The sequence below is a fragment of the Vibrio sp. Vb0667 genome (assembly GCF_033391095.1).
In genome coordinates this window covers 1-51,694 of the sequence record NZ_JAWPOL010000029.1, presented here as the reverse complement: position 1 = coordinate 51,694, position 51,694 = coordinate 1, and the positions used below count along the sequence as shown (strand labels likewise).

The window sequence follows — 51,694 nt, the reverse complement described above, 5'->3', positions numbered from 1 at the left end:
TTCGCGATCCGTGAAGGTGGCCGTACAGTAGGTGCTGGTGTTGTTGCTAAGATCTTCGACTAATTCATAGCGAATTAAACGAAATCTTGCACTGTTCTTCTTTTTGAAGAAAGCGCATCGAAAAGGGAAGCTTAGGCTTCCCTTTTTCATTTCTAGATTACATTTAGTTATAAGTGTTGAAATAAAAGACGTCACTTTTTCGATTTAAAAACAGAGTTTTACCGGCTTTGTATCTTAACACTTTTACTCACCCCTCTTAACCCTTTGATCTTTTCCTGCAGCGGTAAAATCGTTATAACCAAATATTCTGAGCGGACACCATAATGCGACTGGTAACAAGAACTATTCTTGTTTATATTGTTTGTCACAGATTAGTTTTATAGGTTTTTTGAGTATGTTCGTTTGTCTTTGCCATGGTGTCTCCGACAAAAAAATTAGGAAGTTGGCGATAGATGAAGGCGTAACAGATATTAAAGGAATCAAAAAGTGCACGGCATTGGGCAGCCAATGTGGTAAGTGCATCAGACAGGCCAAGGAAATTTTAGCGGAAACTAGTTACACGGAATTTAAACAAGCTAGCTAATTGCTGTAAGTATGCAGTAATTATTTGCCTTACATTTTGACACCTTCTCATTTGCTTCTACATTTAAATGAAGCCAAAGAGGAGGGTTTTGTCATGAAAGGCGATCCAATCATCATTCAACATCTCAATAAAGTGCTCGGTAACGAGCTCGTCGCTATTAATCAGTATTTTCTTCACGCCCGAATGTATAAAGACTGGGGCTTAAAGCACCTAGCAGACAAGGAATATCACGAATCTATCGATGAGATGAAGCATGCCGATCATCTAATTGAGCGTATTTTGTTCCTTGAAGGCCTACCGAACCTACAAGATTTAGGTAAGTTGATGATTGGTGAAGATACCAAGGAAATGCTCGAGTGTGACTTAAAGCTTGAAATGGCGGCTATTCCAGATTTAAAAGATGCGATTGCCTACGCTGAAGACATTCGAGATTATGTGTCTCGAGATCTCTTCCAAGATATTCTTGAAGATGAAGAAGAACATGTTGATTGGCTAGAGACGCAACTTGGCTTGATTGAAATGTCTGGTATTGAGAATTATCTCCAAGCGCAATACGTGGACGAAGAGTAACGATACTTTCTAAGTTTGCATACTCCAATAATAGTAAGAAGAAAGAGCACCTGACTCGAAAATCGGGTGCTTAACCCCGTTATCTGGTCTAATCTCTTTTATTATCGGCTTTTTAAGGATATTGCTCGCAATCTTGCCTATGAAGTTTGATTTCTATCCGATAGAATTTATGCCCCCTTACCTAAAAATAAAAAAGAGAAACGTCCATGTCTGAAGACAACCACCAAGCAGCCACTCCAGAAGAAGAACATCGCCAAAAAGCATTGGATTACCATGCTTATCCAACTCCAGGAAAGATTGCTGTCGAACTGACAAAGCCTGCGGAAACGGCGGGTGATCTTGCCCTTGCATATAGCCCTGGTGTTGCAGAGCCAGTGCGTGAAATCGCACAAAACCCGGATAACGTGTACAAGTACACTGCAAAAGGGAACATGGTTGCTGTTATTTCTAACGGTACCGCTATTCTAGGTCTAGGTAACCTAGGTCCACTTGCATCTAAGCCAGTGATGGAAGGTAAAGCGTTACTGTTTAAGCGTTTTGCAGGTCTTGACTCTATTGATATTGAAGTTAAGCACCGCACGATCGATGAATTTGTTGATACTGTTGCGAGCATTGCAGACACTTTTGGCGGTATCAACCTTGAAGATATTAAAGCACCAGACTGTTTTGAGATTGAAAAGCGTCTGATTGAACGTTGTGATGTACCAGTATTCCACGATGATCAACATGGTACTGCTATTGTAACGGCAGCGGGTATGCTGAATGCAATCGAACTTCAAGGTAAGAAACTTGAAGATTCAACAATTGTTTGTCTTGGCGCTGGCGCTGCCGCTGTAGCGTGTATGGAGCTTCTGATCAAATGCGGCGCAATGCGCGAAAAAATCTACATGCTAGATCGCAAAGGTGTGATTCACACTCGTCGTGATGATCTTAATGAATATAAGCAGCTATTTGCGAACAATACAGATAAGCGCACACTAGAAGACGTGATTGAAGGTGCAGATCTGTTCCTAGGTGTATCTGGTCCAAACCTATTGCCAGCGGAAGCGTTGAAGTTGATGGCAGATAAGCCAATCGTATTCGCATGTTCTAACCCGGATCCTGAAATCAAGCCGGAACTTGCTCACGCAGTTCGTGATGACTTGATCATGGGTACTGGCCGTAGTGATTATCCTAACCAAGTTAACAACGTATTGTGTTTCCCATTCATTTTCCGCGGTGCTCTTGATGTGCGTGCAAGTGAAATCAATGATGAAATGAAACTTGCAGCCGTTGAGGCGATTCGTGAGCTAGCAAAAGAGCCTGTACCTGAAGCCGTATTGAAGGCTGCCGGTGTTGATAAGCTAGAGTTTGGTGCGGACTATATTATTCCAAAACCAATGGATTCACGTTTGCTACCACGTGTTGCAAAAGCGGTTGCTCAGGCGGCGGTTAATTCAGGTGTAGCTCGTATCGAGATGCCTGAAAACTACATGGCAGAGTAATATATCTTTCAGATGTGATACACAAAAAATGGGACGCTATTGCGTCCCATTTTTTATGTCATCCATTTGGCTCGAGGCAAGAGTTATTACCTGAAACCTTTTATCAGGCTTTTTTATTCTTCGTCGAATGACTCAAATTCGATGCCCATTTCCGTCATCAGCGCTTTTACTTCTGTTGGAATATCATCAGGACGGTCTTTACGAAGGTCTTCATCTGTCGGAAGTGGCTGACCTGTGTACGCGTGCAAAAATGCCTCGCATAGCAATTCGCTATTGGTTGCATGGCGTAAGTTATTGATCTGACGGCGAGTACGCTCATCAGTTAGCACCTTTAAAACTTTTAGCGGGATAGAGACGGTAATTTTTTTTACTTGTTCGCTTTTTTTGCCGTGCTCTGCATATGGGCTAATGTATTCGCCATTCCAGTCAGCCATTGCACACCTTCATTTATGTAATCGGTTAAAAATAATTTAGGTGCTGATTTTAGCTGCATTTACCGCCATAAGCAAAGACATATAGACGTCTAGAAGTGTTGACGTCTCATTTTTTGACGAGTAAAGTGAACATAACAGCAAAGGAAGCGTGTTGATCACTTTATGTTACTCATTAGATATAGCGCATTCCTATTTAGAAGTCATTACCCGTGAAAGGATACACCCATGAGCACTCGCAAACCTGCGACCATTGCAGTACGCACTGGTATTGAATCAGACAGCCAATATCATGCTGTCGTTCCACCTATTTATCTTTCCACTAACTATGGTTTTCCTGCTTTTGGTGAAGTGCCCAAGTATGATTACACACGATCTGGTAATCCAAACCGCGGACTGTTGGAAAGTGCGCTATCTGAACTTGAGTCTGGAAAAGGAGCGGTTGTTACTAACTGCGGTACGTCGGCATTAAATTTATGGGTTTCCGCTTTTCTCGGCCCAGATGATCTCATTATTGCTCCTCACGATTGTTATGGTGGTACCTATCGTCTTTTTAATACCCGAGCTAACAAAGGCGATTTTAAGGTTCAGTTTGTCGATCAATCAGACGAACAGGCTTTAGATGCTGCATTGGCACAAAAACCAAAACTCATTTTGCTAGAAACTCCGTCAAACCCTCTGGTTCGCGTAGTGGATATTGCAGCTACTTGTGAAAAAGCGAAACAAATCGGCGCGTTAGTTGCGGTGGACAATACCTTTTTGACACCCGTGTACCAAAAACCTTTAGAGCTAGGTGCGGATTTTGTTATCCACTCCACAACAAAGTACATCAACGGTCATTCGGACGTAATTGGTGGAGTAATCATCACCAACACAGAAGCGCATGCAGAAGAGCTTGCATGGTGGGGTAATTGTATTGGTGCAACGGGCACACCTTTCGATAGTTACATGACACTGCGAGGTATTCGTACGCTTGCTGCTCGTATGAGAGTACATGAAGAGAGCTCACAGCAGGTACTAGCTTACCTACAGAAACAAGCGTTAGTTAAAACTATCTATCATCCAAGCCTGCCGGAACATCCAGGTCACGACATTGCTAAAAAGCAGCAAACGGGCTTTGGCTCTATGTTGAGTTTTGAGTTTGCTGGTTCGTTTGAGCAGTTAAAGGTGTTTGTGAAAGAGCTCCAACTGTTTTCATTAGCAGAGTCATTAGGTGGTGTAGAAAGTTTGATTTGCCACCCAGCATCTATGACGCACCGTGCAATGGGTGAGGAGGCGCTGGCGGAGGCTGGGGTCTCTCATCAACTATTGCGTTTGTCTGTCGGTTTGGAAGATGCACAAGACCTCATCACAGATTTAGAACAAGCGTTCGCTAAAGCTACCCAGTAATAGGAGACGATAACAATGACTGTACAACGTCAGCTGCATAAGTTTGGTGGCAGTAGCTTAGCAAACCCAGAATGCTACTTACGCGTTGTGGGTATTCTCAAGGAGTATTCGACAGAAAATGATCTTGTGGTCGTATCTGCTGCAGGAAAAACCACTAACCGCTTGATTGAGTTTTTGGAAGGGTTAAGTAAAGATGGCCGAATTGCGCATGAAGCGCTTCAAAGCTTGAGACAGTTCCAAACTGAGCTAATAGAAAGCTTGTTGGAGAGTGAAGCAAAAGAAGAGCTGTTAGCTTTATTACATGATGAGTTCAGTACTCTCTCGGAACTGACTGCACCACTCACTAATGCGCAAAAAGCTGCGGTACTGGGACACGGAGAAGTATGGTCTGCTCGCCTATTGGCCGCGTTATTATCTCAACGTTCTATCCCTGCGGTTGCACAAGATGCACGAGCGTTTTTACGTGCAGAAGCGGGAACTCAACCAGAGGTTGATCGCGCTCGTTCATACCCTTTAATTAAAGAGATCCTCGCGCAGCATAACCATAAACGTGTGGTAATTACTGGCTTTATGGCTCAGAACGAGGCAGGAGAAACCATTCTACTTGGTCGTAACGGCTCTGACTATTCTGCAACGGTCATAGGCGCGCTTGCTGAAGTCAGTACTGTCACGATTTGGAGTGATGTTGCTGGTGTCTATAGTGCCGATCCACGTTTGGTGTCTGACGCTTGTTTATTACCGTTACTTCGATTGGATGAAGCCAGTGAACTTGCTCGCTTAGCTGCCCCAGTGCTACACAGTCGTACGCTTCAGCCTGTGGCGCAAAGTACCATGGACCTTAATCTCAAGTGTAGCTATCTGCCAGAGTCGGGTTCTACTCGTATTGAGCGTGTATTGGCATCTGGTCGTGGCGCTAAAATTATTACTTCACTGGATGATGTTTTATTGGTGCAGTTGTCTTTCATGCATGGGCACGACTTCGAAAAAACACAGAGTGATGTATTACAAGCGTTGCAGCGCGCGCAATTAGAGCCACTGGCATTTGAAGCTCAATCCGATCAGCATACGCTACGCTTGGCTTACACCGCAGAAATTGCCGGTGGTGCATTGAAACACTTGCAAGAGCTTGCGGTAGAGGCAGAAATTAAGCTAAAAGAAGGTTACTCGCTCTTAGCTGCGGTAGGTGCAGGCGTTACGAAAAACGCCAATCATTGCTTTGGCTTTTATCAGAAGCTAAAGCACTCTCCGGTAGAATTTATCTCTGAAACAGACTCAGGGCTGAGCCTAGTCGCTGTTTTGCGCCGTACTGATACCGAGGCGTTGGTTCAAACGATTCATAGCCAGTTGTTCCAAGCGCAAAAACGCGTGGCAGTGGCTTTATGTGGCAAGGGTAATATTGGTTCTAGTTGGTTAAATTTATTTGCGACGCAAAAAAGTGAGCTCGAAAAACGTCATGGTATGAGCTTTGATCTTGTCGCGGTTGTGGATAGCCAAACCTATTGGTTCGATGAGCAAGGTATTGAGGCGGCGAGTGTTGCTGAACGATTTGATGATGAAAGCATAGCCAACAATGGGGATTGGCTGGCACGTTTGGGAGCGCTTAAAAGCTATGATGAAGCCGTCGTGCTTGATGTTACCGCGAGTAAAGAGTTAGCTCAGCGCTACGTAGAAATCGCACAGCAAGGCATTCATTTGATTTCCGCTAACAAAGTGGCCGGTTCCGCAGATAGTCAGTACTACCATCAGGTTCAAGATGCATTCGCTAAAATTGGTCGTCATTGGCTATACAACGCAACGGTTGGTGCTGGGTTACCGATAAACCATACCGTGCGAGATCTTCGTGAAAGTGGGGATGAAATCGTCGCTCTATCGGGTATTTTCTCGGGGACGCTATCATGGCTGTTCCAACAGTTTGATGGTTCTGTGCCATTTAATGATTTAGTCGATCTTGCTTGGCAGCAAGGGTTAACCGAACCTGACCCTCGTTCTGATTTAGATGGCTCCGATGTAATGCGTAAGTTAGTCATCTTGGCTCGAGAATCGGGCCTAGATATAGAACCAGACAGCGTTAAAGTTGAGTCTTTGGTGCCAGAAGAATTAAGAGAACTGAGCTTAGATGATTTCTTCGATAATGGAGCGTTGTTGAGTGAAATACTTCAAGAGCGTCTGACAAAAGCACAGAGAAACGATCAAGTGCTTCGCTATGTGGCGCGTTTAGAAAAAAATGGTAAAGCAACGGTGGGAGTCGAAGCGTTGTCTCGTGAGCACGCGCTCGCCAACTTATTGCCATGCGATAACATTTTTGCCATAGAGAGCAAGTGGTACAAAGATAACCCTCTGGTCATTCGAGGACCAGGCGCAGGCAGAGAAGTGACAGCCGGCGCTATTCAATCCGACCTCAACCGATTGGCTGGTTTATTTTAAAGTTGCGATTGACCTAAAAACCCTGGAATTAATCCAGGGTTTTTTATTCCCCTATCAGTGCCATACTGAAGTCATAACCCGTGCAAAATGGCGAGATGATGCTCAAGTAGAAACTTGAACTATCTTCATTATTAACTTGAGAAAAATTCATAATTACAAGGTTGACATTAAATCGTATTCAATACATTCTGTAGACATATAGACGTCTAAACGTCGATTTTAAGGATTTGTTTTCGTGGCGGAGTGCCGCAGGGAGAGTAAGATGGGATATACGCACGCAGGCCATATCGACGCCTTGAACCAGAATATTGCTGAGTTATCAGATAACATCAATGTATCGTTTGAGTTTTTTCCGCCAAGCAGCGCTAAGATGGAAGAAACACTTTGGAATTCAGTGCACCGTCTTAAAACGCTTCAACCTAAATTTGTTTCTGTGACTTACGGTGCGAACTCCGGCGAGCGTGACAGAACACACTCCATCATTAAAGAAATTAAAGCAACAACCGGATTGGTTGCCGCTCCCCATCTCACTTGTATTGATGCGACTCGTGAAGAGTTGATTAATATTGCCGATGATTATTGGAACAATGGTATTGAAAATATCGTCGCTCTGCGTGGTGATATTCCTCCAGGTGGCGGTGCGCCTGATATGTATGCCTCGGATTTGGTTGAGCTGCTGAAATCACGCCACGATTTCGATATCTCCGTTGCTGCATTCCCTGAGGTTCACCCTGAAGCTAAAAGCGCACAGTCTGACTTATTGAACCTAAAACGTAAGGTAGATGCAGGTGCAAACCGTGCTATTACTCAGTTCTTTTTTGACGTTGAGTCTTACCTGCGATTCCGTGACCGTTGTGTCGCAGCAGGAATTGACGTAGAAATTGTGCCAGGAATTTTGCCTGTATCGAACTTTAAGCAAGCGTCTCGCTTTGCGGCACAGAACAACGTGAAAGTACCAGGGTGGATGAGCAAACAATTCGATGGCTTGGATGATGATCCGGTGACTCGCCAGCTTGTAGGAGCTAGCCAAGCTATTGATATGGTGCGTGTGCTGAGTCGTGAAGGGGTTAAGGATTTTCACTTCTATACACTAAACCGTGCAGAGATGACTTACGCGTTATGCCATACGTTGGGTGTTCGTCCTCGCGCAGTAGTCGGTGCGTAAATCTGGTTTCAAAAAGATAAAAGGCTTGCCAAGTGGCAAGCCTTTTTCGTTTTATCAAAGCAAAAGGAGTTTAACCAATCACTTCAAGTTCAGTTAGAACTTCTTCTGCCCAAGTGATCCAAGTTTCACGTAACAGAAGGTTACGGCGAAGCGTTAGACGTTCTAGGCGAGCTTGTTTATCTAAAGTTGACGGCGTTGCGTAGTAAGCCGCTTCAATTTCTTTGTAGTGAGAAACCAGTTTGCGAGACTCTTCAACTAGCTCGGCGAGTTGGTCACGGAATGGAGCCGCAGGTTGAACGGCACATGCCATCAATTTCGCTGAAAACTCATCACGAACTGTTGGGTGTGCAGTTGGTTGATCAAACCACTCTCCCAAAGCGCTGCGACCAGCGTCTGTAATAGAGTAAACCTTGCGGTCTGGTTTGCCTTCTTGGGGTTCTAATACGCAAGTAACCAGTTCTTTCTCAGCCATTTTGTTGAGTTCACGGTACACTTGTTGGTGGCTTGCTTTCCAGAAGTAACCGATGCTAGCAGAGAATTCTTTAGTGATATCGTAACCGGTTGCGTCGCGAGTGCTAAGAACAGTTAAGATTACGTGTGGTAATGACATGTCTTCAATCCAAATGGTCAATAAACTTGTAAACAAGCTACTTATACTTTCAGCTGCGCTCTTACTGGCACTTGAGTTTTTTAATGTATAAGTAGCACCAACAATGTTGGTCCTGTCACCTTAAAGCCGTTTATCACCTAGAGCGATGGGGAGTCCCATCAAGGCTGGAGCAGGTATGATTGGATTTATGAGCTCTCAGCAGGCAAGTAGTATATAAATAATAAGCATGAAGTGGAATAGTAGGACAAAATTACCCTAAAAAACTAACATAATAATCAATAGTGTTAGCTTGTGGTTTTTTATTCTTTTATTTTGGTATTTTTTGGGTCTATTATGGTTTATTTAACTGCTTTTGTTTTGGTGCGATTATCCTGTGATAAAAAAAAGCTGAGCATTTGCCCAGCTTTTTATTAAAAATGAAACGATTAGCCTGTGTTGCGCATACCAGCAGCAATACCAGCAATCGTCACCATCAACGCTTCTTCCAAGTTTGCAGAGGCTTCTTCGGTTTGACGCGTGCGGTATAGCAGCTCTGCTTGTAGCATATTCAATGGCTCAACGTAGATATTGCGTAAGCGAATAGACTCGAGTCCCCAAGGGTCATGCTGCATCAAGTTTTCATTGTTCTCTACATTCAGTACCGCTTTGATGTCTTCTTGAAGCTGAGCACGAAGTTTTTCACCGAGTGGACGGAGCGACTCATCCACCAATCGCTCATCGTAGTAGCGAGAGATATCAATATTACACTTCGAGTACACCATCTCTAGCATGCCGAGACGAGTAGAGAAAAACGGCCATTCGCGGCACATCTCTTCGAGCAATGCTTGGTGGCCTTTATCGATCGAGTATTGAATCGCTTCACCTGCGCCTAGCCATGCAGGAAGTACCAAACGGTTTTGACTCCATGAGAAGATCCACGGGATTGCACGTAAGCTTTCTACTCCGCCCTTAGGGTTGCGTTTTGCAGGACGAGAACCAAGTGGCAACTTGCCGAGTTCGAGTTCTGGTGTTGCTTGGCGGAAGTAAGGCACGAAATCTGGCTCGCCACGAACCACATTTCGGTAAGACTCACAGCTTACTTCTGATAGCACTTCCATCAAGTCGCGCCATTCTTGTTTTGGCTCCGGTGGCGGTAACAAATTGGCTTCCAGAATCGCACTTGCATATAGGTTAAAGCTGTTTACTGCGACATCTGGGAGTCCCAGTTTAAAGCGGATCATTTCGCCTTGCTCTGTTACACGTAAACCGCCTTTCAAGCTTTTTGGTGGTTGCGACAAAAGCGCAGCATGCGCAGGTGCGCCACCGCGACCGACTGTGCCCCCACGACCATGGAATAGAGTTAGCTCAACGCCTTCTTCTTCAGCCACTTTAACTAACGATTCCATCGCATGATACTGAGCCCAACCAGCAGACATAACACCTGCATCTTTCGCTGAGTCAGAGTAACCAATCATGACCATCTGGTGGTTTTGGATAAAACCACGGTAAAGGTCAATCCCCATAAGCTGCTTAATGACCGATTCTGCGTTGTTCAAATCGTCTAGCGTTTCGAACAGAGGACACACATCCATGCGGTAAGGGCAACCTGCTTCTTGTAGCAGTAGATGAACGGCTAGTACGTCAGAGGCGGTACGTGCCATTGAAATAACGTAAGCGCCAAACGCTTCACGCGGTTGTGCTGCAACAATCTTGCAGGTATCCAAAACCTCTTTGACGGGTTCAGACGGTTCCCAATCACGAGGGAGAAGCGGACGTTTAGATGCCAGCTCGTTAGTTAGAAAAGCAATCTTATCTTGCTCACTCCATTGTTCGTAATCACCAATACCTAAGTAGCGAGTTAGTTCAGACAAGACGTCTGAGTGACGCGTGCTCTCTTGGCGGATATCAAGACGTACAAGATGGATACCAAATGCTTTTACGCGGCGTAGTGTATCCAGTAGTGAGCCGTTGGCTATTACACCCATGCCACATTCGTTTAGTGACTGGTAGCAGGCATACAGCGGTTCCCAAAGTTGCTCGACTTTTTGCAGTGGTGCTTTAACGGCCAGTTTTTGACCGTGGATCTTAGCATCGAGAATATCTTTGGTTTCATTGAGCAGAGTGCGTAATTGCTTCAGGATCGCACGGTATGGTTCGTGCTGATCTTCGCCAGCAAGTTCACGTACTTGATCGTTTGAAACTGTCATAGACAGCTCGCTGATCAACTCGTTAATGTCATTGAGATAAAGATCGGCGGCTTTCCAACGAGACAATAGTAAGACTTCACGCGTAACGTTGTGAGTAACAAACGGGTTACCGTCACGGTCACCGCCCATCCAAGAGGAGAAGTGCACTGGGCGAGCATCAATGGGTAAACCTTCTCCAAGGTAAGATTTTAGACGGTCATTCATCTCACGTAGGAAGTCCGGTACTGCTTCCCATAGCGAGTTTTCAACGACCGCAAAGCCCCATTTTGCTTCATCCAACGGAGTTGGGCGTTGTTGTCGAATCACGTCTGAATGCCAGCCTTGGGCAATCAGTTGCTCTAGGCGGCGTTCGGTTTTTCTGCGCTCTTTAGAAGAAAGATCGCTTAGCTCCAACTTTGATAAGCACTCGTTTATCTTGACCAGTTTGTTGATCATCGTACGGCGCGTAATTTCTGTTGGGTGAGCCGTCAATACCAATTCAATATTTAGATCACGAACCGCTTGGGCAGTGTCCAGTTTGCTCACATCGTTTTGTACCAGTTTAGAAAACAGCGAGTTAATCGCGTCTGGTTCGCAAATGTGCTCTTCACAATGGCGTGAAATCGTGTGGTATTGCTCAGCGATATTGGTGAGGTTTAGAAATTGGTTAAACGCGCGAGTAACGGGCGTTAGCTGCTCATCAGGTAGATGTTTGATTTCTTCGATCAAGCTGTCCCTGTCTGCTTGATTCCCTGCTTGAGCTGATTTGGATAATTTACGAATGGTTTCCACTTTCTCGAAGATTTCTTCGCCATGGGCATCGCGAATGGTGTTACCCAATAAGTGGCCTAACATGCGCACATTACTTTTGAGTGCGGCGTATTTCTCGTTCATTGTCGTCCTGCCTCGTAAAAAAACTACATCCATTGTCCTTGTTAAGACTCCAATCTAGCGAAAAGCACCAGTTATAGTCAAATAAAGCAGACTAAGTTTGCAATTATTCCGCTGTCTCCTGATTTAGAGCAAATTTACGGCAGCCATAGAGTAAGAAGTGAAAATTAATTACAAAATAACAAGTTAAATAAGTGTTAAGACTAGCGCTAAATTGTGAAGATAAAAAGATGCAGCTCAATCGAGCTGCACAGACTTTCGAGCTTAAACGCGTATTAACAGCAGTACTTGACCATCGCCTTTGAAAGCACATCAATTGTGGGGTCGATAAAGTCGAAGGATAGAAACTCATCCGGTTGATGGGCTTGGTCGATTGACCCAGGGCCGAGCACCAAGGTTGGACACAACTGCTGTAGAAATGGTGCTTCAGTACAGTAGTTCACGGTTTCTGAACTAGTTTGGCAAATCTCTTCAACACCACCAATAAATGGGTGGTCATGTTGGCATTCGTAACCCGGAATAGGCTCATGCAATGGAATAATCTCCAGTCTCCCTGGCCATTTCGCTTCGACTTCTTTTAATGCTCCGCGCAACATGTTCTCTAAACCATCAAGGCTAATGCCAGGAAGAGGACGCACGTCGTAATGCAGCTCACAGCAACCACAAATACGGTTAGCGCTGTCACCACCGTGAATGTGTCCAAGGTTTAGGGTTGGGCTTGGAATGGCAAAACCCGGATGGTGATATTCTTTAATCAATTTGTCACGCAGTTGCATCATGGCGAACATGACTTCATGCATGATCTCAATAGCGTTAACGCCAAGCGCTGGGTCCGATGAGTGACCGGACTTGCCTGTTACGCGAATGGCATTTGCCACATGCCCTTTATGACCTCGAATTGGTACAAGGCTGGTGGGTTCACCAATGATGCAGTAATCCGGCTTAAATGGGGCGTTTGCTGTGAAATGTCGCGCGCCCAACATGGTGGTCTCTTCGTCACAAGTGGCTAATACGTAAAGTGGTTTGCTCTGCTTGCTCCAATCGACTTTCTTCACTGCTTCATAAATAAAGGCGAAAAAGCCTTTCATGTCTGCTGTGCCTAAACCGTAGAAGCGGTTGCCTTTTTCCGTCAGTTTATGCGGATCAAAATTCCATCGCCCTTGATCGAATGGCACGGTATCACTATGGCCAGCAAGTAAAAGGCCACCTTCACCCTCACCCATACGTGCGATCATATTGTGCTTGCCTGGCTCGACTTCGATCACTTCAACGCTAAAACCCAGATCTTTAAACCAAGATGCGAGTTTTTCGATGACTTTTGCATTGCCCTGATCCCAGCTCGGATCCGTGGAGCTGATAGAAGAGGTGCTGATGAGTCCTTCATAGACCTCTAGAAAAGTTGGTAATTGCATGGATTCTTCAAATCTCCTGTTGACAGACAGACCACAAAAATGTAAAACACATATTAAATCATATTTAATGAATAAAAAATCAAAATAAAGCAAAAATTAAATATGAATAGTCATTTGAGCCTTTAAGTATATGGATGTCACACAATGCTAAAAACCACGATTATTGGAGCCAGCGGTTACACCGGCGCAGAGTTAGCGTTAATGGTTAATAAACACCCACAACTCACGCTATCAGGTTTATACGTTTCCGCCAACAGTGTTGATGCGGGAAAGAGCATCGCGCAGCTGCACGGTAAGCTAGCGGGCATCATTGATATGCCAGTTTTACCACTAACGGATCCACTGCAAATCGCTCAAGAATCGGACGTGGTGTTTTTGGCAACGGCTCACGAAGTCAGCCATGATTTAGCCCCAACTTTCTTGGAGGCAGGCTGTCAGGTATTCGATTTATCGGGTGCATTCCGTGTGAAAAGTGAAGGCTTTTACGACACTTTTTATGGCTTCGCACATCAACATAACAACTGGTTAGATAAAGCAGCATACGGCTTAGCAGAGTGGAACCAAGAATCAATAAAAACCACTCCTTTGATTGCAGTAGCAGGTTGCTACCCAACCGCTTCACAGCTTGCAATCAAACCTTTATTAGAACATGCGTTGCTTGATACCAACCAATGGCCAGTGATCAACGCAACCAGTGGTGTATCTGGTGCAGGGCGTAAAGCCTCCATGGTTAACAGCTTCTGTGAAGTGAGCTTGCAACCTTATGGTGTATTTGACCATCGTCACCAGCCAGAGATTGCTCAGCACTTGGGTTGCGATGTGATTTTTACTCCGCACCTCGGCAACTTTAAACGCGGCATTCTTGCCACTATCACCATGAAGCTTGCGCAAGGTGTGACAGAAGCACAAGTGGCACAGGCGTTTGAACAAGCTTATCAAGGCAAGCCTGCGGTGCGTCTTAAAGGCGACGGTATTCCACGTATTCAGGATGTCGAAAATACCCCTTTCTGCGATATCGGCTGGAAGGTACAAGGCGAACACATCATTGTGATTTCAGCTATCGACAACCTACTTAAAGGTGCATCGAGTCAAGCGATGCAATGTCTCAATATTCATTACGGTTACCCAGAACTGACAGCGTTGCTGTAGTCGTTGAAAGAGGGAAATGCGATGACGCAAACCAATCAAGCTCCTTTAGTCATTAAGCTAGGTGGTGCAGCTCTATCATGCACTCAAACCTTAAGCCAACTGTTTGGTGCCATTGCGGCTTACCAAAAATCGGCACAGCGACAAATCGCCATCGTTCATGGCGGTGGCTACCTAGTTGATGAGTTGATGGCAAAGCTTCAGCTTGAAACCGTAAAGAAAAACGGTTTACGCGTAACGCCTTACGATCAAATTCCTGTGATTGCAGGCGCGCTTGCAGGCACTGCGAATAAGTTACTTCAAGGTCAAGCGATTACGGACGGTCTTAACGCTGTGGGCCTTAGCCTTGCGGATGGTGGTTTGTGTCTTGTTGAAGAACTTGACCCAGAACTCGGCGCGGTAGGCAAAGCATCACCGGGTGACTCAGCACTATTACAAGCGGTGCTAAACACAGGTGCACTGCCGATCATCAGTTCAATTGGTTTAACCAAAGATGGCCAGATGATGAATGTGAATGCTGATCAAGCAGCAGTCGCGGTTGCGGGCGCATTAGATGCGGAGTTAGTCCTGTTATCAGACGTGAGTGGTGTATTAGATGGAAAAGGCCATTTGATCAAAACCCTGTCAGAGCAGCAAGCTAACTCGTTGATCGATGGACATGTGATCACCGATGGCATGATCGTCAAAGTTAAAGCCGCTTTGGAGGCCGCCAATGATCTTGGCCGTCCAATTGAAGTCGCGACCTGGCGTTACCCAGAAAAATTAGCACAGTTATTCGCTGGTGAAAGTATTGGTACTCAATTCTTGCCTCAATAAGCATCAGCAAAAGAATTCAATATTAGGAAGTCGTAGTTGGCACTGACCGCCGAGCGCAGCGCCAGTTAAGTTTGGAGAAAAAACATGAGCAAAGTGAACGTAAATAAAGTGGTAGTCGCATACTCAGGCGGTCTAGATACTTCAGTAATTATCCCGTGGCTAAAAGAGAACTACGACTGTGAAGTAGTGGCTTTCGTTGCCGATGTTGGTCAAGGTGCCGAAGAGCTAGAAGGCATTGAAGCGAAAGCAAAAGCCTCTGGTGCTTCTGAGTGCTACATCGCTGACTTGAAAGAAGAAATGGTCGCAGACTACATTTACCCGACACTAAAAACCGGCGCGTACTACGAAGGTAAGTACCTGCTAGGTACATCAATGGCGCGTCCAATCATTGCCAAAGCGCAGGTTGAAGTGGCACGTAAAGTGGGCGCGGACGCACTGTGTCATGGCTGTACAGGTAAAGGTAACGACCAAGTGCGTTTCGAAGGTGCATTTGCAGCACTAGCACCGGACTTACAAGTGATTGCACCTTGGCGTGAGTGGGACCTAGTGAGCCGTGAAGAGTGTTTGGATTACCTCGCTGAGCGTAATATTCCTTGTTCTGCGTCTCTTACTAAGATCTATTCACGTGATGCAAACGCATGGCACATTTCGACGGAAGGCGGCGTTTTAGAAGATACGTGGAACGCACCAAACGAAGACTGCTGGGTGTGGACTGTCGACCCAGAGCAAGCGCCAAATGAAGCGGAATACGTCACGCTGAAAGTAGAAAAAGGTGAAGTGGTCGAAGTTGATGGTGAAGCGATGACACCATACAACGCACTGGTTTACCTAAACGAGAAGGGCGCTAAGCACGGTGTTGGCCGTATCGATATCGTGGAAAACCGTCTTGTTGGGATGAAGTCTCGTGGTTGTTATGAAACACCGGGAGGCACCATCATGATGGAAGCGCTGCGTGCTGTAGAGCAGCTTGTGCTAGACAAATCATCATTCGAATTCCGTGAGGAGCTAGGTCTAAAAGCGTCTCACCTTGTATACGATGGCCGTTGGTTTACGCCACTATGTAAATCTATCCTTGCTGCTTCAGAAGAGCTAGCGCAAGACGTTAACGGTGAAGTGGTTGTTAAGCTTTACAAAGGTCAAGCGACAGTCACGCAAAAACGTTCTGACAACAGCTTGTATTCAGAAGAGTTCGCGACTTTTGGTGAAGATGAAGTTTACGACCAAAGCCATGCAGGTGGGTTCATCCGTCTTTACTCGCTATCAAGCCGTATTCGTGCATTGAACAGCCAGAAGAAATAATCCCTTAACATCCATCTTGGATTGAATAAAGACCCGCCATTTATAGGCGGGTCTTTTGGTTTCTAAAAGCGGGTACCTAAATTTGGCTTGAATATATATGTAAAAATATTGAATTTATACTTTATTTTTTATCGAAATTGCCGTAACGTTGACACATAAGAAAAAGTGAGCAAATGACCATCAAATTGGTTACTACTCATTCGAGAACGTTAGAGTAAGCAATAGTCATCAGGAGAGACGCAATGGCATTATGGGGCGGAAGATTTACCCAAGCGGCAGACACCAGATTTAAAGAGTTCAATGATTCGTTGCGTTTTGACTACCGATTGGCTGAGCAAGACATCGTAGGTTCAATCGCATGGTCTAAAGCTCTGCTTTCTGTTGATGTGCTATCGGCAGAAGAACAGCAAAAACTGGAACTTGCTTTAAATGAGCTGAAGTTAGAAGTGATGGAAGACCCTCACCAAATTCTTCGCTCTGATGCAGAAGATATCCACTCTTGGGTTGAACAGCAGCTAATCAGTAAAGTGGGAGATTTAGGTAAAAAACTCCACACTGGGCGTTCTCGTAATGACCAAGTCGCCACAGACTTGAAACTTTGGTGTCGTCAGCAAGGTCAGCAATTGTTGATTGCTTTAGATCGCCTACAAGCACAAATGGTCCATGTTGCTAAACAGCACCAAGGCACCGTATTGCCAGGCTATACTCATCTTCAGCGTGCTCAACCTGTAACCTTTGCTCACTGGTGCTTGGCTTATGTTGAAATGTTCGAGCGTGACTACTCTCGTCTGAATGATGCCTTACAGCGTCTCGACACTTGTCCACTTGGCTCGGGTGCTTTAGCGGGAACGGCTTATCCGATTGATCGCGAACAATTAGCACATAATCTCGGTTTCCACCGTGCTACGCGTAATTCACTAGATTCGGTTTCAGATCGTGATCATGTGATGGAACTGATGTCGGTGGCGTCGATTTCTATGCTTCACCTTTCTCGTCTTGCAGAAGATATGATCTTCTACAATTCAGGCGAGTCAAACTTCATTGAGTTAGCGGATACGGTGACATCTGGTTCGTCATTAATGCCACAGAAGAAAAACCCAGATGCACTTGAGTTGATCCGTGGTAAGACAGGGCGTGTCTATGGCGCATTATCGAGCATGATGATGACAGTTAAAGCTTTGCCATTGGCGTACAACAAAGACATGCAGGAAGATAAAGAAGGGTTGTTTGACGCTTTAGATACATGGAACGACTGCATGGAAATGGCAGCTCTGTGTTTTGACGGTATTAAAGTGAATGGCGAGCGCACACTAGAAGCGGCGAAACAAGGTTACGCAAACTCGACGGAGTTAGCTGATTACCTAGTGGCGAAAGGCATCCCATTCCGTGAAGCTCACCACATCGTCGGTGTCGCGGTCGTTGGTGCTATTGCTAAAGGTTGTGCGCTAGAAGAGCTGTCTATCGAAGAGTTAAAAGCCTTCTCAGAAGTCATTGAAGCGGATGTGTATGACATTCTGACTATCGATTCGTGTTTGGAAAAGCGTTGTGCTTTGGGGGGGGTTTCGCCTCACCAGGTCGCTTACGCGGTAGAACAAGCGGATAAGCGCCTGAGCCAGCGTGACAGCTCGGCGGTGAAAGTGCGTCCTGCACGTTTGACGGACATTGAAACGTTGGAAGGTATGGTTGCTTACTGGGCGAACCTTGGTGAGAATCTTCCGCGCTCTCGTAATGAGCTCGTGAGAGATATTGGCTCTTTTGCGGTGGCTGAGCATCATGGTGAAGTGACGGGTTGCGCTTCTCTATATGTGTATGACTCAGGGTTGGCAGAAATACGCTCTCTTGGTATCGAAGCGGGCTGGCAAGGCCAAGGGCAGGGCAGTGCGATTGTGAACTATTTGGTTGAGAAAGCGCGCCAGATGGCGATCAAGAAAGTCTTTGTTCTAACGCGAACGCCTGAGTTCTTTATGAAGCAAAGCTTTTTACCTACATCGAAGTCATTACTGCCGGAGAAAGTTCTGAAAGATTGCGATCAGTGCCCACGTCAACATGCATGTGATGAGGTAGCGCTTGAGATCAATTTAATGGAGCAAGTGATCCAAAAAACGCATGTGGCATGAACTGAAGTTGTGGAGTGATTTTATTAGCATTCAATGACATAGTCATTTTCCTGTTTACTTACATCAGTATTCGCTAAAAAAATCGAAAAAATTTGGAACCTTTGAGAGGAAGCCCGGTCTATTAAAGTACCACTGCTTTTTCTTAGAAGAATCTAAGAGAGCCCCAGAACTGACATTGGTTTTGGGGCTTTTTTCTATCTGTCACTTTTCTCTTTTTTATTGGCCTTTTTTTGTCCCTTTCGACGTTGCCAAGGCAAGATGACAAAACGCATCCATAAGTGTAGAAACAACAAAACGTTGAAAGCGAAGCCGGCAAAGATCAAAGCGATCGACTCGATGCTTTGTGGATCATCTTTGAGCGTAAACCACCACACAATCCAACACAGTACAGAAAGTACCGTCAATTGATCCAAGCATCGTTGGCAACGTCCAAGTTTTTTCCAAAACCAATGTTCCTCGCAGCGGCGACAAGTCATAGTGTTTTCCAAACCATTAGTGTTGCTTCAGATTATATATCTAACTAAATGGTGGAAAGCGTTTCTTACACGGGCTTAGAGCGCCATGACACAACCAAAAATGGAAAGTTAGCTTTGTAAAAGCTTTGTGGCACGTAATTGATGTATGGTGTGCTGTCAGTCTTTAACAGGAAATATAATGATGTCGACAGAGTTGAAACTTGCGCTGAGTATCGCTGGTGGGTTCTTTATGATCGGTGTTGTCGCGATTTATATGGTCAGCCGCTATGCAATGATGGCAGCGTAAGAGAGATTTTATTGCGCCGAAGTAGCAAAGCAAAGCCTCGTTGATGACGAGGCTTTGCTTTATATTTAGATAGAAGCCTGAAAGCGTTAGCAGCCAGGGCCGCAGTCAAGACAATGTTTCACCATTTCTGGCCCTAAGTGTAGTTTTGCATTCAAATCACGTAGAGCGGTGCGGACGCCTTCTTCAATCACTGGGTGATAGAAGGGCATATCTAACATCTCAGAAATCGTCATCCTATTTTGGTGCGCCCATGCTAAAAGGTGAGCAAGATGCTCTGCATTCGGGCCCATCATTTCTGCACCTAAAAAACGTCCAGTGCCTTGCTCTCCGTAGACATGCAGAATGCCTTTATTACGAAGCATGACGCGCGAACGTCCTTGATTTTCAAACGAGACTTCACCGGTTGCGAAACATCCACATGTGCCTAGACGTGTTTCTAGTTGTTTATATGTTTCTCCAACCATAGCAATTTGAGGGTCGGAGAACACGGCTGAAATTGGTGAGCGACGCAGACCCGCACGAATATCTGGGAAACGGCCTGCGTTGTCTCCAGCAATACGGCCTTGGTCAGCGGCTTCGTGCAGCAGTGGAATTTGGTTACTTGCATCACCTGCGATGAAGATGCTCTCTACCGAAGTTTGCAATGTGTAGTGATCCGCCGTTGGTACGCCACGTTCATCGAGAGCCACATTGGTGTTCTCGATCGCCAGCTTATCGACGTTTGGACGACGACCCGTTGCGGCCAATACGTAATCGACAACGAAAGTTTCTAATTCACCATCATGGTTGATGAATTGGATTTCGACCTTGTCTTCGCCGTCATTGCCTGACGAAGCAATGCGTTTCATACTTTCGACTTTTACATCTGCATCAAGGTAGAACTCTTCCTTAAAGGCTTTATCTGCATACGCCATCACCTCTGGGTCTGTCAGTGGGCCCACTTGTCCTCCAAGGCCAAAGAGCTTCACGTTTACTCCTAGGCGGTGTAAAGCCTGACCCAATTCAAGGCCGATGACTCCTGGGCCAAATACTGCCACTGACTCTGGTAAGTCATCCCAGTCAAATACATCATCGTTAATCACTAGGCGATCACCCAGTTCATTCCAAGCTGCCGGATATGCTGGACGAGATCCTGTCGCAATAACAATGCGCTGTGCGGTGACCTGAGTATGATCATCTATGATGAGAGTGTGGTCATCGGCAAACTTCGCGTAGCCCGATAGTTTGTCTTCAGCGGGAATATCATCGACACTTTCAAGCACAAAGCCAACAAAACGATCGCGTTCGCGCTTTACACGATCCATAACTTCTCGTCCGTTAATTCGTACTTCACCTTGCGGGTGTATCCCAAATCCAGGTGCTTTTTCGATTTGATGAACACTTTCTGCTGCCGCAATTAACAGCTTAGACGGCATGCATCCGACACGAGCACAGGTTGTTCCGTAGGGACCGCCCTCAATCATTACCACGCTGTTGGTATGAGCTTTTGCTGCTCGATAAGCACCAAGACCAGCCGTCCCGCCACCAATAATCGCTACGTCGACATTAACTTGTTTCATCGTGAACTCTCGCTTTTGTTCTAAGCCAAGCTAGCTACATTGAGCTTGGAGAGTGAATTGGATAGTTGAATCTGGATAAGTAGTCACCTTATTGGCAGATAACTACTTATCTAGACTAGTAGAAGAAGTGGTTTAGGGTTGGCCTCCGAGCCAAAGGCACCGGAGACCGAGGGTGTAGGCTATGGACAGCTTAGCCTAGATACGCTTCTAGCTCTTCGCTACCGCCGATGTGCTTGCCACCGATAAAGACTTGTGGAACAGTCGTGCGACCAGATATAGCTCGTAGACTAACTGTTGTTGCGTCTTTACCCAGAATCACTTCTTCATATTGAAGACCGTGGTCAATTAGATTTTGTTTCGCTTTCATACAGAAAGGGCAGCCTGGTTTAGTGAACACCGTGATGGATTCTTGCGTTTTGTAGTCAGGCGCTATGTAGTTCAGCATCGTATCTGCGTCTGACACCTTGAATGGGTCGCCTGGTTCGTTTGGCTCAATGAACATTTTTTCCACTACGCCATCTTTTACTAGCATGCTGTAACGCCATGAACGTTTGCCAAAGCCGATGTCATTTTTATCCACTAACATACCCATGCCATCGGTGAATTCACCATTACCATCCGGGATGAAGGTAATGTTTTCTGCTTCTTGGTCTTGTTTCCATGCATTCATCACGAACGTATCATTGACCGAGACACAAATAATCTCATCCACTCCGTGCTCTTTAAATACAGGGAACAATTCGTTGTAACGAGGTAGATGGCTTGATGAACAGGTTGGAGTAAATGCACCCGGTAAGCTAAATACGATAACGGTCTTACCTTTAAATAGCTCATCGGTCGTTACATTCACCCAAGAGTCACCTTGACGAACTGGAAAAGTAACTTGAGGGACTTGTTGACCTTCTTTAGATACAAACATAATGATTTCCTTTAACTATTTTAAATTATGCGTATAGAGCTTAGCGTTTTTCGTCGCTCTGTTTCGTTTTGTTGAGCCCATTATTGTAAAAATCCTTTGATAGCTCTAATCGTTTGGTGTTATGGTTTTGATAGGTATTAGCTATTGTTAAAGAAGCGAAGCGTGAATTATGAATATTCGAGATTTTGAGTACTTAGTTGCACTTGCGGAACATAAGCACTTTCGCAAAGCGGCAGAGGCATGTTTTGTTAGCCAGCCAACATTGAGTGGGCAAATTCGTAAACTAGAGGATGAACTCGGGACCACGCTTTTAGAGCGAAGCAGCCGACGTGTTTTGTTTACCGATTCAGGGTTACAGCTGGTGGAGCAGGCTAAACGCATCTTAAGTGAAGTGAAAACCTTCAGAGATATGGCAAGCGGTCAAAGCGGAGCCATGACTGGACCGATGCATATTGGTTTCATCCCGACGGTTGGGCCTTATCTATTACCCAAAATTCTGCCGCAGATAAAAGAAGCATTTCCTGAGCTGGAGCTATTTCTGCACGAAGCTCAGACACATCAATTAGTGCGTCAATTGGAAGAAGGCAAACTAGATTGCTTAGTTTTAGCTTCGGTTGATGAAACTGCGCCATTTAAAGAGATCGAAGTGTATCAAGAGCCATTAAGTGTCGCAGTGCCATGTGACCACGAGTGGGCCTCTCTCGACCATGTTGATATGTTGGAGCTGAATGGTAAAACCGTTTTAGCGTTGGGAGACGGCCACTGTCTGCGAGATCAAGCGTTAGGTTTTTGTTTTGCCGCTGGTGCAAAAGACGATGAGCGTTTCAAAGCCACCAGCTTGGAGACGTTGCGCAATATGGTTGCTGCCGGTGCGGGGATTACGTTATTGCCTCAGCTTTCTATCCCTAATGAGAAGCAAAAAGATGGCGTATGCTACGTACCAGCTGTTAACCCAACCCCCTCGCGTAATATCGTTCTCGTATACCGTCCGGGCTCACCATTACGAGCTAGGTTTGAAGCTTTAGCAGCGAAGATTAAAGAGGTGTTGGCTTCTTATCCATCATTGAATGCAGCAGCATAAAAAGCAGACATAAAAAAGGGAGAGCTTGATGCTCTCCCTTGTGCTTTTGTGATTTAGAACAGTTCTTCTGCGCCAGAGCCTGAAGAATAAATACTATCTTCTAAACGGTCGCCAGCGTATTCGGTAGGCTCCGTGCCTTTTTCATAGTATTCGAACATTGATGTGCTATCTACCTTGTGCGTTAGCATACCGCTGTTGCGATCAATACGAACTCGAATAATATCCTCTGGAATATTTTTACCTTGCTCCGGCGTCCCTTCTAGCGCAACACGCATGAAGTCAATCCAAGCAGGCTCTGCGGTTTTCGCACCCGACTCGGCACCAGAAATTTGGCCTTGCCCTAGGTTGCTGTTAACAGTGGTGCGGCCAAGTGCACGTGAGTGATCATCAAAGCCAACCCAAGCTATCGCAACGACACCAGGTCCATAGCCATTGTACCAAGCATCCTTGGAATCATTCGTTGTACCCGTTTTACCCCCGATATCACGACGACCAAGTTTTTGCGCGCGCCAGCCTGTACCATTCCAACCTGTGCCTTCACGCCAGTTACCGCCACCCCAAATGTTGCTGTACATCATCTCACGCATTAAGAATGCATTCTGTTCAGAGATAACTTGCGGTGCATATTGAGGTTCATCATTTTCAAGGGCATTGTCTGTTGCAAGGCCATCAATCGCGACGTCTTGTTCGCCAAATTCATCAGCGTAGCGATTTTCTGGCTGCTCGCTCATTTGCGGACAATCCTTATGACAAACACTCTTTGGATTGGCTTTAAACAGTACTTCACCGAATGCATCTTCCACGCGTTCTACATAGAATGGTTCAACGTAATAACCACCGTTCGCAAACACAGAGTAACCTTGTGCCACTTTCATTGGTGTTAAGCTACCAGCTCCGAGTGCGATGGTCTCAGAGCGTGGTACTTGGTTAATATCAAAACCGAAACGAGTAAGGTACTGACGTGTCTCCTCGAGGCCAACTTCACGGAGTGTACGCACTGCCATGACGTTTTTTGATTGAGCTAAGCCGAGGCGAAGACGCGTTGGACCACCATAAGTTGGTGGTGAGTTTTTTGGTCGCCAAGCTGAACCAGAGCCTGCATCCCACTTGTTAATCGGCGCATCGTTAATCAAAGTGGCTAGAGTTAGTCCTTTGTCAATTGCTGCCGAGTAGATGAAAGGCTTGATACTTGAACCAACCTGACGCACTGACATGGTTGCACGGTTAAACTTGCTGTGCACAAAGTTGAAACCACCAACCAGCGACAATATCGCGCCATTTTCTGGGTTCATCGCAACAAACGCGGTGTTTGCTGTCGGCACTTGGCTCAGTTTCCAGCTCAGTGTTGTGTTGTCATCTTCATCGGTTTCACTTACTTCGCGAACCCAAACTTGTTGACCTGTCGCTAGCACATCATGCGCTGACTTTGGTGTTGAGCCTTGGCGGTTATCGGTAATGTACTTACGCGCCCAGTGCATTCCAGTCCAAGGGATGGTTTGCTCTTCATGGTTCTTAACCCATACTTGCGCCGTCTTATCATCGACTTTCGTCACAACCGCAGGGTAAAGGTCACCATAAGTTGGCTGTTTCTTCAGGTGCTTTTCTATTTGCTCATTGCCCCAGGCTGCTTCCCCTTCTTTCCAAAGCACACTTTCTGCACCACGGTAGCCATGACGTTCATCGTATGACAAGAGGTTATTTACCGCAGACGTATTTGCAGCATCTTGCAGTTTAGAATCCACAGTCATGTAGATATTCAAGCCAGAGGTGTAAGCTTCTTCTTCACCGTACTCTTTTACTGCCCATGCACGAGCCAACTCTGCTACGTAAGGCGCTGAAAGCTCAATTTCAGCGCTATGATAACGCGCCACAATAGGTTCATTGCGTGCTTCGTCATACTGCTCTTGTGTAATGTATTTCTCATCAAGCATTCGCATTAATACAACGTTACGGCGTTTTGTTGCGCGCTCAAGAGAGTAAATTGGGTTCATGGTTGATGGCGCTTTTGGCATACCAGCGAGTGTTGCAATCTCACTTAACGTCAATTCATCAAGGCTCTTGCCAAAATACACTTGAGCGGCAGCACCAAAGCCATATGAGCGGTAACCAAGGAAGATTTTATTGACATAAAGCTCCATGATTTCTTGCTTACTTAAAAGCTGCTCAATATGGATAGCAATAAAAATCTCTTTAATCTTACGCATGATCTTCTTCTCATTAGATAAGAAGAAGTTACGAGCTAGCTGTTGCGTAATCGTACTTGCACCCTGTTTAGCCGAGCCTGAAACCGCAACAACAACAGCTGCACGAGTGATGCCGATAGGGTCGATACCGGGATGCTCGTAGAAACGGCTATCTTCGGTTGCGATGAGCGCGTGAATTAAGTCTTGAGGAATTTCGTCATAAGTAACAGGAATACGACGCTTTTCACCGAACTGTGCGATCAGCTTCCCGTCTTGACTAAACACCTTCATAGGTGTTTGTAATTCAACGTCTTTTAGAGTTGCAACATCTGGCAATTCAGGCTTCACGTACTGATAGAAGCCAAATATTGTGGTGACTCCAAGAATTATGCAAATCAATGTTAAAAATAATAAACGCTTTATGAACTTCACCGGAGAATCCCTGATTGGTTGAGGCTGTGTAACGGCAAACCCTTGTACTCTTAGGTCAAAAATTTAGCACATAAGAGATATTAACTCTTATTTGGATGCTAATAACAACCTTTGCACGAAGAAATTTCGGAGCGAGAGTAAGAGATGGATAAGCTAATCGTTACCGGCATCGATATAGGCCATAACAGCCTCAAAGCCGTAGTACTTAAACCCACAGGCAACAATTACGCTCTGTTGGGTTACAAAGAAATATTACTAAAGGAAGGTATTGTCGCTGAAAATAACACCATAAATCATCAAGAAATTGTAAAGACCCTCAAGCAGATAAAAAAAGAACTGCCTTTTGGTGCTAAAAAAGTTGCGATCTCAGTTCCTGATAACTCGGTAATTAGCAAGAAACTGCAAATAGAACAAAATCTTGAAGAGAGTGAAGTTGAGTTTGCAGTGATACAAGCCTTTTCTCATCAATCGCCATTCCCTGTCGAAGAGCTGAGTTTAGACTTCGTTCGTCTTCGCGCTGAGGGCGGGCAGAGTGGCAGTGATAGCTATCAAGTGTTTGCGACAAGAAAAGATGTGGTAGAAGGCCGAGTCGATGCATTACAAAAGTCCGGACTAAAACCTGTTTTAGTGGACGTGCATTCGCAAAGCCTTGGTCATATCTGGAAGCTCACCGCCGATCGCTTTCCTGACAAAAACAAATACTGCTTACTCGATATTGGCACTTTATCGAGCTCCTTCACCATGTTTACCGAACAAGGTGAACTGTTTCACAAAGAGTTTGCTTACGGCACACGCGGAGCAAACAGCGCTTCTCCAGTCGATTTTCTGTCCGATGATGCTCAGGAGAAAACAGAGCTGTTTAACCGTCAAATCGTAGAGCGAGTAAAGCGCCAGATGCAGCTCTATACCTCAATCAATGGCTCACAAAACATCAAGGGTATCTGGTTATCAGGGGAAGGGGCCTCCACTCCCATGCTCGTAGAAGAGTTGTCTCAACAATTGTCGTTAGAGTGTGAATTGCTAAATCCGCTAGGGCTATTTGAGATGAAGGTGTCTAAGCGTAAGCGTCGTGCTGTGGATTGGCAGCATTTCTCAACAGCAGCCGGACTGGCCGTTCGTGGCATTCATTGGCTAGGAGGCGCCCGTGCTTTATCGCATTAATTTACTTCCTTGGCGAGAGAATCAAAGAGAAGAGCACCGACGTCGCTTCATCAGTTTGGTCGCATTAGGCATGTTGGTCGCTGTTGGCATCCAGTGGGGTATTGGAAAGTTTTTTGAGTACCAACAAGATCAACAACAGGAGCGGCTCGATTACCTCACTCACTACATTGCCGAACTCGACCAGCGTATTGAAGCAATGAAAATTGCAGAGCAAGAGCACAGCAAAATCCTCGAACGTCTAAAGGTCGTTGAAGGTTTACAAAACGGACGAAACAAAACGACCGAGTTCATGAACTTAATGCCTGCCGTTATCCCTGAAGGTGTATATGTCGACAAGATCAAAATGAATGATCTGGAAATTGAGATCTCTGGGATCTCAGATAGCACTCCAAAACTTGCCACGATGCTGGACAACATGGAGCGCTCGGCCAAGTTGAACGACGTAGAAATGCATTCCATCGTTCACGGCAAAGCCCGTTTTGGGAAAGAGTTTCAAACATTCAAAGTGTCTTTCATGTTCAAAGTAACGGAGAAGAAATTGGAGGCTCAACGTGGTTGATTGGCAGGATCTCGAAATAGATGAAATGGCCGAGTGGCCATTGTTGCCCCAGATTGTAGTAATCGCGCTTCTGATCATAGCGATTCAAGGCTTAGGTTATTGGTTTTACCTTAAACCGAAAGAAGAACAGTTGAATCACTTGATCCAGCAGGAGCAGACACTCAAGGTGGCATTGAAGATCAAAGCGAACAAAGTGGCAGCGTTGCCTCAGCTTCAATCTCAATTGGATGAACTTACCACTCGTTACGAGTTATTACTGCAACAACTGCCTGCGCAAAAAGAGCTGGCTACAATGCTCGCTTCAGTGAATGAGCTTGGCATCGACAATAAGCTGACTTTCACCCGAATCGACTGGGGCGAAAAACAATCAGAGCACTTCCTTTATCGTCTTCCTTTAAACATAGAGTTAACGGGCGACTTTCATGACATCGGCCATTTTTCTCAGGCAATAGCGACGCTACCTCGAATCATCACGTTTAAAGATGTGACTTGGCAACGTGTCAGCCAAGAGAGCGAAACCCTGCACTTTCGGGTGCGCGCTAACACCTATCAGTTTAAGCCGGAGGAGACGAAAAATGACAAGTAAGTCTTTGTTGTTGGTATTGATGGGTTCTCTATTGATGGGCTGCCAGGCGAATGATGAATCATTGACGGATTTTATTCGAGGAGTGGAAACACAGGCGCGTCGAGAGGTCGAGAAGCTTAAGCCCGCAGACAAGTATGTTGCAGTCACGTACGCACCGGAAGTACAGCGTGCACCCTTTGAATTACCCAAAGAAGCCATCATCGCGACTCAGCCAGTTGCAAGAAAAGATTGTTGGCAACCGCCCTCAAGAAGGCGAACTGGAAAATTAGAAAAATTCCCATTAAGCCAATTACGTTTGAAAGGGGTCATGGGCATGGATAACACGGTTTCTGGCCTCGTTCAGGCTCCCAATGGCAACGTCTATAAAGTTAAGCCGGGTCAATACCTCGGACGCAATAATGGCAAAGTGACCCATGTCAGCCACTCCTACTTGTTGATTAATGAAACGTTGCCCGACGGCTTAGGATGTTGGCAAAAACGTAAAGTTAAGTTGGCTTTGAGATAGCCCCATTTATTTTTGATATTGAGTAATGAAAATGAGACAAGGATTAACACGTACACCAAGGATACTTACTGGGCTCTTCTCCTTATGGTTGTTTGTATTTTTAGCCCCTTTAGCGGCAGCTGAAGAAGTTTCGTCCAATGCCCTAAAAAGTATCGACTTTCGAACTAATAAAGATAAAGACGCGGTGATTGTCGTCGAATTGGCGTCACCGGCCGCGATTGTAGATATCAAGCGTGTACAGGAAGGGTTAAGTATCGATTTGCTTAACACTTCAGTAAAAGACGAGCAATTGTATCTCCTAGACGTGAAAGACTTTTCGACTGTGGTTGAGAGCGTAGAAGTGTTTCGCGACACCTCGACGACGCGCTTGGTTGCGCACATCAATGAAGAATACAAGCATGATTACCGTTTAACGGGGCGTTTTTTGGAAATCAAAGTAGCGAAGATCAAACCTAATGAGAAAGCCCCAGATAAAAGCATTTTAGAAAGAGAAGGTAAGCTTATTTCGATTAACTTCCAAGATATTCCTGTGCGAAACGTCTTGCAGCTTATTGCTGATTACAACCAATTCAATTTGGTTGTCTCCGACTCTGTGGAAGGCAACCTCACGCTTCGTCTTGATGGTGTCCCTTGGCAGCAAGTGCTGGATATTATATTGCAAGTTAAGGGGTTAGATAAGCGTGTTGATGGCAACGTGATTTTAGTTGCTCCGACTGATGAGCTGGACTTGCGTGAGAAGCAGCAGTTAGAAAAACAAAAACTGACGGAAGAAATGGGAGAGCTTTCATCTGAAATCATCAAAGTTAATTTTGCTAAAGCATCAGACATTGCGGAGATGATCAATGGTGAAGGAAATATCAGCATGCTGTCAGAGCGCGGCAGTATGACCATTGATGAGCGAACTAACTCGTTATTGATTAGAGAGTTACCTGAAAACATCGAGGTGATTCGAGAAATTATTGAGTCTTTGGATATTCCAGTTAAACAGGTTCAAATTGAGGCGCGTATTGTGACCATCAATGAAGGTAACATGGATGAGTTAGGGATTCGTTGGGGTTTTACGTCTATTAATGGCAGTAATACAGTGGGCGGTTCTATTGAGAACAACCTTGCCACGATCGGTCTCTATAATGGAGAAGGGGGCGACGACGGTGGTGACGGTGATGGAGTGGGGATCGATGACTTCCTAAATGTAAACTTAGCTGCAACCAGTCCGAATGCGACCAGCATTGCTTTTCAGGTCGCAAAGTTAGGTTCAGACACCTTGTTGGATCTTGAGCTTTCTGCTCTGCAACAAGAGTCTAAAGCTGAGATTATCTCGAGCCCACGTTTGATCACTACCAATAAGAAACCTGCCTATATCGAACAAGGTACAGAGATTCCTTACCTAGAGTCATCATCAAGTGGTGCAACGACGGTGACGTTCAAAAAGGCGGTATTAAGTTTGAAGGTAACCCCGCAAATCACACCGGATAACCGCTTAGTATTGGATTTAAGTGTCACGCAAGATAGACCTGGACAAGTAGTGAAGACCGGCACTGGTGAAGCTGTTGCGATTGATACTCAACGTATCGGGACGCAAGTGTTAGTGAATAACGGTGAAACGGTCGTTCTTGGTGGTATTTTTCAGCACAGCATTACTAACTCGGTGGACAAAGTGCCTTTGTTGGGCGACCTGCCGCTATTAGGTGCTCTTTTTCGTCGAAGTTATGAGAATGTTGGCAAAAGTGAGCTGTTAATTTTCGTCACGCCTAAGGTGGTGATTCAGTAGTTCTGTCTCGGGAAAAACTGATTAAATCAAAAATAAAGTTGCAATAGTGGCACCATGCTTGGATAATTTCGGGTCTTATCACGAATTATCTGTGAGGAACTGGTGCCACAAGCCTTGTAGAACAGCAGTTTAGCTGTGTTTTCTTGTGGCGATCTTATTGAATCAATGTTGTAAATTACTGCTAAACATGGCTGAGAAACGTAATATTTTCCTTGTTGGCCCAATGGGCGCCGGCAAAAGTACAATTGGTAGACATCTAGCACAGCAACTGCATATGGAGTTTGTTGACTCCGATACAGTGATCGAAGAACGCACTGGTGCAGACATCTCTTGGGTTTTTGATGTAGAAGGTGAAGAAGGCTTCCGCAAGCGTGAAGAAGCGGTACTTGAAGACCTAACACAAGAGCAAGGCATCGTGCTTGCGACTGGCGGTGGCTCTGTTAAGAGCAAAGAAAACCGCAATCGTCTTTCGGCACGTGGTGTTGTTGTTTACTTAGAAACGACGATTGAAAAGCAACTTGCGCGTACAAACCGCGACAAGAAGCGTCCTTTACTTCAAACGGATAACCCTCGCGAAGTATTGGAGCAATTAGCTGAAGAACGTAATCCTTTATATGAAGAAGTAGCGGATTACACTGTTCGCACTGACGATCAAAGTGCAAAAGTGGTAGCCAACCAGATCGTAAAAATGCTAGAAGAGAGATAAGTCTTTATCTTTTTTTTAATTGGAGCAAACCGATGGAACGGATTACGGTCAACCTAGCTGAGCGTAGCTACCCAATCTCTATTGGCGCCGGGTTATTTGAGGACCCGGCGTACCTCTCTCAAGTTCTCTCAAACAAAAATGCAAAACAAAAAGTTGTTGTGATCAGTAATGTCACAGTGGCGCCTTTGTATGCAGACAAAATTTTAAAGCAACTCGAGCAGCTCGGTTGTAGTGCATCCTTGTTAGAATTGCCTGACGGTGAACAGTACAAAAACTTGGATGTATTTAATCAAGTAATGAACTTCTTACTGGAAGGGAGTTATGCTCGTGATGTTGTGATCATCGCGTTAGGTGGTGGTGTTATTGGCGACCTTGTGGGTTTTGCGTCTGCCTGTTACCAGCGTGGGGTCGACTTTATTCAAATACCGACCACATTACTATCCCAGGTGGACTCTTCGGTTGGTGGAAAAACCGCGGTTAACCATCCGTTGGGTAAGAACATGATAGGTGCGTTTTACCAACCTAAAGCAGTGATCATTGATACCAACTGCCTGTCGACGTTGCCTGAACGTGAGTTCGCTGCGGGTATCGCCGAAGTCATTAAGTACGGCATTATTTACGATGCAGATTTTTTTGTATGGTTAGAAGACAATCTTGAGCGCTTGTATGCGTTGGATGAAGAAGCACTAACTTATGCGATCGCACGTTGCTGTGAAATAAAAGCGGAAGTGGTGGCTCAGGATGAGAAAGAGTCGGGCATCCGTGCTTTGCTTAACTTAGGTCACACCTTTGGTCATGCGATTGAAGCGGAACTTGGCTATGGCAATTGGCTGCATGGTGAAGCGGTATCTTCCGGCACTGTTATGGCGGCCAAAACGTCGCATCTACGTGGTCTGATCTCGGAAGAGCAATTTGAGCGTATTGTTGCGATTTTGCGTCGTGCAAAACTGCCTGTGCATACTCCAGACAGTATGAATTTCGATGACTTCATCAAGCACATGATGCGAGATAAGAAAGTCCTCTCTGGTCAATTACGATTGGTTTTGCCTACAGGCATTGGCACTGCCGAGGTAATTGCTGATACGACACAAGACGTACTCAAACAGGCAATAGACTTCGGTCGCGATATTTAACCTTGTAATGGCGCCTTTGGGCGTCATTCTTGTAGTGTATTAAGGTTATTAGATGAGTGTTGCTCACGTACTGGAATTAGATTCTCAAATCGAGTTGCTTGATAGATTAGGTCTACTGACTAACTTTGGTTCCAATCTCATTGCGATTAATGGTCATGATGGGTACGGGAAATCTTGGTTAGCGCAGCGATACCTTGAAGTGGGTGCCAGTAACAAGAATCAATGTTTGTTACTTTGTCATTCTAATCAAGACGATGTGCAGCATCGCGTCCTTATTTTGAATCAACTGGTTTCAGACGCATTGTTTAATCAGCAAGAGCCTTTACTTGATAGCCTTGAAAGGCTTTTAGGTGATGAGCCGTGTGACATTGCAATTGTTGTAGATGATGCGCATTTATTGAGTGAGACACTTATCTCTGAGCTTTGGATGCTGGTCTTAGAGGCGCACCATAAGCCAAATTGGACCATCAATGTCTTACTGTTTACACAGTCTGGACGTTTAGACGGTTTGCTAGCACGTCTCAGTTATGGACAAGAGATAAAGCCTGTTGAGCTTGATATTGATATGTTGTCCGAAGTGGAAGCTCGTCGTTTCTTTGAGTCACTTGTTGCGCGCTACGTCGATGATGAGTCTGAGAAACGGGTTCGAGATGCATTTAAAAAAGTCGACCCAGTACCGGGTGACATCATGGCGTTAGGAGAGATGAAAGTGGAAAAAAGGATCATTATCCGCTCGATTGTCGGTTCACCCCTGAATATTGCGTTGGTGGTATTAGTCTTACTGTTGCTTGCTGCTGGTGGCTATTGGTGGATGCTTAGTCAACCAAGTCCTGATGATAAAGCGCAGCAAATTGCTGGCAGTTTAGAGCAAACGGCTATTCCAACTTTTGAAGAGTCAGGAATCAGTGCAGCGCAGTCTTCACTGCAACCTGTAACCGATGGCTCTAGCAGTCCTGATAAGTCTGGTGCGGTTGATGATTCTGATTCATTACCGCCAGCAGTGACAGAAGAAGTAGCGAGCGTAGGCAGTGATGACAATCAACAAAGAGTGGTGATTGAGTCGAATGTGGTCGATGCATTGCTTGAAGGTAAAGCTGATTCAGCAGACACAAAAGCGATTGATGATGTCGTAGGTACTGAGAAGACAGAAACCGCCGATGAAACTAGCTCCCCTTTGATTAAAGTCGTAAAACCGAATCAAGATATGACGCAAGCACCTGCTCAGTCAGAAGAGGGTGACGCAAACCAACCTGTTGTGAAGTTTTCATTTGCTCGTGAAGAACTAAAAGCGCTATCGCCAAGAGCTTACACTTTACAACTCGCAGCTATGACCTCAATGGAAGATGTACAATCCTTTCTCAATGAGCATCAACTGAATAATCAAGTGCGAATTTATCCTACCGTTCGTAATGACACCGAGTGGTATATCATCACATATCAAGATTATCCGACAATTCAAATGGCTCGTGATGCCGTCGCAAGCTTGCCAGATTCGGTTAAGTCGGTGAGTCCTTGGGCAAAATCACTCCGTCAGGTTCACCGTGAAATTGAACGAGTGAAATAAACCTGAGCTTCCCTGAAAAATATGTTACATTCCGCAGCCTTAATTTTTGGTCGATAGATAGAGCAGTAGATGAAAAAGCAACGAGCCTTTCTTAAATGGGCAGGAGGAAAATACGGACTGGTTGAAGACATCCAACGTCATTTGCCGCCGGCTCGAAAGCTAGTTGAACCTTTTGTTGGTGCGGGCTCAGTGTTTCTGAATACCGATTATGACCATTATCTACTTGCAGATATCAATCCAGATTTGATCAATCTGTACAACCTGCTGAAAGAACGCCCTGAAGAGTATATCTCTGAAGCGAAGCGTTGGTTTGTCGCTGAGAACAACCGCAAAGAAGCCTACCTACACATTCGCGCTGAATTTAATAAAACCGATGACGTGATGTACCGCTCTTTAGCGTTTTTGTATATGAACCGCTTTGGTTTTAATGGCCTATGCCGTTACAACAAAAAAGGTGGCTTCAATGTACCGTTTGGCTCTTACAAAAAGCCGTATTTCCCTGAGGCGGAACTGGAGTTTTTTGCAGAAAAAGCCAAAAAAGCTACGTTCGTTTGTGAAGGTTATCCTGAAACATTTCGTCGTGCGCGCAAAGGGAGCGTCGTGTATTGCGATCCACCTTATGCGCCGCTTTCAAATACGGCAAATTTCACCTCATACGCAGGTAATGGTTTCACGTTGGACGACCAAGCTGCATTAGCCGACATTGCTGAAAGAACAGCGACTGAACGTGGCATTCCTGTGTTGATTTCTAACCACGACACTACCTTGACACGTCGGTTGTATCACGGTGCGGATCTTAATGTGGTTAAAGTAAAGCGTACCATTAGCCGTAATGGTAACGGTCGTAATAAAGTTGATGAGCTACTTGCGCTTTTTCATGCCCCAGACATGGATAAATCAAACTCTTAATTCTCACACTATTATATCTAAATAGTGGATCTCCCCACTGGCTTCGGTAGAATTGCGCGCAGATTGTTTGCTCATTACTACTGAGGTCAGGTATGAAAGATTTTCTTATTGCTCCATCCATTTTATCGGCAGATTTTGCTCGTCTCGGTGAAGATGTAGAAAAAGTACTCGCAGCGGGTGCGGATGTGGTGCATTTCGACGTTATGGATAACCACTATGTACCAAACCTGACTTTTGGTGCGCCTGTGTGTAAAGCACTACGCGATTATGGCATCACGGCGCCAATCGATGTTCACCTAATGGTGAAACCCGTTGACCGTATTATTCCTGATTTCGCAAAAGCGGGTGCGTCGATGATTACGTTCCATGTAGAAGCTTCTGATCATGTAGACCGTACACTGCAGTTAATTAAAGAGCACGGCTGTCAGGCTGGTGTGGTACTAAACCCAGCAACGCCACTTGCAAGTCTTGAGTTTATTATGGATAAAGTCGACATGATTCTACTGATGTCGGTAAACCCTGGTTTTGGTGGTCAATCATTCATTCCTCATACACTAGATAAACTGCGTGCCGTTCGTAAGATGATTGACGAGTCTGGTCGTGATATCCGCTTAGAAATCGATGGCGGTGTAAAGGTTGACAACATTCGTGAAATTGCAGAAGCGGGCGCAGACATGTTTGTCGCAGGCTCGGCGATTTTCGGTGAGCCAGATTACAAACAAGTGATCGATCAAATGCGCGCTGAACTGGCTGAAGTTAAATAAGCACCGATAAGCCAGCGCAATAACACACTGATTTTAAAGGCTGCCATGTTGTTGGCAGCCTTTGTGTTTTCTAGTATTAGAAGAAATTAAATATCCGCTGCGATGAGCAAATAATCACTTGCCTATTTTACGCCCTTTCTGTACTATTCGTGCTCCTTAAACTCAGTCAATTATCTTTAGTTCCTTGCTTCCTCTGGACGACTGAGCCATTTGTGGAAGCTGAATAATCCGTAAGGAGCAACCAATGCGTCATTACGAAATCGTATTCATGGTGCACCCAGATCAAAGCGAGCAAGTTGCTGGCATGATCGAGCGTTACACTGGTTCAATCACTGAAGCTGGCGGTAAAATCCACCGTCTAGAAGACTGGGGCCGTCGTCAACTGGCTTACCCAATCAACAAGCTTCACAAAGCTCACTACGTTCTTATGAACGTTGAAGCTGACCAAGCTGTAATTGATGAGCTAGAAACTGCTTTCCGTTTCAACGATGCAGTTCTACGTAACATGATCATGCGTACTAAAGCAGCGATCACTGAGCAATCTATCATGCTTAAGCAAAAAGAAGAGCGTGCTCCACGTCGTGAAGAGCGTTCTGAAGCTAAGCCTGAAGCTAAGTCAGAAGCTGCTGAGTAAGTTTTCTTATGGCCAATCGAATGGAGCTGAGCGGCACCATTGCCAAACCGCCCATTCGTAGTAAAAGCCCTGGTGGCATTGAACACTGTCGGTTTTGGCTGGAGCATCGCTCTACTATTATCGAAGCTGACTTACCTCGACAAGTTTATTGTCGTATGCCGGTAGTCGTCAGCGGGCTTGGGTCACAAGCACTAACTCAGAATTTAGTTCAAGGCAGTAACATTAAGGTAAGTGGTTTTGTCACTTATCAAACCGGCCGAAATGGCGTGGGAAAATTAGTGTTACACGCCGACAACATTACTCAAATTTAAGATCAGGAGATAGCCCATGGCTCGTTTCTTCCGTCGTCGTAAATTCTGCCGTTTCACTGCAGAAGGCGTACAAGAGATTGATTACAAAGACGTAGCAACTCTTAAAAACTACATCACTGAAGCTGGTAAAATCGTACCTAGCCGTATCACTGGTACAAGCGCTAAGTACCAGCGTCAACTAGCACGTGCTATCAAGCGTTCACGCTACCTAGCTCTACTACCGTACACTGACAAGCATCAGTAATCGGTTCATTTTATTAAGAAAGAGGATTAAGCAATGCAAGTTATTCTACTTGATAAAATTGGTAACCTAGGTGGTCTTGGCGATACTGCAAACGTTAAATCTGGCTACGCTCGTAACTTCCTTATCCCACAAGGTAAAGCAGTTATGGCAACTAAAGCTAACGTTGAAATGTTTGAAGCTCGTCGTGCTGAACTAGAAGCTAAAGTTGCTGAGCAACTAGCTGCTGCAGAAGCTCGCGCAGAGAAAGTTAACGCTCTAGAAGCTGTAGTTATCGCTTCTAAAGCTGGTGACGAAGGCAAACTATTCGGTTCTATCGGTACTCGTGACATCGCTGACGCTATCACAGCTGCAGGCGTTGAAGTTGCTAAGAGCGAAGTTCGCCTTCCTGAAGGTGCTCTACGTACAACTGGTGAGTTCGAGATCAGCGTTCAACTTCACTCTGAAGTTTTCGCAACTGTGAACCTACAAGTTGTTGCTGCTGAGTAATTCAGTATCAAGACGAAATACTAAAAAGCACCTCCTTGGAGGTGCTTTTTTTATTTCTAAAACTGAGAGAAAAAGGGTTAAAAAGCGAAAAGTAAATTAACGGAAAATACGCTGTCTGCTTTGCTTAAGCCTTCAGGCACTTTATCGTGATACTGACGAGAGTGCGCCAGTTTCAGTGCAATATCTTCAGTAATATCATTGGTTACACTGAGTTCACTATCAGTACGTGTGTTACTTCTACCTGTTACCAACGTAATATCAGCTGCGAAACTTAAATTATCCAACGCATGCCAAGTTGTGTTGATATTTCCTCGAAAAATGCCTTCTCTAACGATATCGGGAAAGACAATATCGTCATCATCTATTTCGTCTAAGTTTGGCTCTTGATAGCGAAAACCAGGGCCTACCTCTACCTCTAAAATGAAGTTCTCAGTGTAGGAGAACTGGTAACCCAAACCACCTGACAACGTATAGTCTTTAAAATAAGCACTGTAGCGAGAATCCACCCCTTTAAAGCTGCCATACAAATATGTCTTAGGGCCTAACTTGTAGTCACTCTGTAGGGAGTAGGTGGATGAGCGTTTGTCTTCTTCACCGTCTTTGTACAAGTTGTAGTACTTCCATTCACCATTAGAACGGTGTCGACCTGACGTATATTCAGCACTCAAACGAGCATTCAGGGAACGAGAGTCCGTGTTACCTGTGTGAGCTTGATAGCCGAACTCCACCTCGGTTTTTAGTGGGTCGGGTACATCAATATTTTGCTCTGGCTGTACTGATTCGTCAGCATACGATGCACTAGCGCACAGTAGGCTAAAGCTAAGTAACCAGTATCGGGACACATCAACCTCGAACGTAATCAAAAAGGAGGGGCATGATACTGATACAGATATTTGGTTGGGTCAATGGTAGGTTAATTTTTATTAGAGCTAGGCGGAAGAACCAGGCTATTACCTGGGTGGTTCACATGATGATTTCTTAACAAGTAATTGTCGCTTCGGGGAAGCATCTCAGTTAGGTTAAGGTTATAATCGTGGGTCAATAGTAGTTATCGAGCAAAGTCATGGCGGAAAACAGAAATCGCAAACCTTCAGACAGTCAGGTCGACGCAATCAAAGTGCCACCTCACTCACTAGAAGCCGAGCAATCAGTAATTGGTGGTCTTTTACTGGATAATGAACGTTGGGACACCGTTGCCGAACGTGTTGTGAGCAGTGATTTCTATAGTCGTCCACACCGCCTGATTTTTGAAGGTGTAAAAACCATTCTTGAAGCGGGTAAACCTCTCGATCTTATTACTTTATCGGAGTATCTAGAGCGTCACGAGTTGTTAGAAGATGTAGGCGGTTTTGCTTACCTCGCTGACTTGGCGAAGAATACGCCAAGTGCAGCTAACATCAATGCGTATGCTGATATTGTCGCTGAGCGTGCGATTGTTCGTGGCCTTATTGGTGTCGCGAATGAAATTGCGGACGCGGGCTATGACCCTCAAGGTCGCAGTTCTGAAGATTTAATAGACATGGCGGAGAGTAAAGTTTTTGCTATCGCCGAGTCTCGAACTAGTGAAAACGAAGGACCACAAAACGTCGACAACATCCTCGAAAAGACGTTAGAACGTATCGAGTTGTTGTATAAAACGCCACAAGATGGTGTTACGGGGGTCGATACCGGTTTCACAGATCTCAATAAGAAAACCGCAGGTTTGCAAGGCTCTGATTTGGTGATTGTCGCAGCGCGTCCATCGATGGGTAAAACGACCTTTGCGATGAACTTGTGTGAAAATGCGGCCATGCAACAAGAAAAGCCCGTACTTATTTTCTCGTTAGAGATGCCAGCTGAACAGTTGATGATGCGTATGTTGGCCTCTTTGTCTCGTGTAGACCAAACCAAGATCCGTACGGGTCAGCTAGATGACGAAGATTGGGCGCGTATTTCTTCTACTATGGGTATCCTGATGCAGAAGAAAAATATGTACATTGATGATAGCTCTGGTCTAACTCCGACCGAAGTGCGTTCGCGCGCTCGCCGTATCGCTCGTGAACATGGCGGTCTATCGATGATCATGGTCGACTACCTTCAGTTGATGCGCGTGCCTTCGTTAACCGATAACCGTACTCTTGAGATTGCTGAGATCTCTCGCTCTCTTAAGGCGCTGGCAAAAGAGCTAAATGTGCCTGTTGTGGCACTGTCGCAGCTAAACCGTTCCCTAGAGCAACGTGCGGATAAACGACCAGTAAACTCGGACTTGCGTGAATCCGGTTCCATCGAGCAGGATGCCGACTTGATCATGTTCATCTACCGTGATGAGGTTTATCACCCAGATAGTCCGTACAAAGGTACGGCCGAAATCATTATTGGTAAACAGCGTAACGGTCCTATCGGCTCTGTTCGCCTCACTTTCCAAGGTCAACATTCGCGTTTCGACAACTACGCGGGTCCTGCATTCGATATTGATGATGAGTAATTCCATGAGCTATATGAAAGCGGCCAAGGCGTGCATTGATTTGTCTGCGTTGCAGCACAACTTACAGCGCGTAAAAGCTCAAGCGCCACAAAGTAAAGTGATGGCTGTCGTCAAGGCCAATGGTTATGGTCACGGATTACGTCATGTCGCAAAACATGCTAACCATGCGGATGCGTTTGGCGTGGCTCGCATTGAAGAAGCATTGCAACTGCGCGCTTGTGGAGTAGTAAAGCCGATTCTATTGCTAGAAGGTTTTTACTCTCCTGGTGATTTACCTGTTCTTGTGACGAACAACATCCAAACCGTGGTGCACTGTGAAGAGCAGCTTATCGCCTTGGAGCAAGCAGACCTTGAAACTCCGGTTGTCGTGTGGCTGAAGATTGACAGTGGCATGCACCGCCTTGGGGTTCGTCCTGAACAATATGACGACTTTGTAACGCGGCTGAAGGAGTGTCCAAATGTAGCGAAACCGTTGCGTTACATGAGCCACTTTGGCTGTGCAGATGAGCTGGATAGCGATATTACCCCACAACAGATTGAGCTGTTTAAATCGTTGACTTCTGGTTGCCAAGGGGAACGTTCACTGGCGGCATCTGCGGGGTTATTGGCATGGCCTCAAAGCCATTTAGATTGGGTTCGTCCGGGTATTATCATGTATGGTGTGTCGCCATTCGATGACAAAACGGCGCAAGATCTTGGGTATCAGCCTGTCATGACACTTAAATCCCACCTTATTGCGGTACGTGAAGTGAAGAAGGGCGAAAGTGTTGGCTATGGTGGTATTTGGACCAGTGAGCGAGATACAAAAGTTGGGGTCATCGCTGTAGGGTATGGCGACGGTTACCCAAGAAGTGCTCCAAACGGTACGCCGGTGTGGGTTAATGGCCGTAAAGTACCTATTGCAGGTCGAGTTTCCATGGATATGCTGACGGTCGATTTGGGACCAGACGCAACGGATAAAGTCAGCGACGAAGCGATTCTTTGGGGGAAAGAGCTCCCAGTAGAAGAAGTGGCGGGTCACATTGGTACGATTGCGTATGAACTCGTGACTAAGCTAACGCCTCGCGTCGAGATGGAATACTCCAAATAAACAACGAAAGGCTAACCCAAGGTTAGCCTTTGTTTTATCTACTCACCGTTAATCGTAGCAATAACGCGGCGGCCGCCACCAAAGTCTCGATGCTCACCCAAGTAAATACCTTGCCATGTTCCTAAAGCTAATCGACCATTTTGGATTGGTACCGTCACACTACTGCCAAGCAGTGATGCTTTAATATGTGCCGGCATGTCGTCGTCACCTTCATAGGTGTGCTGATAATAAGGAGCACGCTCTGGCACAAACTTATTGAAGTGCGCTTCCATGTCCATACGCACGGTTGGATCAGCATTCTCATTTAAGGTCAAACTGGCGGAGGTGTGCTGAATAAATAAGTGTAATAAACCTACTGAAAGTTCGTTTATTTGTGGTAATTGTTGTTCAATTTCATCAGTTATCAGGTGAAAACCGCGGCTTCTCGCTTTTAATTGCAGTGTTTTTTGTGCCCACATACGTGTTCCTTTGGAAATTTATAAATTGGCGTCTATCCTATTCCAATTAGAGCCTGTCATTAGTAAATGATATGATTCTTGTCATCGTAAATGAATGTTCAATTTCAGGGCAGGGAACGTGACCTAACTCAATGTGAGTGTAAAAGCTCTCGGTCATAATTGGCGCCTGAAAAAAAATTACAAAGACTTGTTTTGTGGCAATTTGCCCAAACATCTAATTTATATTCTATTTGCTAAATCGGGGATTCCACAGTTTTCGCTAGACTGTAAGGAATGGAACCTACTGTAACATCGGGATAAAGACCATGTTGAAAAATATCAATCCAACGCAAACACAAGCTTGGAAAGCGCTAACGGCGCATTTCGAATCTGCACAAGATATGGATCTTAAAGAGCTGTTTGCTCAAGACGCAGCGCGTTTCGACAAATACTCTGCACGTTTCGGCTCAGACATCCTAGTCGATTACTCAAAGAACCTCATCAATGAGGAAACTCTGAAGCACCTGTTTGCTCTTGCGAAAGAGACCGAGCTGAAATCTGCAATTGAAGCGATGTTCAGTGGTGAAGCGATCAACCAAACAGAAGGTCGCGCTGTTCTTCACACTGCACTACGTAACCGCGCTAATACTCCAGTTATGGTAGATGGCGAAGACGTAATGCCAGCAGTGAACGCGGTTCTAGAAAAAATGAAATCATTCACTGAGCGCGTTATCGGCGGTGAATGGAAAGGTTACACAGGCAAAGCAATTACCGATATTGTGAACATCGGTATCGGCGGTTCTGACCTTGGCCCTTACATGGTGACGGAAGCTCTAGCGCCATACAAAAATCATCTAAACCTTCACTTCGTATCTAACGTTGATGGTACACACATCGTTGAAACGTTGAAGAAAGTTAACCCAGAAACGACGTTATTCTTGATCGCGTCTAAGACGTTTACAACACAAGAAACCATGACTAACGCGCACACTGCTCGTGATTGGTTCCTAGAATCGGCGGGTGATCAGGCTCATGTGGCTAAGCACTTTGCTGCGCTTTCAACAAACGCGACAGCCGTGTCTGAATTTGGTATCGATACAGCGAACATGTTTGAATTCTGGGACTGGGTTGGTGGCCGTTACTCACTATGGTCTGCGATCGGTCTATCAATTGCACTAGCAGTAGGTTTCGACAACTTCGTTGAGCTGCTTGATGGTGCTCACGAGATGGACAAGCACTTCGTATCAACAGATCTAGAAAGCAATATTCCAGTGATTCTTGCTTTGATTGGTATTTGGTACAACAACTTCCACGGTGCGGAGTCAGAAGCTATCCTACCTTACGATCAATACATGCACCGTTTTGCAGCATATTTCCAGCAAGGCAACATGGAATCAAACGGTAAATACGTTGACCGTGACGGCAATGCTGTAACTTACCAAACTGGCCCAATCATTTGGGGTGAACCAGGTACCAACGGTCAGCACGCGTTCTACCAGCTAATTCACCAAGGTACTAAGCTTATCCCATGTGACTTCATTGCACCTGCAATTAGCCACAACCCAGCTAGCGATCATCACCAAAAACTGATGTCTAACTTCTTCGCGCAAACTGAAGCTCTAGCGTTTGGTAAAAATGAAGAAACCGTGAAAGAAGAGTTGGTGAAAGTAGGTAAGAATGCTGAAGAAGTGGCAGCGATTGCGCCATTCAAAGTGTTTGAAGGTAACCGTCCAACAAACTCTATTCTAGTGAAGCAAATCACGCCTCGTACGCTAGGTAACTTGATCGCAATGTACGAACACAAAATTTTCGTACAAGGTGTTATCTGGAATATCTTCAGCTTTGACCAGTGGGGCGTGGAGCTAGGTAAACAACTGGCTAACCAAATCCTACCTGAGCTTGCAGACGAGTCTCAAATCAGCTCGCATGACAGCTCAACAAACGGTCTAATCAACGCATTTAAAGCGTTCAAAGCTTAATGTTTGAATAGATAAAGAAAAGGTCAGCAAATGCTGACCTTTTTATTGCCTGAGGCAAAAACAAAATAGGTTGGCCAGTGCCAACCTATTTTTTCTCTTTTATTCGAAGCAAATTTCGATAAAGGCATTTCCCCATTGGGAAGAGAAAGGCATGATAATAATTGAGCCTTCACACTTGTGGCGAATCGTATGACCTCGGCCCGAAACCACAACCGGTGTTGCCATATCAAAGTCAAAACCACTTTCCGCCAGAATGCGTTTCGCACCACCAGTAACCATGTTGGTGATCTCACCCACCATATCGGTCACTTCTTCATTGAGCCCATTTGGACGTTCACCAAGCATGTTCTGCATGATTTCTAGGGCGAGTGCTTCATCAAAGGTGATCGACATTGAACCACGAGTTTGTGGGCCTACCATACCAATCAGACCAGAAACGTCACCTCGTGCGATCTCATCTTTTTTGATTCGCGGTTTTTGTGGCTTCAGCTCAAGAGAAGCCATAGTTTTTAGCACGTTCATTAAAGAAGCTAAAAACGGGTTTACAAATTCAGCGCGCATAACGTTCTTCTATACTTTTTCTTTCGTCTCGGAGGAACAGGCCTGGCATTCACCATGAGTTTCAATAACTTGGTTGGTCAGTTTGAATCCATGCTTCTCGGCGTTTTCGGCTAACAAGGATATCAGCGTCTCATCTTCGAGTTCAACGACATCACCACATTTATCGCAAATTAGTAATTGGAAAAAGTGCTGCTGAGTATTGAAAGAACAACAAGTAATAAAGCTATTTGTCGATTCCACTCGGTGGATGAAGCCTTGTTCTAGGAGAAAATCTAATGCTCGATAAACAGTGGGCGGCTTAGCCTGAGGCTCACTCTCTTTTAGTTGCTCCAATAGCTCATACGCACTTGAGGCGCGGCGATTAGAACAAATGAGTTCAAATACGCGTCGGCGTTGCGGAGTCAGTCGTACTCCACGCTCTGCGCAGATACTTTCAATTTGTTCAATGATTGTTGGGTTCAAACCTTTCACCATAACTATCGGACGTGCTCTATGATAAATCATTTCTATACGAAGTTCGTTTAGAAATGCTTCATTTTACCCACTATCAGAACGAAAATCATGAATTAAAGCAAGTCGGTGGTGGTGTGAAGGCGGAATAATCATCACAGAATGAATCAACGAATGACAGATTCGTATTACTTCTGCGTATTCCTAAGCACTTGGCTAGTCAGCCAACCAAATCATTCTCGCTGAAACTAGCACCCAGAGGTGCTTGGGTATACAATACCCGACTTATTTTTTGAGCGTACTGCTGCGCTCGACCTTGGCAACATAAAAACGGGTGTTTATATCATGACTCATTCTTGCAGGCTCTCCGTAGCACCAATGTTAGATTGGACTGATCGTCATTGTCGCTACTTCCATCGCTTAATGACCAAAGAAACCCTGCTGTACACTGAAATGGTGACGACAGGTGCGATCATTCATGGAAAAGGAGATTTCCTGGCTTATAACGAAGAAGAGCATCCGTTAGCCCTTCAACTTGGTGGTTCAAACCCAGCAGATTTGGCTACGTGTGCCAAGCTAGCGCAAGAGCGTGGCTACGATGAGATTAACCTAAATGTGGGATGTCCATCTGACCGCGTACAAAACGGTCGATTTGGTGCTTGCCTAATGGCTGAACCGCAGTTAGTTGCGGATTGTGTCGCAGCAATGAAAGACGTGGTCGATATCCCTGTAACAGTCAAGACTCGCATTGGTATTGATGATCAAGATTCTTACGAGTTCTTAACGGATTTCGTTTCTATTGTTTCAGAAAAGGGTGGCTGTGAGCAGTTCACTATCCATGCTCGTAAAGCTTGGTTAAGTGGTTTAAGCCCAAAAGAAAACCGTGAGATCCCACCATTGGATTACCCACGCGCTTACCAATTGAAGCAAGACTTCTCACACCTAACGATTGCGATTAACGGTGGCGTGAAGTCATTAGAAGAAGCAAAAGCACATCTTCAGCATCTTGACGGTGTGATGATTGGTCGTGAAGCATACCAAAGCCCATATCTACTGGCATCGGTAGACCAAGAGTTGTTTGGCTCTAACGCTCCAGTGAAGAAACGCAGCGAAATTGTTGAAGAGATGTACCCATACATTGAAGCGCAATTAGCGAAAGGTGCGTACCTTGGTCACATTACCCGTCACATGTTAGGTTTGTTCCAAAGCATGCCCGGTGCTCGTCAATGGCGTCGTCATATCAGTGAAAATGCGCACAAACCAGGTTCTGGTCTAGAAGTATTGCAAGACGCGCTAGCTAAGATTCCAAAAGAATTGAATGTGTAAAATTCGCCAGTGAATGGCTAAAATTACCAACTAAAGAATGATAAAGCCAGAGTGCAGAAATGCCTCTGGTTTTGTTTTTTTATTAAAAATCATAATCTTAAATTCTTCTCTATAAGTTGGTATGGAAACTGCTCTGTTTATTGAAAACAAATGGAGAAGTGATTATGTTGGAGCTAATCTTTATTTTAGTCTTTGCGGCGACCTTGTTGGTTACGGGTATCACAATGATGACCGTATTCGCAGCAACTGGTATTGCGTTAGTTGTGATGTTTTTACTGGGAATGGTTGGAGCGGTACTTAAACTATTACCATGGTTAATCGTGATTGCATTGGGTATTTGGTTCTTCAAGAATTACGTCGCTCAGCCCCGCTATAAATAATGAGTAACATCATTTAGTTGATGGAGAGGCGTGAGAATATGGTATATTTCCTCTCACGTCCTCTACGTGAATATCAGCTATCTCGGAGTAAATACTACATGACAAATAAAGCGAACATCGCTTTAACGGCATTATCGTTGGCAGTATCTTTTCCTGTTTTTGCAGAGTACTCTGTATCGACAAAAGTCGGCGCAGAGGTATGGGTTGCCGACACTAAAGTTAATGAAGTGAGACGAGATAGCAGTACCGCAGGCACTTTTTACGCGGCGATTGAACATGATGTTAAATATGTCCCTAATGCGCGCCTTCGTTACTCAAGTGTTGATGCGGATTACATGGGGTTCGATAAGCTCGATTTAACCTTGTATTACCACGTTCTAGAGCATGATTTATTGCACTTTGATGCGGGTCTCACGTTCAGTAATTTAAGTGACACTAAATACATTGATGCTGGCTCAAGCAGGCGTGTAGAAGAATTTGATGAGCTGATTTGGGCTTGGTATGGTTACGCAGAAATTCAAGTTCCGGATACAAACTTTGATGTGATTGGTGAGATAAACTTTGGTGACAACAAAGGTATCAAAAGCACCGATTTCATGGCAGGTGTTCAATACAATGTACCGCTCGAAAAAGCTCGACTGGCTTTTCGTGGAGGTTACCGTGTGATTGATTTAGAGTCCGATAAATTCATGTCGGATCTAGGGAAAGAGTTTATTTTTGCTAACGGCTTCTTTGTGAGTGCGGAATACGCGTTCTAAATTCAGCCATGTTAGATATTCGATTTACTTAAAACGTCGCTTTATAAGCGGCGTTTTTTTATATCACTTCATTATATCTAATCGAAATTTCTCCCTATTTGGCTGACTTAGACCATGCTTACCTAGGAGCAATGTGAAAGTTAAAGCAGGGATAGCGATGACAATAAATGAACTAAGACATCTATTCCGTGAAAATCAGCTTATCGAAGCGATTATTGAGCCTGCAATCCAAGAGGGTGGTTGGGTTGTAGAGTTCAGACATGCGCGCGGTGGTTTTGTTTTTCTAACGGACAGTCACGGCGAAGAATGTCTTTATGAAGATTTGGATACTGCGTCAAAATCGGCAATGGCAGTAGGCTTTCAACAAGTCCGCATTGAAGATCGATGAGCAAAAAGTAAGCCGTTCTTACTTCCAAAAAGTTATAAAACATTCACTTCTATTCTTTCTTGTTATTAAGGAGAGTGGGTACTCTATCGTCACGCAATGAATAGGGATGTCGTGATAATGTCTTTTCAAAAGAATGAGTATTCTCACAAGAATGTGTCTGAAGATAATAATGGGCAAGGAGGAAATCCTCCAATCGCAAGCCCTCTGAATGACCAACAAATTAGCTCACTCCAACAAACTGTCTCTGAGTTGTCTTCACAGCAACTTGCTTGGGTCAGTGGGTATTTTTGGGGATTAGCTCAAAATCAACCAAACACAGCGGTAACTCCAATTGCACAAGCAACGGCAGCCGTATCAGCGAAGCCAGCAGGTAAGTTGAGTATTATTTTTGCTTCCCAAACGGGCAATGCTAAAGGTGTTGCTGAAGCTCTGGAACAGGAAGCAAAAGCAGAAGGAATTGCAGTCGAACTTTTTGATGCAAGCGATTACAAAGGTAAAAACTTAGCCAAAGAAACGCATGTCATTATTGTGGCATCGACTAACGGCGAAGGCGAAGCGCCAGACAATGCCATTGAGCTACATGAGTTTTTGCAATCGAAGAAGGCTCCTAAGCTGCCAAACCTGCAATATGGTGTTATTGCATTGGGAGATTCTAGCTACGAGTTCTTCTGTCAGACCGGTAAAGACTTCGACACTTACCTATCAAAGCTAGGCGCGACTCCATTTATCGAGCGTCTTGATTGCGATGTGGATTATGAAGCCCCCGCAACTGAATGGCGTAAGAATGCGTTAGACAAGGTAAAAGATACACTTTCTTCTGGCTCTGAAGCGGATGTGGTTCAACTTCCTGTGGGTCAAGCTGCGACTGCGCACTCTCCTTACAATAAACAAAATCCGTACACTGCGACGTTACTGACCAGTCAAAAAATCACGGGCCGTGACTCTGGAAAAGACGTTCGTCATATAGAAATCGACTTAGAAGGCTCGGGCTTAACGTATCAGCCAGGTGATGCACTAGGTGTGTGGTTTGAAAATAGCTCGGAACTTGCAAATGCCATTCTTGGTAAGGTCGGTTTGTCTGGGGTTGAGACTGTTGACGTTGATGGTGAAAGCTTGTCAATCCACAGTGCTCTCGTGAGTAAATATGAAATCACAACATCTAACCCGCAGCTCATCACAAAGTTTGCCGAGTTATCCGGTAGCAAGAAGCTACAAAAGTTAGTTGAAGATAAAGATAAGCTTCGCGAGTACTCTGCAAATACTCAAATCGTTGATGTACTGGCAGAAAAGAAAACCAAGTTAACCGCAGATGAGTTGATTGGTTTGCTTCGTCGTCTTACTCCACGCCTTTACTCTATTGCATCAAGCCAAGAAGAGGTCGATGAAGAAGTACACCTAACGGTTGCTTTGGTTGAGTACGAACAAAACGACGAAAAACGATATGGTGGTGCGTCTAGTTTCTTAGCTCAGCGTCTCGAAGAGGGAGATGAAGTTAAAGTATTTGTTGAGCATAACAACAACTTTAAACTGCCGGAAGATGATAGTACTCCAATTATCATGGTTGGTCCTGGCACAGGGATCGCACCATTCCGTAGCTTTATTCAGGAACGTGAAAACCGCGATGCTGAAGGCAAAAACTGGTTGTTCTTTGGTGATCGCACGTTCACTCAAGACTTCTTGTACCAAGTGGAATGGCAAAAGTATCTCAAGTCAGGAGTACTAAGCCGATTGGATGTTGCCTTTAGTCGTGACCAAGTAGAAAAGGTTTACGTACAACATCGCATCTTAGAAAACGCAGCTCAAGTGTGGCAGTGGATCCAAGAAGGCGCTTATATCTATGTCTGCGGTGATGCAACGCGTATGGCAAAAGATGTGCACGACGCATTGGTTATCGTTGCTGAACAAGAAGGCAAGATGCCGCGTGACGATGCAGAACAATTTATTAATGACCTACGTAAAGCGAAACGTTATCAGAGGGATGTTTACTAATGACTTTTTCTACGGACAATAATAAGCAGGTTGTATTAGGTGAAGAGTTAGGGCCGCTATCTGATAACGAGCGCCTGAAGCGAGAAAGCAACTTATTACGTGGCACTATTGAGCAAGATTTACAGGACCCTATTACAGGTGGCTTTACTGCCGACAACTTCCAGTTAATTCGTTTCCACGGTATGTATCAACAAGACGATCGTGATATCCGTAATGAACGCACAAAGCAAAAACTGGAACCATTACATAATGTGATGCTTCGTGCTCGTATGCCTGGAGGCATCATCACGCCAACGCAATGGTTAGCGATCGACAAGTTCGCAACGGAGCACTCTTTATATGGAAGTATTCGTCTGACGACTCGCCAAACGTTCCAGTTTCATGGGGTATTAAAACCGAATATTAAGTTGATGCATCAAACGCTCAACAGTATTGGCATTGATTCGATTGCAACCGCGGGTGATGTAAACCGTAACGTGTTGTGTACCACTAACCCAGTGGAGTCAGAGTTACACCAAGAAGCTTACGAATGGGCGAAGAAGATCAGTGAGCATCTATTACCAAAGACGCGCGCTTATGCAGAGATTTGGCTAGACGGTGAAAAAGTAGAAAGCACAGAAGAAGACGAACCGATTCTAGGCAAGAACTACTTACCACGTAAGTTTAAAACCACAGTGGTTATCCCACCGCAAAATGACGTAGATGTACACGCTAACGATCTCAACTTCGTAGCGATTGCAGATAACGGCAAGCTGGTTGGTTTTAACGTCCTGGTCGGCGGCGGCTTAGCGATGACGCATGGCGATACATCAACTTATCCGCGCCGCGCTGACGACTTTGGCTTTATTCCGCTGGACAAGACACTTGATGTTGCCGCAGCTGTAGTAACAACTCAGCGCGACTGGGGTAACCGTTCAAACCGTAAGAACGCAAAAACCAAATACACATTGGATCGTGTAGGTAGCGATGTCTTTAAAGCGGAAGTCGAGAAACGTGCTGGTGTTAAGTTTGAGCAAAGCCGTCCATATGAATTCACAGAACGTGGTGACCGTATTGGCTGGGTAGAAGGAATTGATGGTAAATATCATTTAGCGCTTTTCATCGAAAATGGTCGCTTATTAGACTTTCCAGGTAAACCACTTAAGACGGGTGTTGCTGAAATTGCCAAAATCCACAAAGGCGATTTCCGCATGACAGCAAACCAAAACCTAATTGTTGCGGGTGTACCTAAAAACGAAAAAGCGAAGATTGAAAAGATCGCTCGTGAACATGGCTTAATGGACGACGGCGTAAGTGAACAGCGTAAGAACTCAATGGCTTGTGTTGCTTTTCCAACTTGTCCGCTAGCGATGGCAGAAGCTGAACGTTTCCTTCCTCAGTTTGTTACTGATGTTGAGGGGATTCTGGAGAAGCACAACCTACCAGAAAATGACAACATCATTTTGCGTGTAACTGGGTGTCCAAATGGTTGTGGTCGCGCAATGTTGGCTGAAATTGGTCTAGTTGGCAAAGCGCCGGGTCGTTACAACTTGCACCTAGGTGGTAACCGTGCCGGTACTCGAGTACCAAAAATGTATAAAGAGAACATCACGGATAAGCAAATCTTAGAAGAGATTGATCTGCTGGTGGCTCGATGGTCGAAAGAGCGTGAAGAAGGCGAAGCCTTTGGCGATTTCACTATTCGTGCTGGCATTATCCAAGAAGTGCTCGTATCAAAGAGGGACTTTCATGCTTGATTCTGTAGCATCCAAGCTGGAGCTCACAGAGTTACTGACATTAACAAAGACGGAGCAAATCCTCCGTCTTGCTCAAATTAATGTCGAGCTCGAAAAGCTTTCAGCACAAGAGAGAGTAGCGTGGGCTTTAGATAATCTAGAAGGCGAGTTCGCGGTTTCTTCTAGTTTTGGTATTCAAGCCGCGGTTATGCTTCATTTAGTTACTCGCGCCAAAGCGGACATCCCCGTCATTCTAACCGATACTGGTTACCTGTTTGCTGAGACGTACCGATTTATCGATGAGCTGACAGATGCTCTCAACCTAAATTTAAAAGTTTATCGAGCCAAGGAAAGTGCGAATTGGCAAGAAGCTCGATATGGAAAATTATGGGAGCAAGGCGTAGAGGGAATTGAAAAATACAACAAGCTCAATAAAGTTGAGCCGATGCGTCGAGCGTTAAAAGAGCTTAATGTTGGAACGTGGTTCTCTGGACTGCGTCGAGAGCAAAGTAAATCTCGTGCAGGTTTACCGATTCTATCAATTCAGAACGGTGTGTTTAAATTTCTACCAGTAATTGATTGGACTAATAAAGACGTTCATTACTACTTAGAACAACACGGCCTTAAATACCACCCATTGTGGGATGAAGGTTACCTTTCAGTTGGTGATACACATACCACTCGTAAATGGGAGCCGGGAATGTCAGAGGAAGAAACTCGATTCTTTGGCTTAAAGCGAGAATGTGGCCTACACGAAGATGATGGCTCTGAACAAGATGGGTCTGGCATATAGCCATAATACTCTTTAAATAGAGTTTAGGTTAAGTTTAATAAAGATAGCTGCAATAAAGCAGCTTTCTTTATTTATGGTACTTGAAAAATACGTCTCAAAGCACAACTCTGTGGATAAGTTGTGTGAGAGTTTGGGGTAAAGTTGAATAAATAAAGGTTTGATCGAAAACTCATCGTTTAACCATTGTTTTTGCAATTTTTGAAAAATAACACTTGCCAATGTGAGCGCGATCTCTATAATGCCTCCTCGTCGACAGGGCAAGGGCTCAGAAGGGTTTAAGCGAAGTTGATAAGGCTGAAAAGAAAAACGAAATAATTTGAAGAAAGTGTTTGACACGATAAATTATCTCGCTAGAATGGCCGCCTCTTCCGAAGTGATGTCAATCACAAAGAAGAGTTGCTCTTTAACAATATAGACCTATCAATCTGTGTGGGCACTCGTTGATGATAATCCAATTCGATACTTCGGTATCAAATTAGGTTTCAATGAAACGAAGTGACCATTGAATCGAAAGATTCAGCACAGTCAATTCAAACATTACTTATGTAATGTTCAGTATTCATTGAGCCGAACAAAATCTTAAATTGAAGAGT

General features: G+C 45.0%; 47 protein-coding genes and 1 pseudogene. 36 read left to right on the top strand and 12 right to left on the bottom strand.

What is annotated here, in order from left to right:
• The 4 genes and pseudogenes from R8269_RS19490 to R8269_RS19475 form a co-directional block, all read left to right on the top strand.
• Window positions 1–63, top strand: a pseudogene (locus R8269_RS19490) (elongation factor Tu); the annotation flags it as partial.
• Between the two features lie 331 nt (window positions 64–394).
• Complete coding sequence (locus tag R8269_RS19485) at window positions 395–583, top strand: (2Fe-2S)-binding protein (RefSeq protein ID WP_054729689.1); 189 nt, start codon at window positions 395–397, stop codon at window positions 581–583.
• 93 nt (window positions 584–676) lie between these two features.
• The gene (gene bfr / locus R8269_RS19480; RefSeq protein ID WP_005381359.1) at window positions 677–1,153 is read left to right on the top strand and encodes a bacterioferritin; all 477 of its coding nucleotides are present in this window, start codon (window positions 677–679) and stop codon (window positions 1,151–1,153) included.
• 206 nt (window positions 1,154–1,359) lie between these two features.
• Window positions 1,360–2,637 (top strand): malic enzyme-like NAD(P)-binding protein, encoded by a 1,278-nt coding sequence (locus tag R8269_RS19475; RefSeq protein WP_005381358.1) that lies wholly within the window; start codon window positions 1,360–1,362, stop codon window positions 2,635–2,637.
• Window positions 2,638–2,750: 113 nt separating this feature from the next.
• Here R8269_RS19475 and metJ read toward each other — a convergent pair whose 3' ends face one another.
• On the bottom strand, window positions 2,751–3,071 hold the full coding sequence (metJ, locus tag R8269_RS19470; protein WP_005381353.1) for a met regulon transcriptional regulator MetJ: 321 nt from the start codon (window positions 3,069–3,071) through the stop codon (window positions 2,751–2,753).
• A gap of 225 nt (window positions 3,072–3,296) precedes the next feature.
• Between metJ and R8269_RS19465 the strand changes: the two genes are divergently transcribed.
• The 3 genes from R8269_RS19465 to metF all read left to right on the top strand — a co-directional run bounded on the left by R8269_RS19465 (window position 3,297) and on the right by metF (window position 8,046).
• Window positions 3,297–4,457, top strand: a complete 1,161-nt coding sequence (locus R8269_RS19465; RefSeq protein WP_005382793.1) for an O-succinylhomoserine (thiol)-lyase — start codon at window positions 3,297–3,299, stop codon at window positions 4,455–4,457.
• A gap of 15 nt (window positions 4,458–4,472) precedes the next feature.
• A complete protein-coding gene (locus R8269_RS19460) occupies window positions 4,473–6,881 on the top strand; it encodes a bifunctional aspartate kinase/homoserine dehydrogenase II (RefSeq protein ID WP_115386339.1) in 2,409 nt (802 codons plus the stop codon).
• A gap of 262 nt (window positions 6,882–7,143) precedes the next feature.
• On the top strand, window positions 7,144–8,046 hold the full coding sequence (gene metF, locus R8269_RS19455; RefSeq protein WP_005381345.1) for a methylenetetrahydrofolate reductase: 903 nt from the start codon (window positions 7,144–7,146) through the stop codon (window positions 8,044–8,046).
• A gap of 70 nt (window positions 8,047–8,116) precedes the next feature.
• On the opposite strand, the gene R8269_RS19450 is transcribed toward metF, so the two are convergent.
• The 3 genes from R8269_RS19450 to argE form a co-directional block, all read right to left on the bottom strand.
• On the bottom strand, window positions 8,117–8,656 hold the full coding sequence (locus R8269_RS19450) for a PadR family transcriptional regulator (RefSeq protein ID WP_005382791.1): 540 nt from the start codon (window positions 8,654–8,656) through the stop codon (window positions 8,117–8,119).
• Between the two features lie 425 nt (window positions 8,657–9,081).
• Window positions 9,082–11,715 carry a phosphoenolpyruvate carboxylase gene (gene ppc, locus R8269_RS19445; RefSeq protein WP_005381336.1) on the bottom strand — a complete coding sequence of 878 codons (2,634 nt, stop codon included), beginning with the start codon at window positions 11,713–11,715 and terminating at the stop codon, window positions 9,082–9,084.
• A 272-nt stretch (window positions 11,716–11,987) separates the two neighbouring features.
• Window positions 11,988–13,124: an acetylornithine deacetylase gene (gene argE / locus R8269_RS19440; RefSeq protein ID WP_017821739.1), complete on the bottom strand. Its 1,137-nt coding sequence runs from the start codon at window positions 13,122–13,124 to the stop codon at window positions 11,988–11,990.
• Window positions 13,125–13,268: 144 nt separating this feature from the next.
• On the opposite strand from argE, the gene argC reads away from it, so the two are divergent.
• The 4 genes from argC to argH all read left to right on the top strand — a co-directional run bounded on the left by argC (window position 13,269) and on the right by argH (window position 18,502).
• A complete protein-coding gene (argC, locus tag R8269_RS19435; protein ID WP_318222629.1) occupies window positions 13,269–14,273 on the top strand; it encodes an N-acetyl-gamma-glutamyl-phosphate reductase in 1,005 nt (334 codons plus the stop codon).
• Window positions 14,274–14,294: 21 nt separating this feature from the next.
• Window positions 14,295–15,086 (top strand): acetylglutamate kinase, encoded by a 792-nt coding sequence (argB, locus tag R8269_RS19430; protein ID WP_318222628.1) that lies wholly within the window; start codon window positions 14,295–14,297, stop codon window positions 15,084–15,086.
• Window positions 15,087–15,170: 84 nt separating this feature from the next.
• A complete protein-coding gene (locus tag R8269_RS19425) occupies window positions 15,171–16,385 on the top strand; it encodes an argininosuccinate synthase (protein WP_017821738.1) in 1,215 nt (404 codons plus the stop codon).
• Window positions 16,386–16,627: 242 nt separating this feature from the next.
• Window positions 16,628–18,502 carry an argininosuccinate lyase gene (gene argH, locus R8269_RS19420; RefSeq protein WP_005381331.1) on the top strand — a complete coding sequence of 625 codons (1,875 nt, stop codon included), beginning with the start codon at window positions 16,628–16,630 and terminating at the stop codon, window positions 18,500–18,502.
• Window positions 18,503–18,696: 194 nt separating this feature from the next.
• Here argH and R8269_RS19415 read toward each other — a convergent pair whose 3' ends face one another.
• The 3 genes from R8269_RS19415 to R8269_RS19405 form a co-directional block, all read right to left on the bottom strand.
• Window positions 18,697–18,978, bottom strand: coding sequence for a DUF3624 domain-containing protein (locus tag R8269_RS19415; protein ID WP_025768083.1), 282 nt, complete (start codon window positions 18,976–18,978; stop codon window positions 18,697–18,699).
• 372 nt (window positions 18,979–19,350) lie between these two features.
• Entirely contained in the window at window positions 19,351–20,823 is a 1,473-nt protein-coding gene (locus R8269_RS19410) for a dihydrolipoyl dehydrogenase (protein ID WP_047104141.1), read from the bottom strand.
• A gap of 190 nt (window positions 20,824–21,013) precedes the next feature.
• Window positions 21,014–21,742, bottom strand: a complete 729-nt coding sequence (locus R8269_RS19405) for a redoxin family protein (protein ID WP_005382781.1) — start codon at window positions 21,740–21,742, stop codon at window positions 21,014–21,016.
• A 169-nt stretch (window positions 21,743–21,911) separates the two neighbouring features.
• Here R8269_RS19405 and oxyR point away from each other — a divergent pair, with 169 nt between their 5' ends.
• The gene (gene oxyR / locus R8269_RS19400) at window positions 21,912–22,823 is read left to right on the top strand and encodes a DNA-binding transcriptional regulator OxyR (RefSeq protein ID WP_005381326.1); all 912 of its coding nucleotides are present in this window, start codon (window positions 21,912–21,914) and stop codon (window positions 22,821–22,823) included.
• A 53-nt stretch (window positions 22,824–22,876) separates the two neighbouring features.
• On the opposite strand, the gene R8269_RS19395 is transcribed toward oxyR, so the two are convergent.
• Window positions 22,877–25,438 (bottom strand): penicillin-binding protein 1A, encoded by a 2,562-nt coding sequence (locus tag R8269_RS19395; protein ID WP_213870863.1) that lies wholly within the window; start codon window positions 25,436–25,438, stop codon window positions 22,877–22,879.
• Window positions 25,439–25,582: 144 nt separating this feature from the next.
• Here R8269_RS19395 and pilM point away from each other — a divergent pair, with 144 nt between their 5' ends.
• The 14 genes from pilM to rplI all read left to right on the top strand — a co-directional run bounded on the left by pilM (window position 25,583) and on the right by rplI (window position 36,771).
• Window positions 25,583–26,599, top strand: coding sequence for a type IV pilus biogenesis protein PilM (gene pilM, locus R8269_RS19390; protein WP_017633531.1), 1,017 nt, complete (start codon window positions 25,583–25,585; stop codon window positions 26,597–26,599).
• Complete coding sequence (locus tag R8269_RS19385) at window positions 26,583–27,158, top strand: PilN domain-containing protein (protein ID WP_005381323.1); 576 nt, start codon at window positions 26,583–26,585, stop codon at window positions 27,156–27,158. Before pilM ends, R8269_RS19385 begins: the two co-directional genes overlap by 17 nt.
• Window positions 27,151–27,744: a type 4a pilus biogenesis protein PilO gene (locus R8269_RS19380; RefSeq protein ID WP_215810441.1), complete on the top strand. Its 594-nt coding sequence runs from the start codon at window positions 27,151–27,153 to the stop codon at window positions 27,742–27,744. The genes R8269_RS19385 and R8269_RS19380 overlap by 8 nt, the downstream gene beginning before the upstream one ends.
• A complete protein-coding gene (locus tag R8269_RS19375) occupies window positions 27,734–28,249 on the top strand; it encodes a pilus assembly protein PilP (RefSeq protein ID WP_115386334.1) in 516 nt (171 codons plus the stop codon). Before R8269_RS19380 ends, R8269_RS19375 begins: the two co-directional genes overlap by 11 nt.
• A 25-nt stretch (window positions 28,250–28,274) precedes the next feature.
• The gene (locus R8269_RS19370; RefSeq protein WP_053307551.1) at window positions 28,275–30,020 is read left to right on the top strand and encodes a type IV pilus secretin PilQ; all 1,746 of its coding nucleotides are present in this window, start codon (window positions 28,275–28,277) and stop codon (window positions 30,018–30,020) included.
• A 187-nt stretch (window positions 30,021–30,207) separates the two neighbouring features.
• Entirely contained in the window at window positions 30,208–30,726 is a 519-nt protein-coding gene (gene aroK / locus R8269_RS19365) for a shikimate kinase AroK (protein WP_005381319.1), read from the top strand.
• 32 nt (window positions 30,727–30,758) lie between these two features.
• Window positions 30,759–31,859, top strand: coding sequence for a 3-dehydroquinate synthase (gene aroB / locus R8269_RS19360; RefSeq protein ID WP_005381318.1), 1,101 nt, complete (start codon window positions 30,759–30,761; stop codon window positions 31,857–31,859).
• 52 nt (window positions 31,860–31,911) lie between these two features.
• A complete protein-coding gene (locus R8269_RS19355) occupies window positions 31,912–33,423 on the top strand; it encodes an SPOR domain-containing protein (RefSeq protein ID WP_053307552.1) in 1,512 nt (503 codons plus the stop codon).
• Between the two features lie 69 nt (window positions 33,424–33,492).
• Window positions 33,493–34,332, top strand: a complete 840-nt coding sequence (locus tag R8269_RS19350) for a Dam family site-specific DNA-(adenine-N6)-methyltransferase (protein WP_005381301.1) — start codon at window positions 33,493–33,495, stop codon at window positions 34,330–34,332.
• Window positions 34,333–34,424: 92 nt separating this feature from the next.
• A complete protein-coding gene (gene rpe / locus R8269_RS19345; RefSeq protein ID WP_005381300.1) occupies window positions 34,425–35,096 on the top strand; it encodes a ribulose-phosphate 3-epimerase in 672 nt (223 codons plus the stop codon).
• A 244-nt stretch (window positions 35,097–35,340) separates the two neighbouring features.
• Complete coding sequence (gene rpsF, locus R8269_RS19340; RefSeq protein ID WP_005381299.1) at window positions 35,341–35,730, top strand: 30S ribosomal protein S6; 390 nt, start codon at window positions 35,341–35,343, stop codon at window positions 35,728–35,730.
• Window positions 35,731–35,738: 8 nt separating this feature from the next.
• Window positions 35,739–36,041, top strand: coding sequence for a primosomal replication protein N (gene priB, locus R8269_RS19335; RefSeq protein ID WP_005381298.1), 303 nt, complete (start codon window positions 35,739–35,741; stop codon window positions 36,039–36,041).
• Window positions 36,042–36,057: 16 nt separating this feature from the next.
• Window positions 36,058–36,285 (top strand): 30S ribosomal protein S18, encoded by a 228-nt coding sequence (rpsR, locus tag R8269_RS19330; RefSeq protein ID WP_000090472.1) that lies wholly within the window; start codon window positions 36,058–36,060, stop codon window positions 36,283–36,285.
• A 33-nt stretch (window positions 36,286–36,318) separates the two neighbouring features.
• Window positions 36,319–36,771 (top strand): 50S ribosomal protein L9, encoded by a 453-nt coding sequence (gene rplI, locus R8269_RS19325; RefSeq protein ID WP_005381278.1) that lies wholly within the window; start codon window positions 36,319–36,321, stop codon window positions 36,769–36,771.
• 77 nt (window positions 36,772–36,848) lie between these two features.
• Here the strand turns inward: rplI and R8269_RS19320 are convergent, their stop codons facing one another.
• Window positions 36,849–37,613: a DUF481 domain-containing protein gene (locus R8269_RS19320; RefSeq protein WP_005381276.1), complete on the bottom strand. Its 765-nt coding sequence runs from the start codon at window positions 37,611–37,613 to the stop codon at window positions 36,849–36,851.
• Window positions 37,614–37,834: 221 nt separating this feature from the next.
• Between R8269_RS19320 and R8269_RS19315 the strand changes: the two genes are divergently transcribed.
• Entirely contained in the window at window positions 37,835–39,235 is a 1,401-nt protein-coding gene (locus R8269_RS19315) for a replicative DNA helicase (protein ID WP_005382759.1), read from the top strand.
• 13 nt (window positions 39,236–39,248) lie between these two features.
• Window positions 39,249–40,325, top strand: a complete 1,077-nt coding sequence (gene alr / locus R8269_RS19310) for an alanine racemase (RefSeq protein ID WP_005381272.1) — start codon at window positions 39,249–39,251, stop codon at window positions 40,323–40,325.
• A 38-nt stretch (window positions 40,326–40,363) separates the two neighbouring features.
• On the opposite strand, the gene R8269_RS19305 is transcribed toward alr, so the two are convergent.
• Window positions 40,364–40,783: a secondary thiamine-phosphate synthase enzyme YjbQ gene (locus R8269_RS19305; RefSeq protein ID WP_005381271.1), complete on the bottom strand. Its 420-nt coding sequence runs from the start codon at window positions 40,781–40,783 to the stop codon at window positions 40,364–40,366.
• Between the two features lie 305 nt (window positions 40,784–41,088).
• Between R8269_RS19305 and pgi the strand changes: the two genes are divergently transcribed.
• Complete coding sequence (pgi, locus tag R8269_RS19300; RefSeq protein WP_005381270.1) at window positions 41,089–42,741, top strand: glucose-6-phosphate isomerase; 1,653 nt, start codon at window positions 41,089–41,091, stop codon at window positions 42,739–42,741.
• A gap of 99 nt (window positions 42,742–42,840) precedes the next feature.
• Here pgi and R8269_RS19295 read toward each other — a convergent pair whose 3' ends face one another.
• Both R8269_RS19295 and zur read right to left on the bottom strand, forming a co-directional pair.
• Window positions 42,841–43,302, bottom strand: coding sequence for a chemotaxis protein CheX (locus R8269_RS19295; RefSeq protein WP_005381269.1), 462 nt, complete (start codon window positions 43,300–43,302; stop codon window positions 42,841–42,843).
• A 9-nt stretch (window positions 43,303–43,311) separates the two neighbouring features.
• The gene (gene zur / locus R8269_RS19290) at window positions 43,312–43,776 is read right to left on the bottom strand and encodes a zinc uptake transcriptional repressor Zur (protein WP_005381268.1); all 465 of its coding nucleotides are present in this window, start codon (window positions 43,774–43,776) and stop codon (window positions 43,312–43,314) included.
• 321 nt (window positions 43,777–44,097) lie between these two features.
• Here zur and dusA point away from each other — a divergent pair, with 321 nt between their 5' ends.
• From dusA to R8269_RS19255, 7 genes are all read left to right on the top strand, one after another.
• Window positions 44,098–45,078, top strand: coding sequence for a tRNA dihydrouridine(20/20a) synthase DusA (dusA, locus tag R8269_RS19285; RefSeq protein WP_017821727.1), 981 nt, complete (start codon window positions 44,098–44,100; stop codon window positions 45,076–45,078).
• Window positions 45,079–45,242: 164 nt separating this feature from the next.
• Entirely contained in the window at window positions 45,243–45,458 is a 216-nt protein-coding gene (gene pspG, locus R8269_RS19280; protein WP_005381266.1) for an envelope stress response protein PspG, read from the top strand.
• 98 nt (window positions 45,459–45,556) lie between these two features.
• On the top strand, window positions 45,557–46,216 hold the full coding sequence (locus tag R8269_RS19275) for a TIGR04219 family outer membrane beta-barrel protein (RefSeq protein WP_053307553.1): 660 nt from the start codon (window positions 45,557–45,559) through the stop codon (window positions 46,214–46,216).
• Between the two features lie 157 nt (window positions 46,217–46,373).
• Window positions 46,374–46,604, top strand: a complete 231-nt coding sequence (locus R8269_RS19270) for a hypothetical protein (RefSeq protein ID WP_005381264.1) — start codon at window positions 46,374–46,376, stop codon at window positions 46,602–46,604.
• A 117-nt stretch (window positions 46,605–46,721) separates the two neighbouring features.
• The gene (locus R8269_RS19265; RefSeq protein ID WP_005381262.1) at window positions 46,722–48,593 is read left to right on the top strand and encodes an assimilatory sulfite reductase (NADPH) flavoprotein subunit; all 1,872 of its coding nucleotides are present in this window, start codon (window positions 46,722–46,724) and stop codon (window positions 48,591–48,593) included.
• A complete protein-coding gene (gene cysI / locus R8269_RS19260) occupies window positions 48,593–50,329 on the top strand; it encodes an assimilatory sulfite reductase (NADPH) hemoprotein subunit (protein WP_047104170.1) in 1,737 nt (578 codons plus the stop codon). The genes R8269_RS19265 and cysI overlap by 1 nt, the downstream gene beginning before the upstream one ends.
• Window positions 50,322–51,101 (top strand): phosphoadenylyl-sulfate reductase, encoded by a 780-nt coding sequence (locus R8269_RS19255; protein ID WP_005382748.1) that lies wholly within the window; start codon window positions 50,322–50,324, stop codon window positions 51,099–51,101. The genes cysI and R8269_RS19255 overlap by 8 nt, the downstream gene beginning before the upstream one ends.
• Window positions 51,102–51,694: the final 593 nt, after the last annotated feature.

Coding starts and splice junctions, on each gene's coding strand:
- alr (WP_005381272.1), top strand. CDS start 39,249: ATGAAAGCGGCCAAGGCGTGCATTGATTTGTCTGCGTTGCAGCACAAC.
- aroK (WP_005381319.1), top strand. CDS start 30,208: ATGGCTGAGAAACGTAATATTTTCCTTGTTGGCCCAATGGGCGCCGGC.
- R8269_RS19305 (WP_005381271.1), bottom strand. CDS start 40,783: ATGTGGGCACAAAAAACACTGCAATTAAAAGCGAGAAGCCGCGGTTTT.
- R8269_RS19355 (WP_053307552.1), top strand. CDS start 31,912: ATGAGTGTTGCTCACGTACTGGAATTAGATTCTCAAATCGAGTTGCTT.
- zur (WP_005381268.1), bottom strand. CDS start 43,776: ATGGTGAAAGGTTTGAACCCAACAATCATTGAACAAATTGAAAGTATC.
- metF (WP_005381345.1), top strand. CDS start 7,144: ATGGGATATACGCACGCAGGCCATATCGACGCCTTGAACCAGAATATT.
- argE (WP_017821739.1), bottom strand. CDS start 13,124: ATGCAATTACCAACTTTTCTAGAGGTCTATGAAGGACTCATCAGCACC.
- rpsF (WP_005381299.1), top strand. CDS start 35,341: ATGCGTCATTACGAAATCGTATTCATGGTGCACCCAGATCAAAGCGAG.
- argH (WP_005381331.1), top strand. CDS start 16,628: ATGGCATTATGGGGCGGAAGATTTACCCAAGCGGCAGACACCAGATTT.
- R8269_RS19485 (WP_054729689.1), top strand. CDS start 395: ATGTTCGTTTGTCTTTGCCATGGTGTCTCCGACAAAAAAATTAGGAAG.
- R8269_RS19410 (WP_047104141.1), bottom strand. CDS start 20,823: ATGAAACAAGTTAATGTCGACGTAGCGATTATTGGTGGCGGGACGGCT.
- pspG (WP_005381266.1), top strand. CDS start 45,243: ATGTTGGAGCTAATCTTTATTTTAGTCTTTGCGGCGACCTTGTTGGTT.
- R8269_RS19255 (WP_005382748.1), top strand. CDS start 50,322: ATGCTTGATTCTGTAGCATCCAAGCTGGAGCTCACAGAGTTACTGACA.
- rpsR (WP_000090472.1), top strand. CDS start 36,058: ATGGCTCGTTTCTTCCGTCGTCGTAAATTCTGCCGTTTCACTGCAGAA.
- R8269_RS19415 (WP_025768083.1), bottom strand. CDS start 18,978: ATGACTTGTCGCCGCTGCGAGGAACATTGGTTTTGGAAAAAACTTGGA.
- rplI (WP_005381278.1), top strand. CDS start 36,319: ATGCAAGTTATTCTACTTGATAAAATTGGTAACCTAGGTGGTCTTGGC.
- argC (WP_318222629.1), top strand. CDS start 13,269: ATGCTAAAAACCACGATTATTGGAGCCAGCGGTTACACCGGCGCAGAG.
- argB (WP_318222628.1), top strand. CDS start 14,295: ATGACGCAAACCAATCAAGCTCCTTTAGTCATTAAGCTAGGTGGTGCA.
- R8269_RS19375 (WP_115386334.1), top strand. CDS start 27,734: ATGACAAGTAAGTCTTTGTTGTTGGTATTGATGGGTTCTCTATTGATG.
- pilM (WP_017633531.1), top strand. CDS start 25,583: ATGGATAAGCTAATCGTTACCGGCATCGATATAGGCCATAACAGCCTC.
- R8269_RS19315 (WP_005382759.1), top strand. CDS start 37,835: ATGGCGGAAAACAGAAATCGCAAACCTTCAGACAGTCAGGTCGACGCA.
- R8269_RS19270 (WP_005381264.1), top strand. CDS start 46,374: ATGACAATAAATGAACTAAGACATCTATTCCGTGAAAATCAGCTTATC.
- R8269_RS19465 (WP_005382793.1), top strand. CDS start 3,297: ATGAGCACTCGCAAACCTGCGACCATTGCAGTACGCACTGGTATTGAA.
- dusA (WP_017821727.1), top strand. CDS start 44,098: ATGACTCATTCTTGCAGGCTCTCCGTAGCACCAATGTTAGATTGGACT.
- R8269_RS19350 (WP_005381301.1), top strand. CDS start 33,493: ATGAAAAAGCAACGAGCCTTTCTTAAATGGGCAGGAGGAAAATACGGA.
- R8269_RS19450 (WP_005382791.1), bottom strand. CDS start 8,656: ATGTCATTACCACACGTAATCTTAACTGTTCTTAGCACTCGCGACGCA.
- oxyR (WP_005381326.1), top strand. CDS start 21,912: ATGAATATTCGAGATTTTGAGTACTTAGTTGCACTTGCGGAACATAAG.
- aroB (WP_005381318.1), top strand. CDS start 30,759: ATGGAACGGATTACGGTCAACCTAGCTGAGCGTAGCTACCCAATCTCT.
- R8269_RS19275 (WP_053307553.1), top strand. CDS start 45,557: ATGACAAATAAAGCGAACATCGCTTTAACGGCATTATCGTTGGCAGTA.
- ppc (WP_005381336.1), bottom strand. CDS start 11,715: ATGAACGAGAAATACGCCGCACTCAAAAGTAATGTGCGCATGTTAGGC.
- R8269_RS19425 (WP_017821738.1), top strand. CDS start 15,171: ATGAGCAAAGTGAACGTAAATAAAGTGGTAGTCGCATACTCAGGCGGT.
- R8269_RS19405 (WP_005382781.1), bottom strand. CDS start 21,742: ATGTTTGTATCTAAAGAAGGTCAACAAGTCCCTCAAGTTACTTTTCCA.
- R8269_RS19265 (WP_005381262.1), top strand. CDS start 46,722: ATGTCTTTTCAAAAGAATGAGTATTCTCACAAGAATGTGTCTGAAGAT.
- R8269_RS19460 (WP_115386339.1), top strand. CDS start 4,473: ATGACTGTACAACGTCAGCTGCATAAGTTTGGTGGCAGTAGCTTAGCA.
- bfr (WP_005381359.1), top strand. CDS start 677: ATGAAAGGCGATCCAATCATCATTCAACATCTCAATAAAGTGCTCGGT.
- R8269_RS19475 (WP_005381358.1), top strand. CDS start 1,360: ATGTCTGAAGACAACCACCAAGCAGCCACTCCAGAAGAAGAACATCGC.
- R8269_RS19295 (WP_005381269.1), bottom strand. CDS start 43,302: ATGCGCGCTGAATTTGTAAACCCGTTTTTAGCTTCTTTAATGAACGTG.
- pgi (WP_005381270.1), top strand. CDS start 41,089: ATGTTGAAAAATATCAATCCAACGCAAACACAAGCTTGGAAAGCGCTA.
- R8269_RS19370 (WP_053307551.1), top strand. CDS start 28,275: ATGAAAATGAGACAAGGATTAACACGTACACCAAGGATACTTACTGGG.
- priB (WP_005381298.1), top strand. CDS start 35,739: ATGGCCAATCGAATGGAGCTGAGCGGCACCATTGCCAAACCGCCCATT.
- metJ (WP_005381353.1), bottom strand. CDS start 3,071: ATGGCTGACTGGAATGGCGAATACATTAGCCCATATGCAGAGCACGGC.
- cysI (WP_047104170.1), top strand. CDS start 48,593: ATGACTTTTTCTACGGACAATAATAAGCAGGTTGTATTAGGTGAAGAG.
- rpe (WP_005381300.1), top strand. CDS start 34,425: ATGAAAGATTTTCTTATTGCTCCATCCATTTTATCGGCAGATTTTGCT.